General features: G+C 47.6%; 60 protein-coding genes, 1 pseudogene and 1 riboswitch (2 of these 62 cut by a window edge). Of the genes and pseudogenes, 28 read left to right on the top strand and 33 right to left on the bottom strand.

The genetic code is table 11. The features are described 5' to 3' along the window. Nucleotides 1-275, top strand: partial view of an SDR family oxidoreductase gene (locus ACBP46_RS02660; RefSeq protein WP_371015184.1) — the end only. Its footprint begins 496 nt before the window's first position; 275 of the gene's 771 nt are visible here — the last part of the coding sequence; its start codon lies beyond the left edge, outside the window; its stop codon occupies nucleotides 273-275. Nucleotides 276-403: 128 nt separating this feature from the next. Here ACBP46_RS02660 and ACBP46_RS02655 read toward each other — a convergent pair whose 3' ends face one another. The 3 genes from ACBP46_RS02655 to ACBP46_RS02645 all read right to left on the bottom strand — a co-directional run bounded on the left by ACBP46_RS02655 (nucleotide 404) and on the right by ACBP46_RS02645 (nucleotide 2016). Continuing rightward, on the bottom strand, nucleotides 404-622 hold the full coding sequence (locus tag ACBP46_RS02655) for a hypothetical protein (protein ID WP_371015183.1): 219 nt from the start codon (nucleotides 620-622) through the stop codon (nucleotides 404-406). A gap of 39 nt (nucleotides 623-661) precedes the next feature. Further along, nucleotides 662-1270: a pseudouridine synthase gene (locus ACBP46_RS02650; protein WP_371015182.1), complete on the bottom strand. Its 609-nt coding sequence runs from the start codon at nucleotides 1268-1270 to the stop codon at nucleotides 662-664. 92 nt (nucleotides 1271-1362) lie between these two features. Next, nucleotides 1363-2016, bottom strand: a complete 654-nt coding sequence (locus tag ACBP46_RS02645) for a peroxiredoxin (protein WP_371015181.1) — start codon at nucleotides 2014-2016, stop codon at nucleotides 1363-1365. Between the two features lie 233 nt (nucleotides 2017-2249). Between ACBP46_RS02645 and ACBP46_RS02640 the strand changes: the two genes are divergently transcribed. The 4 genes from ACBP46_RS02640 (at nucleotide 2250) to ACBP46_RS02625 (ending at nucleotide 6787) form a co-directional block, all read left to right on the top strand. After that, nucleotides 2250-3254, top strand: coding sequence for a DctP family TRAP transporter solute-binding subunit (locus ACBP46_RS02640; RefSeq protein ID WP_371015180.1), 1005 nt, complete (start codon nucleotides 2250-2252; stop codon nucleotides 3252-3254). A 53-nt stretch (nucleotides 3255-3307) separates the two neighbouring features. Continuing rightward, the gene (locus ACBP46_RS02635) at nucleotides 3308-3787 is read left to right on the top strand and encodes a TRAP transporter small permease (RefSeq protein ID WP_371015179.1); all 480 of its coding nucleotides are present in this window, start codon (nucleotides 3308-3310) and stop codon (nucleotides 3785-3787) included. After that, nucleotides 3784-5082, top strand: coding sequence for a TRAP transporter large permease (locus ACBP46_RS02630; protein ID WP_371015178.1), 1299 nt, complete (start codon nucleotides 3784-3786; stop codon nucleotides 5080-5082). Before ACBP46_RS02635 ends, ACBP46_RS02630 begins: the two co-directional genes overlap by 4 nt. A 436-nt stretch (nucleotides 5083-5518) precedes the next feature. Beyond that, entirely contained in the window at nucleotides 5519-6787 is a 1269-nt protein-coding gene (locus ACBP46_RS02625) for an O-antigen ligase family protein (RefSeq protein ID WP_371015177.1), read from the top strand. Here ACBP46_RS02625 and ACBP46_RS02620 read toward each other — a convergent pair. Then, nucleotides 6747-7316: a DUF3617 domain-containing protein gene (locus tag ACBP46_RS02620; RefSeq protein ID WP_371015176.1), complete on the bottom strand. Its 570-nt coding sequence runs from the start codon at nucleotides 7314-7316 to the stop codon at nucleotides 6747-6749. The two genes, ACBP46_RS02625 and ACBP46_RS02620, sit on opposite strands and share 41 nt — an antisense overlap. Before the next feature lie 112 nt (nucleotides 7317-7428). Here ACBP46_RS02620 and ACBP46_RS02615 point away from each other — a divergent pair, with 112 nt between their 5' ends. Further along, on the top strand, nucleotides 7429-7968 hold the full coding sequence (locus tag ACBP46_RS02615; RefSeq protein WP_371015175.1) for a DUF2478 domain-containing protein: 540 nt from the start codon (nucleotides 7429-7431) through the stop codon (nucleotides 7966-7968). 91 nt (nucleotides 7969-8059) lie between these two features. Beyond that, complete coding sequence (locus tag ACBP46_RS02610; RefSeq protein WP_371015174.1) at nucleotides 8060-8872, top strand: sulfite exporter TauE/SafE family protein; 813 nt, start codon at nucleotides 8060-8062, stop codon at nucleotides 8870-8872. A gap of 65 nt (nucleotides 8873-8937) precedes the next feature. On the opposite strand, the gene ACBP46_RS02605 is transcribed toward ACBP46_RS02610, so the two are convergent. Continuing rightward, nucleotides 8938-10086, bottom strand: a complete 1149-nt coding sequence (locus ACBP46_RS02605; protein WP_371015412.1) for an ABC transporter substrate-binding protein — start codon at nucleotides 10084-10086, stop codon at nucleotides 8938-8940. Nucleotides 10087-10289: 203 nt separating this feature from the next. Between ACBP46_RS02605 and ACBP46_RS02600 the strand changes: the two genes are divergently transcribed. Continuing rightward, nucleotides 10290-11939 (top strand): AMP-binding protein, encoded by a 1650-nt coding sequence (locus tag ACBP46_RS02600; RefSeq protein ID WP_371015173.1) that lies wholly within the window; start codon nucleotides 10290-10292, stop codon nucleotides 11937-11939. Here the strand turns inward: ACBP46_RS02600 and ACBP46_RS02595 are convergent. Genes ACBP46_RS02595 through ACBP46_RS02585 form a run of 3 tightly spaced genes read right to left on the bottom strand, consistent with a single transcriptional unit; the run spans nucleotide 11936 to nucleotide 14290 of the window. After that, entirely contained in the window at nucleotides 11936-13306 is a 1371-nt protein-coding gene (locus ACBP46_RS02595; protein WP_371015172.1) for an ATP-binding protein, read from the bottom strand. The genes ACBP46_RS02600 and ACBP46_RS02595 overlap by 4 nt on opposite strands. After that, nucleotides 13299-13964, bottom strand: coding sequence for a response regulator (locus ACBP46_RS02590; protein ID WP_371015171.1), 666 nt, complete (start codon nucleotides 13962-13964; stop codon nucleotides 13299-13301). Before ACBP46_RS02590 ends, ACBP46_RS02595 begins: the two co-directional genes overlap by 8 nt. Beyond that, a complete protein-coding gene (locus ACBP46_RS02585; RefSeq protein WP_371015170.1) occupies nucleotides 13964-14290 on the bottom strand; it encodes a PepSY domain-containing protein in 327 nt (108 codons plus the stop codon). The genes ACBP46_RS02590 and ACBP46_RS02585 overlap by 1 nt, the downstream gene beginning before the upstream one ends. Before the next feature lie 137 nt (nucleotides 14291-14427). On the opposite strand from ACBP46_RS02585, the gene ACBP46_RS02580 reads away from it, so the two are divergent. Beyond that, nucleotides 14428-14832 carry a PepSY domain-containing protein gene (locus ACBP46_RS02580; RefSeq protein ID WP_371015169.1) on the top strand — a complete coding sequence of 135 codons (405 nt, stop codon included), beginning with the start codon at nucleotides 14428-14430 and terminating at the stop codon, nucleotides 14830-14832. A 138-nt stretch (nucleotides 14833-14970) separates the two neighbouring features. On the opposite strand, the pseudogene tnpA (ACBP46_RS02575) reads toward ACBP46_RS02580, so the two are convergent. After that, nucleotides 14971-15248: pseudogene (tnpA, locus tag ACBP46_RS02575) on the bottom strand (IS200/IS605 family transposase). A 21-nt stretch (nucleotides 15249-15269) separates the two neighbouring features. Here tnpA (ACBP46_RS02575) and ACBP46_RS02570 point away from each other — a divergent pair. Beyond that, nucleotides 15270-16490 (top strand): RNA-guided endonuclease InsQ/TnpB family protein, encoded by a 1221-nt coding sequence (locus ACBP46_RS02570; RefSeq protein ID WP_371015168.1) that lies wholly within the window; start codon nucleotides 15270-15272, stop codon nucleotides 16488-16490. Between the two features lie 39 nt (nucleotides 16491-16529). On the opposite strand, the gene ACBP46_RS02565 is transcribed toward ACBP46_RS02570, so the two are convergent. From ACBP46_RS02565 to ilvD, 4 genes are read right to left on the bottom strand one after another with little or no spacing between them, the layout of a single operon-like run. Next, nucleotides 16530-17063, bottom strand: a complete 534-nt coding sequence (locus ACBP46_RS02565) for a cytochrome b (protein ID WP_371015167.1) — start codon at nucleotides 17061-17063, stop codon at nucleotides 16530-16532. A gap of 43 nt (nucleotides 17064-17106) precedes the next feature. Then, nucleotides 17107-18186 carry an AI-2E family transporter gene (locus ACBP46_RS02560; RefSeq protein ID WP_371015166.1) on the bottom strand — a complete coding sequence of 360 codons (1080 nt, stop codon included), beginning with the start codon at nucleotides 18184-18186 and terminating at the stop codon, nucleotides 17107-17109. Nucleotides 18187-18196: 10 nt separating this feature from the next. After that, nucleotides 18197-19045, bottom strand: a complete 849-nt coding sequence (gene nadE / locus ACBP46_RS02555; protein ID WP_371015165.1) for an ammonia-dependent NAD(+) synthetase — start codon at nucleotides 19043-19045, stop codon at nucleotides 18197-18199. Between the two features lie 22 nt (nucleotides 19046-19067). After that, nucleotides 19068-20933, bottom strand: a complete 1866-nt coding sequence (ilvD, locus tag ACBP46_RS02550; RefSeq protein ID WP_371015164.1) for a dihydroxy-acid dehydratase — start codon at nucleotides 20931-20933, stop codon at nucleotides 19068-19070. 507 nt (nucleotides 20934-21440) lie between these two features. Here ilvD and ACBP46_RS02545 point away from each other — a divergent pair. Further along, nucleotides 21441-22658, top strand: coding sequence for a class I SAM-dependent methyltransferase (locus tag ACBP46_RS02545; protein ID WP_371015163.1), 1218 nt, complete (start codon nucleotides 21441-21443; stop codon nucleotides 22656-22658). A gap of 17 nt (nucleotides 22659-22675) precedes the next feature. After that, a complete protein-coding gene (locus ACBP46_RS02540; protein ID WP_371015162.1) occupies nucleotides 22676-23584 on the top strand; it encodes an EamA family transporter in 909 nt (302 codons plus the stop codon). Here the strand turns inward: ACBP46_RS02540 and ACBP46_RS02535 are convergent. Continuing rightward, a complete protein-coding gene (locus tag ACBP46_RS02535; RefSeq protein WP_371015161.1) occupies nucleotides 23574-24710 on the bottom strand; it encodes a tRNA CCA-pyrophosphorylase in 1137 nt (378 codons plus the stop codon). The two genes, ACBP46_RS02540 and ACBP46_RS02535, sit on opposite strands and share 11 nt — an antisense overlap. Continuing rightward, the gene (locus tag ACBP46_RS02530) at nucleotides 24710-26815 is read right to left on the bottom strand and encodes a lytic transglycosylase domain-containing protein (protein WP_371015160.1); all 2106 of its coding nucleotides are present in this window, start codon (nucleotides 26813-26815) and stop codon (nucleotides 24710-24712) included. Before ACBP46_RS02530 ends, ACBP46_RS02535 begins: the two co-directional genes overlap by 1 nt. Before the next feature lie 27 nt (nucleotides 26816-26842). On the opposite strand from ACBP46_RS02530, the gene ACBP46_RS02525 reads away from it, so the two are divergent. After that, nucleotides 26843-27451, top strand: coding sequence for a 5-formyltetrahydrofolate cyclo-ligase (locus ACBP46_RS02525; protein ID WP_371015159.1), 609 nt, complete (start codon nucleotides 26843-26845; stop codon nucleotides 27449-27451). A 76-nt stretch (nucleotides 27452-27527) separates the two neighbouring features. On the opposite strand, the gene ACBP46_RS02520 is transcribed toward ACBP46_RS02525, so the two are convergent. From ACBP46_RS02520 to metK, 3 genes are all read right to left on the bottom strand, one after another. Beyond that, nucleotides 27528-27866: a phage holin family protein gene (locus ACBP46_RS02520; protein WP_371015158.1), complete on the bottom strand. Its 339-nt coding sequence runs from the start codon at nucleotides 27864-27866 to the stop codon at nucleotides 27528-27530. Nucleotides 27867-27914: 48 nt separating this feature from the next. Beyond that, the gene (gene ahcY / locus ACBP46_RS02515; RefSeq protein WP_371015157.1) at nucleotides 27915-29315 is read right to left on the bottom strand and encodes an adenosylhomocysteinase; all 1401 of its coding nucleotides are present in this window, start codon (nucleotides 29313-29315) and stop codon (nucleotides 27915-27917) included. A 70-nt stretch (nucleotides 29316-29385) separates the two neighbouring features. Next, a riboswitch (S-adenosyl-L-homocysteine riboswitch) is annotated at nucleotides 29386-29490 on the bottom strand. 101 nt (nucleotides 29491-29591) lie between these two features. Beyond that, nucleotides 29592-30755, bottom strand: coding sequence for a methionine adenosyltransferase (gene metK, locus ACBP46_RS02510; RefSeq protein ID WP_371015156.1), 1164 nt, complete (start codon nucleotides 30753-30755; stop codon nucleotides 29592-29594). A 222-nt stretch (nucleotides 30756-30977) separates the two neighbouring features. On the opposite strand from metK, the gene ACBP46_RS02505 reads away from it, so the two are divergent. From ACBP46_RS02505 to ACBP46_RS02495, 3 genes are read left to right on the top strand one after another with little or no spacing between them, the layout of a single operon-like run. Next, the gene (locus tag ACBP46_RS02505) at nucleotides 30978-31832 is read left to right on the top strand and encodes a lysophospholipid acyltransferase family protein (RefSeq protein WP_371015155.1); all 855 of its coding nucleotides are present in this window, start codon (nucleotides 30978-30980) and stop codon (nucleotides 31830-31832) included. A gap of 18 nt (nucleotides 31833-31850) precedes the next feature. After that, nucleotides 31851-32522, top strand: a complete 672-nt coding sequence (locus ACBP46_RS02500) for a DUF484 family protein (RefSeq protein WP_371015154.1) — start codon at nucleotides 31851-31853, stop codon at nucleotides 32520-32522. Then, a complete protein-coding gene (locus ACBP46_RS02495; protein WP_371015153.1) occupies nucleotides 32497-33483 on the top strand; it encodes a site-specific integrase in 987 nt (328 codons plus the stop codon). Before ACBP46_RS02500 ends, ACBP46_RS02495 begins: the two co-directional genes overlap by 26 nt. On the opposite strand, the gene ACBP46_RS02490 is transcribed toward ACBP46_RS02495, so the two are convergent. From ACBP46_RS02490 to ACBP46_RS02475, 4 genes are read right to left on the bottom strand one after another with little or no spacing between them, the layout of a single operon-like run. After that, on the bottom strand, nucleotides 33480-34484 hold the full coding sequence (locus tag ACBP46_RS02490; protein WP_371015152.1) for a metal ABC transporter solute-binding protein, Zn/Mn family: 1005 nt from the start codon (nucleotides 34482-34484) through the stop codon (nucleotides 33480-33482). The genes ACBP46_RS02495 and ACBP46_RS02490 overlap by 4 nt on opposite strands. After that, complete coding sequence (locus ACBP46_RS02485) at nucleotides 34465-35373, bottom strand: metal ABC transporter permease (protein WP_371015411.1); 909 nt, start codon at nucleotides 35371-35373, stop codon at nucleotides 34465-34467. The genes ACBP46_RS02490 and ACBP46_RS02485 overlap by 20 nt, the downstream gene beginning before the upstream one ends. Then, on the bottom strand, nucleotides 35373-36095 hold the full coding sequence (locus tag ACBP46_RS02480; RefSeq protein ID WP_371015151.1) for a metal ABC transporter ATP-binding protein: 723 nt from the start codon (nucleotides 36093-36095) through the stop codon (nucleotides 35373-35375). The genes ACBP46_RS02485 and ACBP46_RS02480 overlap by 1 nt, the downstream gene beginning before the upstream one ends. After that, entirely contained in the window at nucleotides 36086-36214 is a 129-nt protein-coding gene (locus tag ACBP46_RS02475) for a hypothetical protein (protein ID WP_371015150.1), read from the bottom strand. The genes ACBP46_RS02480 and ACBP46_RS02475 overlap by 10 nt, the downstream gene beginning before the upstream one ends. A gap of 76 nt (nucleotides 36215-36290) precedes the next feature. On the opposite strand from ACBP46_RS02475, the gene ACBP46_RS02470 reads away from it, so the two are divergent. The 5 genes from ACBP46_RS02470 to hslU all read left to right on the top strand — a co-directional run bounded on the left by ACBP46_RS02470 (nucleotide 36291) and on the right by hslU (nucleotide 40429). Beyond that, complete coding sequence (locus ACBP46_RS02470; RefSeq protein WP_371015149.1) at nucleotides 36291-36764, top strand: Fur family transcriptional regulator; 474 nt, start codon at nucleotides 36291-36293, stop codon at nucleotides 36762-36764. A gap of 73 nt (nucleotides 36765-36837) precedes the next feature. Beyond that, nucleotides 36838-37902, top strand: a complete 1065-nt coding sequence (locus ACBP46_RS02465) for a CobW family GTP-binding protein (RefSeq protein ID WP_371015148.1) — start codon at nucleotides 36838-36840, stop codon at nucleotides 37900-37902. A 78-nt stretch (nucleotides 37903-37980) separates the two neighbouring features. Continuing rightward, nucleotides 37981-38418 carry an RNA polymerase-binding protein DksA gene (gene dksA, locus ACBP46_RS02460; protein WP_077734451.1) on the top strand — a complete coding sequence of 146 codons (438 nt, stop codon included), beginning with the start codon at nucleotides 37981-37983 and terminating at the stop codon, nucleotides 38416-38418. Nucleotides 38419-38540: 122 nt separating this feature from the next. Continuing rightward, a complete protein-coding gene (hslV, locus tag ACBP46_RS02455) occupies nucleotides 38541-39074 on the top strand; it encodes an ATP-dependent protease subunit HslV (protein ID WP_371015146.1) in 534 nt (177 codons plus the stop codon). Between the two features lie 23 nt (nucleotides 39075-39097). Next, nucleotides 39098-40429, top strand: a complete 1332-nt coding sequence (gene hslU, locus ACBP46_RS02450) for an ATP-dependent protease ATPase subunit HslU (RefSeq protein WP_371015145.1) — start codon at nucleotides 39098-39100, stop codon at nucleotides 40427-40429. Between the two features lie 96 nt (nucleotides 40430-40525). Here the strand turns inward: hslU and ACBP46_RS02445 are convergent, their stop codons facing one another. Next, nucleotides 40526-40828, bottom strand: coding sequence for a copper-binding protein (locus ACBP46_RS02445; RefSeq protein ID WP_371015144.1), 303 nt, complete (start codon nucleotides 40826-40828; stop codon nucleotides 40526-40528). Between the two features lie 122 nt (nucleotides 40829-40950). Between ACBP46_RS02445 and ACBP46_RS02440 the strand changes: the two genes are divergently transcribed. Then, a complete protein-coding gene (locus ACBP46_RS02440; RefSeq protein ID WP_371015410.1) occupies nucleotides 40951-41385 on the top strand; it encodes a GNAT family N-acetyltransferase in 435 nt (144 codons plus the stop codon). 108 nt (nucleotides 41386-41493) lie between these two features. Here the strand turns inward: ACBP46_RS02440 and tnpA (ACBP46_RS02435) are convergent, their stop codons facing one another. Beyond that, a complete protein-coding gene (tnpA, locus tag ACBP46_RS02435) occupies nucleotides 41494-41916 on the bottom strand; it encodes an IS200/IS605 family transposase (RefSeq protein WP_371015143.1) in 423 nt (140 codons plus the stop codon). Nucleotides 41917-41937: 21 nt separating this feature from the next. Between tnpA (ACBP46_RS02435) and ACBP46_RS02430 the strand changes: the two genes are divergently transcribed. Further along, the gene (locus ACBP46_RS02430; RefSeq protein ID WP_371015142.1) at nucleotides 41938-43158 is read left to right on the top strand and encodes an RNA-guided endonuclease InsQ/TnpB family protein; all 1221 of its coding nucleotides are present in this window, start codon (nucleotides 41938-41940) and stop codon (nucleotides 43156-43158) included. 39 nt (nucleotides 43159-43197) lie between these two features. On the opposite strand, the gene ACBP46_RS02425 is transcribed toward ACBP46_RS02430, so the two are convergent. Continuing rightward, the gene (locus tag ACBP46_RS02425) at nucleotides 43198-44076 is read right to left on the bottom strand and encodes a MurR/RpiR family transcriptional regulator (RefSeq protein WP_371015141.1); all 879 of its coding nucleotides are present in this window, start codon (nucleotides 44074-44076) and stop codon (nucleotides 43198-43200) included. A 177-nt stretch (nucleotides 44077-44253) separates the two neighbouring features. Between ACBP46_RS02425 and ACBP46_RS02420 the strand changes: the two genes are divergently transcribed. Then, nucleotides 44254-45606 carry an aspartate aminotransferase family protein gene (locus ACBP46_RS02420; RefSeq protein WP_371015140.1) on the top strand — a complete coding sequence of 451 codons (1353 nt, stop codon included), beginning with the start codon at nucleotides 44254-44256 and terminating at the stop codon, nucleotides 45604-45606. Between the two features lie 16 nt (nucleotides 45607-45622). Continuing rightward, nucleotides 45623-46165 carry a carboxymuconolactone decarboxylase family protein gene (locus ACBP46_RS02415; protein ID WP_371015139.1) on the top strand — a complete coding sequence of 181 codons (543 nt, stop codon included), beginning with the start codon at nucleotides 45623-45625 and terminating at the stop codon, nucleotides 46163-46165. 34 nt (nucleotides 46166-46199) lie between these two features. On the opposite strand, the gene ACBP46_RS02410 is transcribed toward ACBP46_RS02415, so the two are convergent. From ACBP46_RS02410 to ACBP46_RS02395, 4 genes are all read right to left on the bottom strand, one after another. Then, entirely contained in the window at nucleotides 46200-47786 is a 1587-nt protein-coding gene (locus ACBP46_RS02410; protein ID WP_371015138.1) for an ABC transporter substrate-binding protein, read from the bottom strand. Between the two features lie 145 nt (nucleotides 47787-47931). Next, complete coding sequence (locus tag ACBP46_RS02405; protein WP_371015137.1) at nucleotides 47932-48063, bottom strand: putative transporter small subunit; 132 nt, start codon at nucleotides 48061-48063, stop codon at nucleotides 47932-47934. 14 nt (nucleotides 48064-48077) lie between these two features. Beyond that, complete coding sequence (locus ACBP46_RS02400) at nucleotides 48078-49748, bottom strand: sodium:solute symporter family protein (protein WP_371015136.1); 1671 nt, start codon at nucleotides 49746-49748, stop codon at nucleotides 48078-48080. Nucleotides 49749-50239: 491 nt separating this feature from the next. Continuing rightward, on the bottom strand, nucleotides 50240-51103 hold the full coding sequence (locus ACBP46_RS02395) for an ATP adenylyltransferase family protein (protein ID WP_371015135.1): 864 nt from the start codon (nucleotides 51101-51103) through the stop codon (nucleotides 50240-50242). Nucleotides 51104-51230: 127 nt separating this feature from the next. Here ACBP46_RS02395 and eco point away from each other — a divergent pair, with 127 nt between their 5' ends. The 3 genes from eco to ACBP46_RS02380 are packed head-to-tail and all read left to right on the top strand — an operon-like array spanning nucleotide 51231 to nucleotide 52842. Continuing rightward, nucleotides 51231-51755, top strand: a complete 525-nt coding sequence (gene eco, locus ACBP46_RS02390) for a serine protease inhibitor ecotin (RefSeq protein ID WP_371015134.1) — start codon at nucleotides 51231-51233, stop codon at nucleotides 51753-51755. Next, complete coding sequence (locus ACBP46_RS02385; RefSeq protein ID WP_371015133.1) at nucleotides 51756-52118, top strand: CidA/LrgA family protein; 363 nt, start codon at nucleotides 51756-51758, stop codon at nucleotides 52116-52118. It abuts the gene before it with no gap. After that, nucleotides 52105-52842: an LrgB family protein gene (locus ACBP46_RS02380; protein ID WP_371015132.1), complete on the top strand. Its 738-nt coding sequence runs from the start codon at nucleotides 52105-52107 to the stop codon at nucleotides 52840-52842. Before ACBP46_RS02385 ends, ACBP46_RS02380 begins: the two co-directional genes overlap by 14 nt. A 2-nt stretch (nucleotides 52843-52844) precedes the next feature. Here the strand turns inward: ACBP46_RS02380 and ACBP46_RS02375 are convergent, their stop codons facing one another. The 4 genes in view from ACBP46_RS02375 to metX are tightly spaced (at most 12 nt apart) and all read right to left on the bottom strand, a layout consistent with a single transcriptional unit that may run on beyond the window. Then, entirely contained in the window at nucleotides 52845-53462 is a 618-nt protein-coding gene (locus tag ACBP46_RS02375; RefSeq protein ID WP_371015131.1) for a trimeric intracellular cation channel family protein, read from the bottom strand. After that, nucleotides 53459-54697, bottom strand: a complete 1239-nt coding sequence (locus ACBP46_RS02370; RefSeq protein ID WP_371015130.1) for a muropeptide transporter — start codon at nucleotides 54695-54697, stop codon at nucleotides 53459-53461. Before ACBP46_RS02370 ends, ACBP46_RS02375 begins: the two co-directional genes overlap by 4 nt. A gap of 12 nt (nucleotides 54698-54709) precedes the next feature. After that, nucleotides 54710-55321, bottom strand: coding sequence for a methionine biosynthesis protein MetW (metW, locus tag ACBP46_RS02365; RefSeq protein WP_371015129.1), 612 nt, complete (start codon nucleotides 55319-55321; stop codon nucleotides 54710-54712). Further along, nucleotides 55318-55696, bottom strand: the final stretch of a protein-coding gene (gene metX / locus ACBP46_RS02360) for a homoserine O-succinyltransferase MetX (RefSeq protein WP_371015128.1). The gene runs 839 nt beyond the window's last position; 379 of the gene's 1218 nt are visible here — the last part of the coding sequence; the start codon falls outside the window, past its right edge; it ends in the stop codon at nucleotides 55318-55320. The genes metW and metX overlap by 4 nt, the downstream gene beginning before the upstream one ends.

Raw genomic sequence — 55696 nt, 5'->3', positions numbered from 1 at the left:
AGGCGGCATTAAATGGGCTAACCAAGCAAATGGCGGCAGACTTGGGCCCGTATGGCATACGGGTTAATAGTATTGCTCCCGGTCTTATTTGGCCTACCGACTCAAGCCGCTCTACGCGTGCCTCGATTCGGGATGAAATCATTGCCCGCACGCCATTACGGCGTATTGCTACACCCACTGATATTACCGGCCCTATTCTCTTTTTAGCTACAGAGCACAGCGCATTTATGACAGGTCAGTGCCTAGTGGTTGATGGTGGATTGGTGATGCGTTGACATCCTCCCCACCTTAAACGGCGGGGTTTTACGCGCAATCCGATAAAACAGCACACACCACACACTAATTCGCTTTTAAATAATATTTCACTTTGGTATGTAGTCGTAAATGGCGTTATGCTATGTTTTTAAGCTGTATATAAAAAAGCTATTATGCGTACTCTAGTCACCATTTTGGGGTTCATGCTATGTATGGGCTTAGCTACCGTCACCGCCGCCTCTTCTGCCCCCAAGCCTGAACCTTCTGCTCCCACATCATCTTCTGCTAAAACGGCGGCCTCCACCCCAACCAAAACGACAACAACCACTAAAAAAGTCGCAACCCCAAAGCCTAAGCTAACATGCACCTCACAAGGCCATCGCGGTTTTATTTACTGCCGTTAGTTTTAAAAATATGCAGGAATATCTAGGTCTTGCCATTGCCCCGGCGCTAATTGCCCAAGCTGCCACGGGCCAATCTGCATACGTATTAAACGCAGAGTAGGTAAACCCACTGCCGCTGTCATACGACGCACTTGTCGATTTTTCCCTTCGCTAATGCGTAGTTGAATCCATGTAGTAGGAATATTGGCTCGGTATCGAATCGGCGGATGGCGAGGCCAGACTTGGGGCTCGTTTAATACGGATACCTCGGCTGGTAAAGTTAGGCCATCATTCAAAAGCACCCCTTTACGTAGCGTTTCGAGTTGTTCGGCCTGAGGCTCCCCCTCAACCTGAGCCCAATAAGTTTTAAGCATTCCGTATTTAGGCTCTGCAATACGGGCTTGGAGCCGACCATCGTTAGTTAAAAGTAATAAACCTTCACTATTGCGATCCAGGCGCCCTGCGGCATACACGCCCGCGACGGGCACAAAATCTTTTAATGTAGCTCGCCCTTGCTCATCGGTAAATTGCGTTAACACATCATATGGCTTATTCAATGCAATTAAACGTGGCACCTTTTTAGAAGAAGAAGAGCGATGACGCATCGAAGCAGATGAAAAAGAAGAACGCATAGCAACCACCCAACAAACAAAGGAAGTATCTTAACACTGTCTACACCAACAAAAAAAACCCTGCCTAAGCAGGGTTTTTGATGACAGATACGTTATTTAGGGGCTTTAATGAAGCGCAAATAAGGCAGCTTAATGTCTACATCGCCAAAGGTTGCTTTGGCTTGCTCGTCATTTAGGGCTAGCCCAACGATAACGTCTTGCCCAGGTGTCCAGTCGGCAGGAGTCGCTAGAGGTTTGCCATCTGTCAATTGAATAGCATCCAGCACTCGTAAAATTTCAGCAAAGTTACGACCAACAGACATAGGGTAAGACAAAGTCAAACGGATTTTTTTGTCTGGCCCAATAATAAACACGGTACGAACTGTCGCGCTATCTGCAGGCGTGCGGCCATCTGGCAAGTAGGCTTCAGCAGGCAACATATTGTAGAGCTTAGATACCTGTAATGAGGTGTCATCAATAATAGGGAAGTCGGCTGGCGCACCCGAAAAAGCCTCAATATCTCGTTTCCATTTTTTGTGGTCTTCGACATTGTCTACGGATACACCCATGACTTTGGTATTGCGTTTAGCGAACTCGGGTACTAAGCACGCCACGGCACCAAATTCGGTGGTACATACGGGAGTGAAGTCTTTGGGATGAGAGAATAAAATTGCGTAGCTATCGCCAATCCAATCGTGGAAGGTAATTTCACCAGCCGTAGAGTCTGTAGTGAAATTTGGTGCTACATCATTAATACGTAATGACATGATCTTTCCCTTTAATCGTTAAATAATCACAATTCATTGTAAATGCTAGCACACTCAATGCTTAAATACAGGTTGCTTTTAGTTATATCTATTTAACCATTAAATCTCAACTTGGTTATTTCCACTATGGTTTTCCCTGCCTAAATCATACGAATTCACATTTCATTTCTACTCTCAAGTTCTGCTACTATCAAATTTCTTATCTATTTGTAATGCAATAAAAGGAGAAATAAATGAAAATCAAAAAGTGGCTTGCTATGGGTGCTGCTTGTTTTGCGCTAAGCACAGGCGCAGCCCTAGCCCAAGAAACACGTGAATTTTCAGTATCTACCGTGTTGTCCGAAGCGTTCCCTTGGGGTCAAGCTGCTGAAAAATGGGCTGAACTCGTCAAAGAGCGCTCTGACGGACGCATTACTCTTAAAATCTACCCCAACTCTCAATTAGTCTCTGGCGACCAAACTCGCGAATTTTCCGCAATGCGCAGCGGCCTAATTGATATGGCTGTAGGCTCAACCATTAACTGGTCACCCCAAGTTCCCGAAGTGAACTTGTTTTCTCTGCCCTTTTTAATGCCAGATGATGCAGCCGTCGATGCGATCACTCAGGGCGAAGCTGGAAAAATGGTGTTTGATGCCATTGAAAAACGTGGTGTAATACCACTTGCTTGGGGCGAAAATGGTTTCCGAGAAATCTCCAACTCTCACAAGGCGCTATCCAAGCCTGAAGACCTAAAAGGTCTGAAAATTCGAGTGGTTGGTTCCCCTTTGTTTCTAGATACATTTAATGCTTTGGGTGCCAACCCCACCCAGATGAGCTGGACAGATGCGCTACCCGCGCTAACCACCGGTGCTGTAGATGGCCAAGAAAACCCACTGGCTGTTTATGATGTTGCTCGGGCTGATCGTGCCAACCAAAAATACCTAACCCTTTGGCACTACATGAACGACCCCCTCATTTTTGGTGTAAGCCAACGTGTTTGGACTACCTTATCCCCCGAAGACCAAAAGCTTCTAAAAGAAGCCGCTGTTGATGCAGGCAAATGGGAAATCGAAAAATCCCGTGCCGACTTAAACGATACCTTGGCCCGTATTCGTGAACGCGGTGTTGAAATCACAGAACTAACTCCTGAACAACACCAAGCCTTTGTAGATGCAACTCAAAGCGTCTACGAAAAATGGACTCCTCGAATTGGTCAAGACCTAGTGGATGCAGCTCAAAAAGCCATAACAAACCGCTAATTGCTACCAATGGGCGCAGTGAATCTGCGCCTTTATTTTTACTATTAATTTGTATGTCTAAATCCAAAACCCGTATTGAATCGCTGCTGGGTATTTTTGCTTTAGCAGCGATTAGTCTTATTAGTCTAGCTAACGTTGTGGTGCGCTATACCACTGAAGCCTCGTTTGCTTTTACCGAAGAGTTCTCTGTTTTTCTCATGGTGATCTTAACGTTTGCCGGTGGGGCTGTGGCTGCCCGCAGCAACGAGCATATTCGTATTTCTTTTTTAGAGCACAAACTCAATCGCACCGGACGACGTGTGTTGTACACCTTGCAGTGGCTAGGTAGTCTCATTGTTTTGGGTTTGGTGGTCTGGTATGGCGGTCAGCTGGCGTACGAAGAATATCAATGGGATTCATTATCAGCGGGGCTAGGCTACCCCACATGGATCTATCTAGTTTGGTTGCCTCTGCTCTCGTTAGCAGTTATGTTACGTATCACTCAAAACTGGCGTGATCGTATGCGTTCGGATGACGAGGAGTACCCCGCATGAGCCCCGATTTATGGATGTTAATCAGTTTTGGGCTGTGCTTGTTGATTGGCATGCCCGTTGCTTTTGCTCTGGGCCTAGGCGGAGCCGTAGGCATTGTCATGGGGCTATCACCCGACATGCTAGCTACTCTAGGCACCAATACGTACAACAGTGTAGCCAAATACCCCCTTATTGCTATTCCGCTCTTTATTTTAACGGGCTTAATTTTTGAACGAGCAGGGGTAGCCGCCAGTTTAGTCACCTTTGCACAATCACTGATTGGTCAACGCCATGGCGGTTTAGCTCTGGTCGCCGTGCTTGTCTGTTTAATCATGGGCGGTATGAGTGGCTCTGGTCCCGCTGATGCCGCGGCAGTCGCTATGGTAATGCTACCCAGCATGACCCGAGCTGGCTATCCCAAACCATTTTCTGTGTCCTTAATTGCGGCGGCGGCCTCTACCGCTATTTTAATTCCGCCATCCATTGCATTAATTTTGTATTCTGTGATGCTGCCAGGACTCGATTTACGCGCCTTATTTGCCGCTGGACTTTTTCCTGGCATTTTAGCTGGTTGCTCATTACTGGTACCGTCTTATTTTCTAGCTAAGCGTTATGGCTGGGAGTCAGAAAAAACTGCCGAGCGTCCGCCTATTAAGCAAAGCTTTATCCGTGCTATTCCGGCCTTATTTGCTCCGGTCATTATTTTAGGTGGTTTGCGCTCTGGGCTATTTACCCCTACCGAAGCGGCTGTAGTCGCCGTAACCTATGGGTTATTGATTGGGGCTTTTATTTATCGCCAACTCAATTGGGCCGAGCTGTGGGATATTTTTAATGAGTCCGCCAAAATCTCCGGTATTGTGCTGCTTATTATTTCTTTAGCAGGCATTTTTGCTTGGGCAGGCACAACGCTAGGTACGTTTACCCATTTGGCTCAGCTTATCCTGTCTATTTCAGATAGCTCTTGGGTATTACTGCTTTTAGTGATGGTATTGGTTTTAATTGCAGGGATGTTTTTAGATGCGATTTCCATCTATTTAATTTTGACCCCTATTTTAATTCCACTCATTAACCACTTTGAATGGAATCCCATTTGGTTTGGTATTTTATTGGCGATGAACATTGCAATTGGGCAATTCACTCCGCCTGTGGCTGTTAACCTTTTAGTCACCACTAAAGTCGCAAATATCCGCCTAGAACACACATTTGGTTGGTCTGTTTTGTTTTTATTTACGATGTTTAGCGCTTTATTGTTAGTTATGATTTTCCCCGGCATTGCCTTATGGCTGCCCGAGTATCTGGGTTATGCCATCGACTAGCACTTAAAAAAGAGGGGACTCCCCTCTTTTTTTATGGGGTTGGCTCAACACGCTTTTCTCAATGCTTTTTCTTTTTGAGCTTCTTTGTACAATCACGCCTGCATTGTATTTTGTTCATTGAGTAGGGGCTTCGTTATATGTCTAGCACCCTAGCTATTGTGATTGGTTTGCTTTTGTGTATGTATCTGGCTTACCAAGGTGTTACGGCTTTACTCTTAATGCCACTCATAGCGGTGTATTATCGTTTGTGATGGCTTTTATCATTTATCCCATAGCCCAACCTTTTCAACGCTGTCAATACTCCCAAACGACTAAAGCCATCGCCACCAAAGGTTTGGTCATTTAGGATACAGCGACGTTTAATCACAGATAATTGCTTTTACTAAATACTTTATTCCCTTAAATAACGACTTAACTTTGCTGCTAGGCTTCTTTCATGACTGTACGCCCCCTACCCACTTCTTCTCTATACACTGGTTTAGCACTGTTTTTTCTTGGAGCTTTAAATTTAGTGCTACCCAGCGGGTATTCTGTAGGGGCTAGTTTACTTTTGCTTGCCGGGCTGTATAGCTTGCGTTCGTTTGCCTCCATCAAAGCCTCTCTCAGCACGCAAGACCTCTGGCTTTTAGCCGCTTTATTATTATTTGGCCTAAATGGTGTGTTAGACGGCATCTATCATCAGGCTAGTGGCAGCAGTTTTGACAAAGCGCTACGCTTTATTTGTGCAATCCCTGTTTTTTTTGCCTTACGCAAGTATCCCCCCCGCCTTGAGTGGCTTTGGTCTGGCTTAATCGTTGGCAGTGTGGCAACCGCCTGTTTGGCTGGCTGGCAATTTTGGGGCTTAGGCTGGGATCGAGCCACGGGCCATACCCAAGCCATTCAGTTTGGCAATTTATCGATGTTAACGGGCTTTTTCTGCTTAGCAGGTTTGGGTTGGGCAGCTCAACACCCTCACCCAACCATGCGCCGCTGGTGGTTTATCTTATTATTAGTTGGGGCTGCTCTAGGTGTGCTGACTTCGTTGTTATCAGGAAGCCGCGGTGGCTGGATCAGCATTCCTTTTGTTGTGCTAATTTTAGCCAAAGCCTATCACTCATTTTTTTCATGGCGAATCAAGCTGAGCGTATGCCTTGGCGCGATCATTGCAGTTACTACTATCTATTACACACCGGTCCTACATGTACAACAGCGCGTGCATGCTGCTTTTCATGATATAGAACTGTACCAGCAGGGTAATAGCAACACATCGTTAGGGGCACGTTTTGAAATGTGGAAAGCGGCTCTACTTTTAGCCAAAGAGCGGCCTGTATTAGGCTGGGGTAAAGACCAAATGCAAGCCTCTATGCAACGCCTTGCTGATGAAGGAAAAGCCAATCCTGTTATTGGTGAGTTTAATCATGCCCACAATGAGATCCTAGATATGCTAGCTAAACGTGGATTAGTTGGCGTACTCGCCCTGGCTTTGTTATATATAGTGCCTATTCGTTTATTTGCACCTTATCTACGTCATCCAGATTTAGCAGCCCGTGCTCTAGCTACAGCCGGTATGATACTGCCTGTTGCCTACATCGACTTTGGTTTATCGCAGGCCTTTCTTTCCCATAATAACGGCGTAATGACGTATGCGTTTTGGTTGGTGGTGTTTTGGGCCTGTATGCGTAATACTATTTGCGCACGCACTGCGCCTGTTGCCACTGCGCTTTAAATTGGTGGCGCACCTGCAGCTCTGATTTTAAATAACCCAAAAGCAGCAATTGGAGATGCGGCGGAAAAACACCCACCCCATCAATATGTCCTTCGGCTTGGGTTGGGCTTAAATAACGCACCTGACCAGTAATATTTCCAGAAATACCTTGTTTTGAAGCATTGCAATAACCGCTAAAACGCATGCTGTTGTCGGTTTGGTCATCCAGCTGCAAGGTGCACTGCCCCAACGCCTGTGCAATCACGTCAAGGCTTTGTGCAGGCTCTTGTAGAAGAGCGGCTTGTTTGGGGCTTAAACACTCATTGAACTGAGAAGGGTCAAACTGCGACAATCGATCTAAGTATTTTGGCTCTAAAAAAGCAGCCGCCTGTTTTTTTATAGCATCTAGACGTGGAGCAATGTCTTGACCCTCGGCGTAGTTTTGGGTATTAATCTGCCATTGCCCGGCTTTTGGTGCTACGCTTAGGCTACCTGCGTAAGCTTGGCTAATGAAGCTGGCTGCCAGCACGCTTATCCAAAATTTATTCATGCTCGTCTACTCTTGACGTTTACTAAGCCTGCACCCCATGGTGCAAGCAAGACCTGATAAAACAACTTGCTCATCAGACTATTTTTTTAACATTACCACAGTTGGAATGCAGATGGAGTCAACCACCCCCGCTTTAGCTATTGCCGCTCTCGTTCATGAAAGCGCCGAATATGCCGATGAATTTTTATACGCTTTTATTCAAGACCTACAGGCACAAGATCAAAATATCTTGGGCGTTGTTCAAGCTCACCCAGAGGTCAGCTATGCGTATGGTAGCCAAATGGGTATTGTTGACCTAAGCACTGGGGCCTATCTGTCTATTGCCCAAGACCTCGGCAAGCATAACACCAGCTGCTGTCTCGATGCTGAAGCCGTCAGTAATGCTAGTACTATTTTACAAGCCGCACGCATGCAAACCCCAGATTTATTAATTGTTAACCGCTTTGGCAAACTCGAAGCCGAAGGCGATGGTTTTGCCGATGAAATGCTAGAGATCATGAGTGAAGGCACCCCTATGCTAACCGTTGTGGCAGAGCGTTTTTTGCCACAATGGCGAGAGTTTACCGGCGGTTTAGCTACAGAAATTGCCCCCGATTCGGCGGCTTTACATCAGTGGTATGAGCAGGCCGTACCCAAAAAACCTAGCATCTAAAACGTCACTTTTACGCTACTAATATTACAAACGCATATAAGCATATAAGGGTGTGATATATTGATGCTTTGATTTCCTTCTATGCTTAATCATGATAATAAGTAGCATTCTAGGTTTTCTGGTCGGACTTAGTTTGGGTTTGACTGGTGCGGGTGGGGGTATTCTTGCAGTCCCTGCTTTGGTTATCGGAGTAGGTCTTAATATGACCAGTGCAGCGCCTATCGCATTAATTGCGGTGGGTCTAGCCGCGTTAACGGGGGCTTTAGATGGTTTACGCCGCCATTTAGTACGCTACAAAGCCGCTTTATTAATGGCTTTGACTGGCGGGGTGGTTTCGCCTTTTGGGGTGTGGCTGGCAAAGCGACTGCCTGAATTTTGGCTTATGGCGTTATTTAGTGTAGTGATGTGCCTGGTGGCTTATCGGATGTTCAAGCAAGCCCGGGGTAGTAAACACGCTAAAACCAGCTCTGATCCAGAGCCAATAAAAGCCTGTATGGTCTCAGAACAAACCGGCAAGTTTATTTGGAACAAACGTAGCCTTAGTACCATGGTGGGTATTGGTGCGGCTTCGGGTTTGTTGACTGGCTTGCTTGGGGTGGGCGGTGGTTTTATCATTGTGCCCCTATTAAAACGCTATACCAACCTTAAAATGCACAGCGTGGTGGCTACCTCGTTGTTGGTTATTGCCTTGGTTTCTGCCATTACGGTATCGAATGCTTTTAGTACTCTTACGAGTTTGCCTAGTGCCACGTGGGGTTTTGTAAGCTTAGTTATCGCCGGCATGTTAACTGGCCGTCTGGCAGCCCCGGTAATAGCTCCGCAATACATACAAATGGGATTTGCTTTGGTGTGTGGCCTTTCAGCCTGCATTGTGTTTATTAATGCGTGCCAGCATATTATTTAAATGCCGCATTTTGCATGCTGCACACAAAGACCTGCTTAGGTTGTGAAAGCAGGTCTTTGTATTATTTATTGGACTCGCTGCCATTCACCTTGTTTAATGGTTAACAGCTCGACGCCACGCTCATCAAAACCACTGTGATCGTCAGGAGTCATATTGTAAATACCCTGTGTGCCAGGTAGCTCTTTGATGCCTTCTAGGGCATCACGCAGCGCCTGACGGAACTCTACCGTGCCAGGCTTGGCCGACTGAGCTGCTACCGGTATGGCTGCTTCTAATAAAATCCATGCATCGTAAATGTTGCCGCCAAATGTAGCTGGCATAGAGCCATAGCGTTCTTTATAAGCATTCATATAATTTAACGCAATGGCTTTTGACGGATTGTCATCGGAAATTTGGTCTGGAACTAGCATAAGACTGCCGCCAAGAATGGTGTCCTCGACCGCCTTGCCCCCTAGACGAATAAAGTCATTGAGCGCTGCACCGTGGGTTTGATAAATGATGCCCTCGTAACCGCGGTCTTTTAAGCCAATTTGTGGCATAACAGCTGGACCGCCTGGGGCTGCGATCAACACGGCATCGGGCTTTGCAGATGTCATTTTTAAGACTTGCCCTGTCGCCGACGTGTCAGGGCGATTAAAACGCTCGTTAGCTACTAAACTAATCCCCCATGGTTCTAGACGCTCTGACATCACATTAAACCAGGTTTCGCCATACGCATCGGCCGTACCAATAAAAGCCAAGGTCTTAACGCCATTTGCTTTCATATGTTCAAACAGCTTATCAGCCACTAAGCCATCATTTTGGGTAGGTTTAAATACCCATTTGCGTTTTTCATCCATGGGCAAAACCACAGAAATAGAACCGACTGGAGCAATAAGTGGGGTTTGTGCTTCACTGACGATATCGATCAAAGCCAAAGCATGGGGTGCCCCTGATGGCCCTATGATCGCATCGACTTTTTCTTCACTCAGTAATTTTCTTACTGAGGTGACGGTATTATTAGGTTCACTGGCATCATCTAGGTGGATGTATTCCACAGTAAGATCGCCAATTTGAGTGGGTAACATCATCGCGGTATTGCGCTGTGGAATACCTATAGCAGAGACTACCCCGGTTGAAGATGCCACTGTACCAATTTTAACTTGTGCCTGCGCCCCAAAGCTCATGCTGGCTAAAATCGCCGTCAATGCCAAACTGAGTTTTTTTACTTTCATCATTTTTCCTTAAAAGACCACGAGCAGTTTAACGTTTCACTAAGAATTCTGTCACTTTTGGCTAGTTGTCTTGTTATACCTGCGTCTTAAACTTAACACATCTAAGGTAAGTCCGATGGGGGTAATCCCTAGAAAAATAAGCCCAACCCATTTACTTCATAAGGATATAATTAAGAAGTAAACTAATAACAGGGAGACAATCCATGGAAGCAACTGGCTACCTTGACCATTTTGCTCGCAATCACCTGCCACCCCAAGAGCAGTGGCCTGTATTACTCTTAGATCAAAATGAAGACGTTGCTTACCCGCCTCGTCTCAATGCCGCTAGCGAGTTACTAGGACGCCAAATTGCGCGGGGTATGGGTGATCGTATTGCTTTGCAATGGTTAGAAAATGACGAAGAAAAGCACATTACCTACATCGAGCTCGAGCAACTAAGTAATCAAATTGCTCATGTGTTTGTCGAAGACATGGGTCTGGTTAGCGGCAATCGTCTTTTGCTGCGTGGTCCAAATAACGTAATGATGGCAGCCAGCTGGTTAGCCGCTTTAAAAGTGGGCTTGGTCACCGTGCCAACCATGCCTTTATTGCGTTCAGTCGAGCTTAAAACTATTATCGATAAAGCAGAGATTCAAGCAGCCGTTTGCGACGCACAATTGGCGGTGGAGCTGCAGCATTGCCTCAACCCCGACCACGAGCACCACAGTGCTTTTTTGCAGTCAACGCTATTATTTAACTCTACCGAGTCCACTAGTCTTGACGTACTGGCCCGCAGTAAACCCACCACTTTTACACCTTGCGATAGTGCGGCCGACGATGTTTGTTTAATTGCTTTTACCAGCGGCACCACCGGCAGACCCAAAGGTTGCGTCCATTTTCACCGCGACGTATTAATTATGTGTGATACGTTTGCCAAACATATACTACAGCTCGAACCAAACGATAAAGTCTGCGGTACCCCGCCATTAGCCTTTACGTTTGGCTTAGGCGGCCTGTTGTGCTTTCCATTACGAGCTGGGGCAAGCTCTGTACTAGCTGAATCGCTCACTCCCAAACGTCTCTTAGAATACATTGATCGTTTTGGTATTACCATGACCTTCACTGCACCCACCTTTTATAGGCAAATGGCTGCCTTAGTAGACCAGTTTTCATTACGTAGTTTGAAAAAAACTGTGTCAGCTGGCGAGGCTTTGCCTCAAGCCACCCGAGAATTATGGAAAAAAGCTTCGGGCATAGAAATGATTGACGGCATTGGTGGCACGGAAATGATTCATGTTTACGTCTCAAGTCGCCCCGAGGATGTGCGAGCTGGAGCCATAGGCAAGGTCGTACCTGGTTTCCAAGCTCAAGTTGTAGACGAAGACCTAAAACCGGTACCCCATGGTACTGTAGGCCGTTTAGCCGTGCGTGGCCCTAGCGGTTGCCGCTACCTAAGCGATGAACGGCAACTCGAGTTCGTGCAAGATGGCTGGAATTTACCTGGTGACACCTTTGTCATGGACGAAGACGGCTATCTGTATTATCAGGCCCGAAACGACGACATGATTATCTCTTCGGGCTATAACATTGCTGGACCCGAAGTAGAGGATTGTCTATTAAAGCACCCGGCTGTTGCTGAATGCGGTGTAGTGGGCGTGCCCGACGAACTACGCGGTCAAATCTTGAAAGCGTTCATTATTGTGCGCGAAGGCTTTATGCCATCCGAGACCTTAGTCAAAGAGCTTCAAGACTTTGTTAAACACAACGCAGCCCCCTATAAATACCCTAGAGCCATCGAGTTTGTCGAACAACTACCGCGCACCGAAACCGGCAAACTACAACGCTTTGTTTTGCGCCAACAAGCTCTTTCCTAAGGCAGGCTCAGTGCCACACGCACGCCCCCTAATGGAGAGCGTGTGGCCTGTACCTGCCCCCCATACAACTGCACTAAATCAGCAACTATAGCCAAGCCCAAGCCTGATCCTGGCGCAATTTCATCCGCTCGTACCCCTCGTTTAAAAACAGCGCTATATTGATCAGCACTAAGCCCGGGCCCATCATCATCAACCCAAATACGCAATTCATTACGGCCCAAAGAGCTTTGATCCCGTTGAGCATGGATATGAATCTCTGAGCGTGCCCATTTAAATGCGTTATCCAACACATTGCCTAGCATTTCATGCAGGTCTTGGGTTTCGCCTTTAAAGTACAGATTAGGATCGTGCCAATCGGTTTTTACAGTAAGAGTTTTTTGTGTATAGGCCTGAGTCAGCACCTGAAGTAATGTGTTTACAGCGGGTACCACCAATGTTCTACGCCCCACCGTTTTCACTGCTGCTGCCACACGAGCACGAGAAAGGTGATAATCCACCTGTTGCTGTGCTGTGATCACTTGAGCCTCAACCAAATGCGCCAATGCACTGTCTTCTTTTTTTGCGGCATTAGCCAGCACGGTTAGGGGCGTTTTAATTGCATGTGCCAAATTGCCGGCTTGGGTACGTGCACGTTGAATAACTTCAGCGTTGCTATGTAAAACCCGATTGAACTCCGACACCAACGGCTGAATTTCTTGGGGGTATTGGCCTGCAATTTTTTCATCCACCCCCTCGTGCACTAAGCCCAGCTGCACGCGTAACTGATGCAGCGGTTTCAGCCCTAAACGTAATTGCCACCAGACCCCTACGATTAGCACACTGCCAAGTAAGATTAGCGACAACATCAACATGCGGCTAAAGCGCTGCAAAGGCTCTAGCAGAACCTCGCTTTGGGCCGCTACCCAGACATCATATTGAGGCTGCTGATCGTTATCTAAAAGCGCAACCTGACGTCCTACTACGTAGACCGAGCCTAATAACGGGTCTTCGTAATGGGTGCGTAGTTCAGTGATGCCATCTGGCGCAGGCAAATTAAGACGCTCATCCCATAAAGAACGTGAATACAACGCAAGAGTACTGTCCTGAGTGCCCTGAATTTGCCAATACAACCCGCTTAATGGTTGCTCAAAACGAGGGTCACTTAAATGGGTGCGCACCTCTAGGGGGGCTTCGGCCTCTTGTTCCATTTGGGAAATCAGCTGCAACATATGCACATTTAGCTCTTTGTAAAGTTGCTCTTCGATATGCTGCTTAAAAAGCTGAGTTAACAATAAGCCCGTTGCCACCAAACTACATAAAACCCACAGTAGCGCCCCTACTAACAGCCTTTGCGATAAGGAAAGCTGGATCCGTTTCGTTTTACTCATGAGGTTGGGTCAATTTATAGCCTAAGCCTCGAACGGTTTGGATGTATGCCGATGGAATTTTCTTGCGTAATCGACCTATAAACACGTCAATGGTATTTGAGTCACGCTCTTGGTCTTGGGCATAAATGTGTTCAGTGAGTTGGCTGCGCGAAAGCACTTGGTCGGCATGGTGCATTAGGTAAGCCAAAACACGAAACTCATGACTGGTCAGGTTTAGGGCTTGGTGTTGATAAAAAAATTGAGACTGGCGTGTATCCAGAACCAGATCGCCACACACTAATGTCGCACAAGCATGACCTGCCGCTCTGCGTAATAAAGCCCGCGTGCGCGCTAATAGTTCTTGGGTATGAAATGGTTTGGTGACATAATCATCGGCCCCTGCATCCATACCACTGACCTTTTCATGCCAGCTATCGCGTGCGGTTAAAATCAGTACTGGGAAAGTTAAGCCTTCGCTGCGCCAACGTTTTAATAAACTAAGTCCATCTAGCAGCGGCAAACCTAAATCAAGAACGACTAAATCATAGTTTTCCACTGTTGCCATATAGTGAGCGTGTTCACCATCTGCGGCGGTATCTATAACATAGCCCTGTGTTTGAAGGGCTTCAGCGACTTGGCGTTGTAATTGAAGGTCGTCTTCGACCACTAACACACGCATTAGTGTTTCCTTTTATCTAGAGGGCGTGAACGCGCTTTAAGTATTTCGGCAGTATAAGCATCAACCAGTAAACGACTAACGTAACCGCCTGGTTGCAATAGCTTGATACGATAAATATAACGACCGTTTTTACGGTTAAGTTCGGCATCCAACAAGCGGCCTGGGTAATGGGGTTGAATTTGGTGCATAACCCAGCGCAAAGAACGGATTTCCCCTTTTTCACGGGCGGCACGAATTTGGTCATAGGATAGTGGAGGCCCCGCATGAGCAACGGCCCCAACCCCTAGACACAACACCATTAAACAATACGCAAACACTTGTCGCATAGCTTTAAGCTGTACAGATAAACATTTAAAATAAGCCAAAATAGATGAATGAATAATGAACACTTACTTCATATTGAGTTCATAGTGGGTCAAGCACAATAGAGTCATCTTCATGTTCTATCTTACAGGAACGTACTATGTTGAAATACAAGCTTACCCTGCCTCTATGTGCTCTAGTCTCTTGTGCTACTTTATTTTTAAGCAGCGCCCAAGCCCAACCCGTATCCCCTCTTGATCCTATTATTGTCGTAGCAGCCAATGCAGCGGCTGATGCCCCAGCCCCTGCTACCCGTCCTGCGCTGCCCGACCGCTCAGAATGGATCACGCTTAAAGCCGCATACGAGGCTCTGGAAAAAGCCGGCTATACCGATATTCGTAGTATCCACAGCTCACGTCATCATGGCTATGTGGCTCGTGCTCTAGACAAAGACCAAAAACCGGTTCAACTGCAGGTTCACCCCACAGACGCCAGCATTAAGGTGCTGGAGAGCAAACACAACAAAGGAGGAAAGCGTAAACACAGAAAATCACACAATGCTTAGGGCGCTCGCCCCATCAACCCAATCAAAACTAAAAAAGCCTTTAACACTGTTAAAGGCTTTTTGCTTTTATCAAATCGCGCGGAAACCCCCGCCGGTCAGGGCGGAGAGGAATAGCGCGGACGCGCTAGCGTCTTCGTATCAGCTTGGCGTCTGTTGTTGCTTAATGTATTGTCGGACGATCTCGATAGGCGCACCGCCACAGCTTCCGGCAGAGTAGCTAGGCGACCAGAGAGCACCGCCCCATAGTTTGTTGTGAATGCTCGGATACGTCTTTTTGCGAATCATCCGGCTTGATACGCCTTTCAAACTATTTACCCGTGCCGACACGGCGACCTTTGGGGATAGTTGACCAACAAGTGAACGTGCATGTTAAAAACACAGTGTCTACCGCGTCTAATGGCGTTGTTTTTCTTCATAGACTACGTATAATTTTTAGCATGAAACGATTGCAAGCCTATCAATACGAGCTCACGCCTAACGGCGCTCAGCGACTCGATATGCGCCGCTTTGCCGGTGCGTGTCGTTTCGTGTTCAATAGGGCGTTGGCATGGCAAAAAGACCGTTATGCCGCCGACAGCACGACGAAATTCAGCTATACCGTTCTGGCTAATTTCCTGCCCGTTTGGAAGAAGGATAAGGAAACCGAATGGCTGAAACAATCGCCAAGTCAATGTTTGCAGCAAGCGCTTAAAGACCTCGAGCGTGCCTACAAGAATTTCTTTGCCAAACGCGCAGCTTTTCCCCGCTTCAAGAAAAAAGGCCAGTCAGACCGTTTCCGCTACCCGCAAGGCTGCCAACTCGATCAGGAAAACAGCCGTATCTTTCTGCCCAAACTGGGCTGGGTACGCTACCGCAACAGTCGCGAGGTACTGGGCACGGTGAAAAACGTCACCGTGAGTCATAAGGCAGGCAAATGGTTCATCAGCATCCAGACCGAACGTGACGTCGAGCAACCGGTTCCGCAGGGCACGTCAGCGGTTGGCATCGACATGGGCATCGCCCGCTTTGCCACGCTCTCAGACGGCACCTACTACGCACCGCTTAATAGCTTTAAGAAGCACGAAGTTGCATTGCGTAAAGCACAACAAGCATTAAGCCGCAAAATCAAATTCAGCCACAACTGGAAGAAGGCAAAAGCCCGCGTCCAGCGTATTCACTCCCGCATCGGCAACGCCCGCCGCGACTACCTACATAAAGCCACGACCACAATCAGCCAAAACCACGCGATGGTGTGTATCGAGGACTTGCAGGTACGCCACATGAGCAAGTCGGCAGCAGGCACCACCGAGCAACCGGGGCGAAACGTTCGGGCCAAGTCCGGTCTGAATAAAGCCATACTGGATCAAGGCTGGTTCGAGTTCCGCCGTCAACTAGAGTACAAACTGGCGTGGACAGGGGGTTGGCTTGTCGCTGTACCCCCGCACTACACCAGTCAGACCTGCCCTGAATGTGGGCATTGCAGCAAAGCAAATCGCCCTACGCAAGCGCAGTTCCGATGTGTTGAGTGTGGTGTCGAGGAAAACGCCGATGTGGTCGGCGCGATCAATGTGTTAAGGGCGGGGCACGCCCAGTTCGCCTGTGAAGTGAGTGGTGCAGTAATGCCGCCAGCAGCAGGAACCCACCGAAGCGACTCTGGGACGGCTCAATGCCGCCCTTGAGCGCTGTAGGAATCCCCGACCTTTAGGCGGGGGAGGATGTCAAAAGGTTTTACCTAGCATACGTGGTAATACGTCTTGGTCTTTTGAACTATAGCGGTGTTTAATAGCAAAAAAGATATGACCAATAATTAACGCAAACAACACCCAGCCTAAATTACCATGGAATGTATTACCTAAATCTTTCATCCATGCGGTTTCTACCCCTGTTTTTTCTAAAATAGGCCAAATGCCCCAGTAGGTAAAACCACGTCCCATGCCTATCATGCGAATAACAGCAAGCGAGGGCACCACAATCATCAATACATACATACAGGTATGACCAATCTTAACTGGCAATGGATTTTCTGGGCGATTAGCGCGTTGAATTACAGCCCAAATCACACGCAACACACCTAAGCACAAAATGGTAAAGCCGACTTGACCATGATAAGCAAAAACAAATTTAGTGAAAGCCGCGTCTTTATCTATAAACCGTGCGCTTGCACTTAATAGCATCCAGACAAAGCCCAATGCCATTAACCAATGGAAAAAACGTGAGATAAACCCGTAACGGATAGCACTATCATTGACCATACTTGTATTCCTAAATGATTAAAGTGAGCTAACTATAACCTAATTAAGATTGAGAATCCTTTACAAAACGATGTTGACGCCCGCTATATACCCACTCACGCCAAATAGCGACCAACAAAGCCATTAACACAGGACCCAAAAACAACCCCACAATTCCCATAGTCTGAACCCCACCAACCAAACCAAAGAAAGTGGGTAAAAAAGGCAGTTTTACTGGCCCACCTACTAAGCGCGGCCGTAAAGTTTTATCCACAATAAAAAGCTCAATAGCACCCCACAAAAAGAGTGCTAACCCAGCAACAGCCTGCCCCGATCCGACTAAGTACAACGAAACCAGAGTAAAGGACAACGGAGCGCCGCCAGGTATTAACGCCATAAAGCCAGTTACCGCCCCTAATAAAGCCGGAGAAGGCACACCAGCAATCCAATAGGCAATGCCCAACACGACCCCTTCACCTACTGCGATGAGTGTCATTCCCGTCACGGTGGAGTTCACTGTTGCAGGCACTACACGGGAAAATCGTTGCCACCGTTCCGGTAAGATACGCTCGCCCACAATATCTAACTGGCCCAACAACCTATCACCGTCTTTATAAATAAAAAACAAGGTGATTAGTAAAAACAACAGTGTCAGCAACAAGTGGAATACATTACCTGTAGCACTAAGCACCATACGATAAATATTGCCCAAGTGTTCGCCACTCACCATTTCCACTAGAGCGCCTAGAGCATGTGGCTCCCCAACATATAACAGCCAGTATTCGCTTAAACGCTCTCCGACAATAGGAAGCTGTGGAATCCAATCGGGCACAGGCATACCATAACGGTTTGCAGCCAATGCCCAAATAACAAACGAGCTCGCCTCTTTAATGACAAAGGTTAAAGCAAAGGACAAAGGCAGAATGATCACACCAATAACAATCAACAGCGCAGCGGTTGCGGCAAGAATAGTGCGACCATTGAAATAGGCCAACAAGCGTTTATAGGCCGGCCAACTAGCCAACCCAATAATAAGCGCCCCCAGCACAGGAACAATAAAGCCTTTGAGAAAATATAAACCTGCTACCAGTAACAGTAATAAAAGCCAGCGTGCAATCAAAAAAGGGGGTAAAACAGGCTGCATAGCAAACGGCCTAAAAAGTGAAAGTAAGGGGTGAGGCTGGTAAGAACCGTTTGTGAGCACTGCGCGTGTAGTGCTTTACAATACTTTCAAAAACATCCATAGATACCGACTGACCAGTTAAAAAAGCATCGATGTCATGGTAAGTCACACCACCAAATGCTTCTTCGTCTGGTTGTAAAGGCGTAAGAGACTCGAGATCTGCGGTAGGTACTTTATGAATCAGTGCCTCTGGCACACCACACTGAGTAGCTAACTCGCGTACCTGCGATTTTGTCAGCCCTGCCAAAGGCATAAGATCGGCCGCACCGTCACCGTATTTAGTAAAAAAGCCCATTAACACCTCGGCCGCATGATCGCTGCCTAGAACCAAACCCGACTCCGCACCGGCAACGGCATAACAATACACCATACGTTGGCGTGCTTTGATGTTGCCTTTAATAAAGTCTTGGTGTGACTCAGAACGAAACCCTTGCTCGGCCTGATGTAACGTTGCCATAACCGCATCGGTAGCTGGCTGTATATTTAATTCCAAACAGCGGTCTGGTTGAATATGATGAATGGCTGCGTCTGCATCGGCAGCATCCTGCTGCTTAGCGTAAGGCAGGCGTAACGCAATAAAAGTAGCGTCTACACCTTCTAGACGCAGCTGTTCAACAGCCAACTGTGCCATGCAGCCCACCACCAGAGAATCAATACCACCACTGATGCCAATGACCAAGCTACGAGCTTGGCTGTGGCGCAGGTAGTTTTTAATAAACTGAATGCGCTGCTCTAACTCGTGAGCCGGATCAATGCGAGCCTTAACCCCTAACTCGGTAATAATCTGTTGTTGCAGCTGCTTTTGAGCGGGACTTAACATGGCACCTTACTCTTTAAGTCAATTATTTACGCACGATTTGGCTAATGTCGCGTACCGCGCCACGGTCGGCCGATGTGGCTAAAGCCGCATAGGCACGTAAGGCCTGAGACACGACGCGAGGACGTTCTTCTACAGGTTGCCACGCTTGATCACCACGTGCTTCCATGGCCTCGCGGCGTGCTTGCAACTCGTCATCACTAACAGCCAAATGAATTCGACGATTAGGAATATCAATTTCAATCGTATCGCCGTCTTCGATTAAGCCAATGGTGCCGCCCTCTGCCGCCTCGGGAGAAGCATGACCAATCACTAAACCCGATGAACCACCGGAGAAGCGACCATCAGTTAACAAAGCAGCGCTCTTGCCCAAACCCATCGATTTCAAATAGGAGGTGGGGTAAAGCATTTCCTGCATACCCGGGCCCCCTTTAGGGCCTTCGTAGCGGATTACAACCACATCGCCAGCAACCACAACGCCATTTAAAATGCCGTCTACTGCAGACTCTTGGCTTTCAAATACACGGGCTTTGCCAGTGAACTGCAAAATACTGTCATCAACCCCTGCCGTTTTAACAATGCAGCCTTTTTCAGCCAAGTTGCCATACATAACAGCAAGGCCACCGTCTTGGGAATACGCATGCTCTTTGCTACGAATACACCCGTTTTCACGATCGGCATCCACCTCTTCGTAATAACGGTCTTGGCTAAAGGCGACCTGAGTGGGCACACCACCGGGAGCAGAGCGGAAAAAAGTGTCTACGGCTTTGGCGTTCGCACCCTTGATATCCCAGCGCTTGATGGCTTCACCCAATGTACCACTGTGGATATTGCCCACCTCGAGATTTAATAAACCGGCACGGCCGAGCTCGCCTAAAATGCCCATAATGCCACCAGCACGGTGCACGTCTTCCATATGGTAGAGTTCAGTCGCAGGGGCTACCTTGCACAAACAGGGCACATGACGCGAAATGCGGTCAATGTCTGCCATGGTGAAATCTACGCCGGCTTCTTGAGCGGCTGCTAGCAAATGCAATACCGTATTGGTCGACCCACCCATGGCTACATCTAGGGCCATGGCGTTTTCAAAGGCACCAAAAGTAGCAATCTGGCGCGGTAAAACGCTTTCATCATTTTGCTCGTAGTAGCGTTTGCACAGCTCTACAATTAATGTACCTGCATTTTCAAATAACCCGCGACGACGAGCATGAGTGGCTACTAAACTACCATTACCAGGCAACGCCAAGCCTAAAGCCTCGGTTAAGCAGTTCATGGAATTCGCGGTAAACATACCCGAACAAGACCCACACGTAGGACAAGCACTGCGTTCAATATCCGCTACTTCCTCGTCACTCACGGAACTGTCAGCGGCTTGGATCATGGCATCCACCAAATCCAATTTACGCACCACAGTTTTACCGTCTTTAGCTACCACTTTGCCGGCTTCCATTGGGCCGCCGGACACAAACACCACAGGGATATTAATACGCAATGCTGCCATTAACATACCGGGGGTAATTTTGTCACAATTAGAGATACAGACCATCGCATCAGCGCAATGTGCATTCACCATGTACTCCACCGAATCAGCAATTAGCTCTCGTGAAGGCAGGGAATACAACATACCATCATGGCCCATCGCAATGCCATCATCGACTGCAATGGTGTTGAATTCTTTAGCCCCCCCCCCTGCTGCCTCGATTTGACGTGCTACCAACTGCCCCATGTCTTTAAGGTGGACGTGGCCTGGTACAAATTGAGTAAATGAGTTAACAACAGCAATAATGGGCTTGTTAAAATCACCGTCTTTCATGCCCGTTGCACGCCAAAGAGCGCGCGCGCCGGCCATATTACGACCATGTGTAGAAGTACGTGAACGATATTGTGGCATTTTGATTGTCTCTAGCAAAAAAGCATCATAAAGATGATTATGATAGACGGCTACGACGCTTTACGCGAATAAAAAGCACGAGATTGTGCTTATTTTGCTGTAATTCCGAGTTTTCAACGCGTAGACACAGTCTCTGTAAGCTAATTGTAATCCTAGCAGACTTTATTAGGGCATCCTACGATGCTTACATCTTGCTCAGGTGCATTTTTACTTTGATTCGCTCAACACTCTATGCGCTTGGGATCGCATCAACGCATCAAGACATGGACACCTATAGTGCAAATCCTCGCAGTCAAGCACAGGATGAGTACTATAGGTTCACCTTTTTTGTTTATGTATGAACGCTTTATTATCTAAACCTTTGCTTCTTGCCATTTTATTATGCTTGCCTTTGTGGGTGGTATTCGGCAATTTTATTGCAGCGTTGATCAGCGCTGTACTCATCAGTTTTTTTATTGCTATGTTACGCGCTTTAAAGTCTCTTTCTCAAAATAAAAAAAATAAACCATGACCTTTATTCAATCCCCCCCCGTGTATCCACAAGGGCTGCCTAGCCTTGAACCTGAACTGCTTCCCGTGCTGGACCAACATCATCAGTATTTAGCGACGTTAATAGCAGAACAACACAACTTCCTTCCTTATGATCAATGGATGCAAGCAGCCCTGTATGCGCCTCATATGGGTTACTACACGGGCGGTAGCACCAAATTCCATCATGCTGGTGATTTTACTACAGCCCCTGAGCTCAGCCCCTTATTTGGACAATGCCTAGCCAAACAAGTGGCTCAAATTCTTCAGCATTGTCCCAGTCCGCAAGTACTGGAGTTTGGCGCTGGCTCTGGTGCCCTAGCTGAATCTTTACTGACGGCACTAGATCAAATGGGTCACACCACTACCCAGTACGCTATTTTGGAGCTCTCACCCTCCTTACGAGCGCGCCAACAAGAACGTCTAGCAGCCTGGGGCACTCGTGTTCAATGGCTAAATCAGCTACCTTCTGCGTTTAGTGGCGCGGTAGTTGCCAACGAGGTGCTCGATGCAATGCCAGTTCATTTGGTACAGCGCGACGCGGATCTACAAATTTTAGAATTAGGGGTCAGCCTTAATAATGAAGTGTCTGCCCACTCCCCCAGTCCTTTTACGCTTAGCGCCCGTTTAGCCAGTGGTGAGCTGGCTCGTGTGGCCCAAGAGCGACTGCCACGCATTCCCGGTTACCGCTCTGAAATCAACCTACAAGCAGAAAGCTGGATTCAGGCGATGGGTGAGTGGTTACATATAGGTGGTGCTCTGTTAATTGATTACGGTTTTGCACAACACGAGTACTATCATGCACAGCGTACGATGGGTACGCTTATGTGTCATTTCCGGCATTTTGCCCATGATGAGTCCTTAATCCTGCCAGGTCTCCAAGACATTACCGCCCACGTTGATTTTACTGCTATGGCTGATGCCGCTTTGAGCGCACAGCTGGATGTACTGGGTTATACCTCTCAAGCACATTTTTTGATGAATTGTGGTATTACCCAAGACCTAGAAGCCATACATCACGCTTTAGACACCAACAACCCCTCTCATTTGCAACGTTGGACGCAACAAGTTCATGCAGTACAAACCTTACTTTCTGAAGCGGAAATGGGAGAGCTTTTTAAAGTTTTAGCCTTGGGCAAACACTTACCCACCCCGCTTTTGGGTTTTATGATGCGTGACAGACGCGACTTTTTATAAAGACAACACCAAGACGTATGACCCCAGCCTCACCTTTTTCGCGCCGTGTAGCCCTACTCATTTTGCTGAGCGTAGGTACATGTTTTGCCAGCGCGCATATTGCAGCCCGTATTAGCTTTGATAACGGTACAGGCTTATTAACTGCCGTTGTCTTTCGCTCAATTATTACATTAGCGCTGTTGTCGTTATTAGCCATTGTTTATAAACAAAGCATTAAACTCAGTTGGCGTCTAGCCCCTTGGCAATTACTGTTAGGGGTACTGATTGCTATTCAAAGTATTTGCATTTATTCAGCTGTATCCCGTATCCCTGTAGGGATTGCTTTGTTAACGGTGAATACATTCCCTGTTCAGCTAGCTCTTATTTCGTGGCTGCTAGGGGGCAAACCGCCCACCAAAGCGCGCGCTAGCATCATGGGGTTAATTTTAGTTGGGTTGATCTTAGCCTTAGATATCCCCGCTTTGGCGCAAAGCGACCAAACCAATATTGAGCTATGGCTCTTAGGCATTGGCTTTGCACTATTTGCCGCCTTTGCTTTTGCTGTAGGTCTTTGGGTAACGGAAAATAAACTATCGGGGGTACAGGGCAGCGCGCGCAGCTTTTACACTATGCTTACGGTATTTTGCTTAACTCTTAGTGCTGGCAGTGTGGATGTTATTCCGGGGGGGCTAAGTCTGCCCACTACCTCGGTGGGTTTGGCTACTCTGTTATTACTTAGTGGGCTGTATGCCTGTGCTTTTATTATGTTGTTCATGCTGGCACCGCGTCTTAATCTGGCACAAAACGCCCCCGCTATGAATATCGAGCCTGTGGCCTCGTTGGCATTGGGTTGGCTAATTTTGGGCCAAACTCTAAGCCTAATGCAGATCATTGGTGGCGCAATAGTGGTTAGCTGTATCGTGGCATTTGCCCAGCTTAAAAAATAGCAGCCAAGGCAGCAAGTCTTGCCTCGAAGATAGCAGCAGGTATGGCTTTAGGCTGTGCCTGATGTTGCTGCGCAATGGTAGCGGCATCGACTTCAGCAAACACAACCGCGGCCTGCAACCATAACGACCAATCTGCCTCAAGCACACACTCTGCTGCCTGCACTAGCTGTGTATAGCGCTCTGGCTTGCGTAAGCTATCTAGTTTTTGTAGCGTTTGCGCTACTGACTCCGAAGACAGAGGTGTTTGTGCTGCCTGCAAAAGTATAGACAATAAACGTGCTGCGTCTTTGTAGGCCGTAGGCGCTTTAATATGTTGTGCTACCTGCTCGGGATGGGGGCTTTTCGAGCATAAAATCGCAAATCGCTGTAACGGCGCAAGCTGGCGAGCCACCGCAGCGGCCATTGCTGAGTCCAGCTCTGAACTAAGCACTAACCCAGGCAACACGCGCTCTAGGGCACCGCACTGTTTAAGCACCTGTACCATGCGCAATGGCTGACTAGCTTGCAACCCCTTATACAGCTCTTGCCAAACACGCTCGGGAACTAGTGCATCTACCTCGCCATTTCGTACTAAATGCCGAGCCAAGGCCTCTGTTTCTGCTGCGATTTGAAACGTAGTAAAACGTGCAGCAAAACGTGCTAAACGCAACAACCTAACAGGATCCTCAATAAAGGCTTCACCTATATGACGTAAGACCCGTTGCTCTAGATCGGCATATCCCCCTAAGGGATCATAAAAATGACCGTTAGTGTCAATAGCTAAGGCATTAATGGTCAGATCACGGCGCGATAGATCATCGGCCAGACTGACATCGGGCCCAGTATAAAAAGTAAAACCTTGGTACCCACGCCCTGATTTACGCTCTGTACGTGCTAAAGCAAACTCTTCTTTAGTGCGTGGGTGCAAAAACACGGGGAAATCGCCCCCAACCGGAATAAAACCGCGTTGGGCTAGCTGCTCAGGACTAGCCCCCACCACGACCCAATCCCGGTCTCCGACTGGCAGACCCAACAACGTATCGCGCACGGCACCACCCACCACATAACACTGTAAGCCCTTTAGTAATGGATCAACCTGAGCCACAAGCTGTTTTAGGGCCTGCTGTTGCGCTGAGTTAATAGACATCAAGGTAGCTCCGTGGCTCGATTAGACTGAGGACTAATGGTACCTAAACGCTGTTTTAAAGACTGCGGCTGACCACTAAACACCATAGAGTAGTAAGTGGCGTTGGACAGCACATTTTTAACGTAAAGACGCGTTTCCGTAAAAGGGATGGTTTCAGCAAAAATAGCGCCTTCGACGGGGCCTTGTAAACGTGAGCGCCAGTTAAGAGGACGCTTTGGCCCTGCATTATAGCCAGCCGATGCCAATACTTCAGAGCCATCTAGCTGCCCAAGCACCATGTTTAAATAGTTCGTTCCCAGTATGGTGTTGGTCTCAAACTCATTGACCATAGAAGGTTTAAAGTTAGTCATGCCTATTTTGTTGGCCGTCCATTTTGCAGTAGCAGGCATTAACTGCATCAAACCCGAAGCCCCCACCCCTGAACGCGCGTCCATCATAAACCGAGACTCTTGACGAATCAGACCATACACCCATGAGGGGTCTAAACCGATTAAACGGGCTTTTTCTGTCACCCCGCCCTCAAAGGGCGCTACAAAACGTTGGCTGAAGTCCACCTCTTGTTTGGTTAATAAGGACGTGTTCACCACACGATCATATACATGATTATCGCGGGCTAACTCGGCTGCAGCACGTAACTGTCTATCGTTCATGCCACGCAAAGCAAACCCCCACTCTGTGGTGGCCTCGGGACGCCAACCCAATTTAAATAGCTCTAGAGAGCGTAAAAATGCAGGTCGTGTTGCCACATCGCGTTTTTCCGCTACGCTTATAGGTGTAGGCTGTGGCGGCAAAGGAATGGTGCGACCTAACTCTTCGTTTGCTAACTGACCGTAAAAATTTAAGTCATCACTAATAGATTCATAAGCGGTTTGAGCTTGTGCTTTATGACCTTGGGCTGCTAACGCTCGCGCTTTCCAATAGACCCACACAGGCTCAGAGGCTTGGGTTTCGGACATCTTAGCAATAGCGCGCTCTACCTGCTTCCAATCGATGGGATACTGACGCAATTCGGCTCGCACTTCCCAAGCATGGTTGTAGTCTGTTTTTGGGGTAGTACCTGATAAACGATACCAACGTGCGGCATCGTTTTCCACGCGCAAAGCCGGTATTAAGCCAAACTGCCCCCATACCCAGTCTTTATCTGCTTGAGACAACTGAGCCCCCCACTTTTGCTCAATATATTGGGCTTGAGCCGCACGGTCATTTTGGCGTGCCAAGCGAGACAAAGCCAATGAGACAAGCTCGGTATGCGCTTGACCTTGTAATTGCCCTTGTTGGTCTAGCCAGCGCCTTGGGGCCTCCATCAAAGCGGTGTAGTCTTGCATTTGCTTGCCATCAAAAATAATTGCGGCATAACGTCTTGCTTCGCTAGTTTTACCTTGCTCTAAGGCTTTACGCATTAAGTCACGTACCTCAGTAAAACCAACGGCTTTAGCCGCCCAAAGCTGGTCCAATAAACTCCAGCAAGTTGAGCCGGGCACAAACTGTGCGAGCACACGTTGACTATCTAAGGACTGCTGAGTCATATGGCGACCATAGGCCACGGCACACCGTACCTGTGAGTTGCCAAGGTCTTGAGGTTGTAACTGATTGATGAGCTGGAAGTCACCCGCCCGTACTGCGGCAATCGCCCAGTCCCCTTTTAAACGCTGCGCTAAGTACTCGTCATCGTATTCACGTAAAAACTGCCAGAGCTGATCGGAAGGTATAGGCCGTGTGGAGTCATGAATCTGTTGGCGTAAGTGCCAATACGCTGGGTATGCACCCAAAACAGGGTCCGCTTTGGCGGGTTGCACTAGCTCTGCGAGGCGACGCCAATTTTTAGCCTGTAAGGCAGCACGGGCATCAATGACTGCGTTACGTGCCGCAACGGGCACAGAAGGCAGTTGATCCCAACGTACAGCAGGCGGTGGGGCGGCATAGGTAGGAGCTAATGCCGCAATGTGCTTAGGCGCTTGGTGAGCTTCAACCTCGGGGGCCTTGGCAGCCCCAGCGCACCCAACTAGCAACACACTGCTGCAAAGACCAACGTGCACCAGCCATCGATTTCGTGACACGCTACTGCCTAGAAGGCTATTTTTCTGATACCTTAGCTGTAAGAACATGGACTAGCCCTTTATAAATGACTCACTATGACAAACTATCACGACCTACGCCAACAGCTACTACAACTACGCGCTGCCCAAGAGTCCAGAGACACACGCCGCGGTGCACTTTTAATGCGAGGCCGTTTATTTACTTGGCTTAACCAATACCGTCAACACCGTCCTCAACCACAACAACCCTTGCATATTGCTGCCTATTGGGCCTTGGCTCATGAGCCCGATTTAGGCCCGCTGCTTGTGCAATGGGCCGAGGAGGAAAACATTCGGGTTAGCCTGCCCTGTGTGGTTAGCCCTGACGCCCCGTTGGTGTTTAAACCTTGGCATCCAGACCAACCCATGAAAAAAGCAGCTTTTGGGGTGCTAGAGCCCGATACCACAGAGCTTGCACCAGACCCAGAAATTATTTTAGTGCCTACCTTGGGCTTTACCCGCCAGGGCGATCGCTTAGGTTACGGTAAAGGATATTATGACCGCACTTTAGCAGACTTAACAGCACGCCAACAGACTTTTACTACGATTGGTTTGAGCTGGGCAGTTGGCGATTTAAGCCAAAAGAGTTATGTCGCAGCCGCACACGATGTGCCATTAGATGCTGTGCTAACAGACAAGGGCTGGCCTAAGCCAGCCCCTCTATAAACAGTAAGCACCCTAAATTAATACCGTTAATACCGCACCGTTACCGTCTTATGGTCTAGTGCGGTAAACCACGTATTTAGTTTGGGATAAGGTTCGAAAGCAAGCTAGTAACAATACTGTACACAATAGCCCCGATAAAAGCCCACCAAAATCCAGTCACTTGGAAGCCTTTTAAAATAGAACCTGCCAACCAAAACACCAGAGCGTTAATCACTAACAAAAACAAACCAAGGGTGACCACGGTTAAAGGCAGTGTGAGGATTTGTAGCACGGGCTTAACCAACATATTCAGCAAACCCAATACCACCGCAGCCCCAAGAGCTGAACCAAAACTTGCGACCTGAATACCTGGCAAAATATACGCCACGATTAGCAACGCCACAGCGTTTAAAATCCATACTAGTAGTAATGTCATGATAACGCTCCTTATGAAACAGGCACCCCAATGGTGCCTGACTTATTTTTAGTAACGGTAATGATCGACCTTGAACGGGCCTTCAAGCGGTACGTTAATGTATTTGGCTTGCTCTTCCGAGAGGGTTGTCAGGTTGACACCGAGCTTTGCCAAGTGCAAACGAGCCACTTTCTCATCTAAGTGCTTAGGCAACACATAAACTTTACCACTTTCATAGCGATCGCCATGTGTAAAAAGTTCAATTTGTGCAATGGTTTGGTTAGTAAATGATGCAGACATCACAAAAGAAGGGTGTCCAGTAGCACAACCTAAGTTCACCAAACGACCTTGAGCTAATAAAATAATGCGTTTGCCATCAGGGAAAATAACATGATCTACCTGTGGTTTAATTTCTTCCCACTCTAGATCTGACAAAGCAGCCACATCTATTTCATTGTCAAAGTGACCTATATTACACACGATTGCTTGATCTTTCATGCGCTCCATGTGGTCGCGTGTAATAACGTGGTAGTTACCGGTTGCAGTCACAAAAATATCGGCTTTGTCAGCGGCCTCTTCCATGGTGACCACACGGTAACCTTCCATGGAAGCTTGTAAAGCACAAATAGGATCAATTTCTGTTACCCAAACCTGAGCGCGTAGCGCTTGTAGGGCTTGGGCGCACCCTTTACCCACGTCACCAAAACCACATACCACAGCGATTTTGCCAGCGACCATTACATCTGTGGCTCGCTTAATACCATCTACTAAAGACTCGCGACACCCGTAGAGATTATCAAATTTAGATTTAGTAACGGAATCATTCACGTTAATGGCAGGAAAAGCGAGCTCGCCTTTTTTTGCCATTTGGTAAAGACGCTGTACCCCAGTTGTTGTTTCCTCGGTAACACCTTGGATCTGAGCCAAACGGGTTGAGTACCAAGTCGCGTCTTCTTGGAGCTTGGCGCGAATACTTGCAAAAAGTACGGTTTCCTCTTCGCTAGATGGTGCGTCCAACACAGATAAGTCTTTTTCAGCTTTAGCGCCCAAATGCAACAATACCGTTGCGTCACCGCCGTCATCCAAAATCATATTGGCTTGTTCGCCAGGCCAGTTAAAGATTTGATGACAATATTCCCAGTAGTCTTCGAGGCTTTCACCTTTAATCGCAAACACAGGGATTTGGTTAGCTGCAATCGCAGCGGCAGCATGGTCTTGTGTAGAGAAAATATTACATGAAGCCCAACGCACCTCGGCACCCAAAGCTACCAACGTCTCGATCAGCACAGCAGTTTGAATAGTCATGTGTAGACTACCCGCTATGCGCGCGCCTTTCAGTGGCTGAGCTGTTGCGTATTCTTCGCGAGTAGCCATCAAACCAGGCATTTCTGTTTCTGCAATGGCAATCTCACGACGACCCCAATCAGCTAGGCTGAGATCTGCAATTTTATAATCGGTAAAAGTAGACATAGAAGCTCCGGAAAATCCGTAGAAAAGGGTCGGAGCAAAAAAAAAAGCCCACCGACCCTGTCAATCAAAAGGTAGGTGAGCGTCGTTGTTCTAAATACATATATGAGCAACGTTCCAAATCTGAGCCTGGCTTTGGATGATGAACATCAACAAAGTCGCAACGCTCCTCAGATTGGTTTACATCAGAATTTGTGGCGCTTGCGCGCCTGTCTCAAGCAGTTGAGAAACCATGCCTATCATACCACTGGCATGGTTTTAGGGTCTATGGCTTTTGCCTTAGATAGCTGCTTTCAGAGCTGCGGCTCTGTCGGTAGCTTCCCAAGTGAACTCGGGCTCGCTACGTCCAAAATGACCATACGCAGCTGTTTTTGTATAAATAGGACGTAATAAATCCAGCATTTGTACAATACCGCGTGGACGCAAGTCAAAGTGCTCTCGTACCAATAAAGCAATCTGGTCATCTGGAATAATACCGGTACCGTTGGTGTACACGGTGATATTAATGGGTTCAGCCACACCAATAGCGTAGCTTACTTGTACCTCGCACTGACGCGCTAAACCGGCAGCCACAATGTTTTTTGCTACATAACGCGCCGCATACGCAGCAGAGCGGTCAACCTTAGAGGGATCTTTACCAGAGAAAGCACCGCCACCATGAGAGCAAGCACCACCATAGGTATCCACAATAATTTTGCGACCTGTTAAACCGCAATCGCCATTTGGACCACCAATTACGAATTTGCCGGTAGGGTTGACTAAAAAGCGTGTATTGTCGGTAAGTAAGCCCTCGGCAAAAGTAGGACGGATAATGTCTTCAATTACGACTTCACGCAGTGTGTCCTGAGAAATATCTGGATCGTGCTGAGTGGATACAACCACTGTGTCGACCTCTACGGGACGCCCATCAATGTAACGGAAGGTAACCTGTGCTTTGGCATCAGGACGCAACCAAGGTAGACGCCCGTCTTTACGCAACTCGCTTTGGCGTTGCATCAAGCGGTGCGAATACCAAATAGGCGCAGGCATGAGATCAGGGGTTTCGTCACACGCAAAGCCAAACATTAGACCTTGGTCACCTGCCCCTTGGTTCATGATTTCTTCGGGGCTACGATCTACACCCTGAGCGATATCGGGTGATTGTTTATCGTAAGCAACCAAAACCGCGCAGCTTTTGTAATCAATACCGTAATCGGCGTTATCATAGCCAATACGCTTTAAGGTCTCGCGCGCGACATCGATATAGTTCACATTTGCAGTGGTTGTAATTTCACCAGCCATTACCACTAAGCCGGTATTACACAGGGTCTCGGCAGCCACACGAGCGTTAGGGTCTTGCTCGAAAATGGCGTCTAGCACCGCATCGGAAATTTGGTCAGCGACTTTGTCGGGGTGACCTTCGGAGACAGATTCTGAAGTAAATAGAAAATCGTTATGTGCCACAGTGATTTATCCTGTAGGTTTCAATTAAAACAATGGCGTTGCACCACGGGAGAAAGCCTAAAAGACATATCAGGGCGCGACGCTTTAGCGGGAATGTACTGCTCTCTTTCGAGGATATCGCTCCGCAAGTTGTCGGGTTAACTCAGCGATGCCACCATTTTAAGCAAATTTAACTAAGATTCATACTATATTGTTATTTATTCAACGCATTACCCTCGAATTATGTTTTTGTTTTTCTTGAAATTGTTGGCAAAGTTGCCGCTACGGTGGCTTCACGCTATAGGCCGCACCCTAGGGGTCGTGGTTTATTTACTACCCGGTCGTTATCGTCAGCGTATCCGTAAAAACGCTACTCAAGCTGGTTACCCCCAAGCCGATTTTGCACGGCGTGCCGCAGCAGAGACGGGTGCCATGATTATGGAAACACCCAAAGTATGGTTAGAACCTGCCGCCTGTTTGGCTCGTTGCTCAACTCAAAACGAGGACATTGTCGCAGCAGCCTTAGCCGAGCAACGTGGTATCTTATATTTAACACCCCACTTGGGCTGTTTTGAAATTACGGCCAGAGCCCTTATCAAACATGGTCCAATTACCGTCATGTTTAGGCCTCCACGCCAACAGTTCATTGAGCCAGCCATGCGTGTCTCGCGCAATATGCCAGGTTTAAACGCTGTGCCTGCTTCTGTGCGTGGTATACGTGAATTTTTAAAAGCATTAAAACGTAACGAAGCAGTAGGTATGCTTCCTGATCAAGTTCCTAGTGCTGGCGATGGCGTCTGGGCCCCATTTTTTGATAAACCCGCTTACACCATGACTTTAGCGGCAAAGCTGGCCTTGCAGGCCGACGTACCTGTGGTGCTCACCGCGGGCGAACGTCTGCCTAAAGGTCAAGGTTGGCGTATTCATTATTTACGTTTAACGCTTCCCCAAGACCCTACCGTAGAGAACATGGTCTATGCCATTAACGAAGCAATGGAAAACTTGATTCAACGTTTTCCTAGCCAGTATCTTTGGAGTTACAACCGATATAAAATTCCTCCTGAGGCCCCTGCTATACCGCCCTCTTTTACCTCATAATTTATTTTGGGATGACTTATGAGCCAAACTGCGATCCAAGCCGATGATGTGGCTGCTTTTTTACAGCATAATCCCACATTTTTTTTAGAGCACGAGTATCTTTTACTCTCGCTTAAATTACCTCACCCGCGTACCGCCAAAGTTTTGTCTTTACCAGAACGACAAACGCTGTATCTGCAACAACACAACCAGCAGCTTAAACACGAACGCCAGCAGTTTTTAACCATTGCCCGAGAAAATGAACTTATCCAACAGGCTTTGTGGCTATGGGCGGCCGACCTATTGGCCTATGCGGGTACTGCCGAGCACTTGGCTCGTTTTGCATGTGATCGTTTACAACTTCATTATGGCTTACAAGAAGTGCAGCTGCGTTTGTGGTGGGAACATTCCCCCTATATAACCTCAGATACAGACTCAAGCACCCAAGAGCTCATACAGCTCCAAACCAAACCCTATGCTGGCAACACTCAACACCCTGCCGCAAAATGGTTTGAAGGGGCATGGTCATCTATGGCCGTCATCCCACTGCACGCTCCCAACTCATCGCAGACGATTGGCGCGCTGGCGTTAGGGTCGGACATCGCTAACCGGTTCACAGCCCATATGGGTACCGACTTTTTAGAAATTATGGCCCAAGTTATTGTGGCGTCTTTGGCTCGGTTTTATGACTCGCACCTCGTCCAGTCCTAACACTCAACAGGCCATGCTGCAGTGGCTCCAAAGCCTAAAATCTGCTGGCGCTGCAACAGATACTTTAGCTGCGTATGAGCGTGACGTAAAACACCTCATTGCCTGCTATGACCTGCCTAGCCCGCAACATTACGCTCGCAATCACCTAGAGTTTGCATTAAGTGAACTGCACGCCCGAGGCTTGCAACCTCGTAGTCTGGCACGACTGCTTTCAGCATGGCGTAACTTTTTTAACTGGTTTAGCGAGCAATACCAGACTGGCTATAACCCTTGTCTAGGCGTCCACGCGCCCAAAGGCCACTACCCCGATCCAAAAATTCTATCCTTAACGCAAACACAACAACTGCTAGATGCCGCATCCCCCCCAGAGAACAGCACTGCCGTCGAGCTCCGAGACCAAGCCTTATTTGAATTGTTGTATTCCAGTGGCTTACGTCTTAGCGAGTTAATTTTGCTAGACATCGAAGCACACCAATCTCAGGCTTATACCTCTAAAGCGTGGGTTGACTGGAAAGAACAAGAGGTTGTCATAGCCACAGCCTCCGAGCGCCAACGTCATGTACCCATAGGTACGCCTGCGCTAACGGCCTTAACGCATTGGGTGCAACGCCGTCATGAACTATTACCCAAAGCCATCGCCCAACAACCCGAACTAGACTTAGCTAACTATTACGCATTATTTTTAGGTGTAAGAGGGCAACGCATCAGCCCGCGCGTCATTCAAAAACAATTGCAACTTAGGGCACAACAGGCTGGCTTAAACCAGCGTGTTTTTCCACACCGATTACGAAACAGCTTTGCTAATCACTTATTGGAGTCCTCTAACGACATAACCGGTGTGCAACAGCTAATGGGGCATGCTATGTCTGAATCCACTACTAGCCTAAAGCAACTAAACCCCGAGCAGTTAGCCGAATTCTTCAAAGCCCACCCGCGCCACAACCCAAAAAAAGACGATTAGCCCCCTAGTGCTTTTAACAATGCCTCTGCATTCCACTTCATTAAACCCAAATAACTATCTGCCGGGTGTGGGGCTTTGGCAAGTGCATCAGAATACAACGCGTCACCAAGCTTAGCGCCCGTTTCAGTTGCAATTTGCTGGAGCAATTTAGGATTGGAGATGTTTTCCACAAATACGGCTTTAACTTGGTTATCACGCATAAAATCTATCAAGCCAGCCAGTTCTTTTGCCGACGGTTCAGCTTGGTTCGACGCACCCAATAATGATAAAAACTCAATATTGTAGTCTTGACCTAAATACGCAAAAGCATCATGAGATGTAACCACTGTGCGACTCGCTTTGGGCAATTGCTCAAACGCCGCCCGCATTTCTGATTGCAATGCTTTCAATTTTTTTTGATAGCCATCGGCCTGCTGCTGGTAATAAGCTTCGTGAACAGGATCAGCCTCAATCAGCGCGTTACGAATATTACTAATATAGACTTGAGCATGCTCTAGACTTTGCCACGCATGCGGATCGTAATCCCCATGGTCATGAACGTGGCTGTGATCATGGTCGTGGTGGTCGTGATCATGGTCGTGATCATGGTCATGGCCGTGGTCGTGACTATGACTGGTTTCTAAACTATAGTTCTGCCCCTCTGTTTCCTCTGCATAAGCACGTAAAGGCACGCCTTCAATCGTTTCAACCACTTTGCCTTGGTAGCCTGCGGATTCAATTAACCGTGGTAGCCATTCCTCGAAGTGCGCCCCATTAATAAAAAGCAAATCCGCGTCTTGTAAGGTTTTAGAGTCGCTAGGGCGTGGTTCAAAACTATGAGCATCTCCCTCAGGCCCAACAATGGTGCGTGATTCAATCTTGTCACCCCCTACCTGTTGCACCATATCTGCCAAGATAGAAAAACTGCTTACCACTTTGAGTGGAGCGGCCATCGCCAATGAGCTTCCGATAACCCAACTTAAAACGCTAACCGCGGTCGTTTTAATTAGAAGGTGTTTCATTTTTTCTCCCTTGAGCAATACGTTGGCGATGATAGACAGATTGCTTTATGGCTTGCAAAATGCCACCGTGACGACCAAAAAATATAGAAATAAAATACACAAGGCCTGCCATTAAGATAATAGCGGGCGACGCAGGCACATCTACATGAAATGACAGCAATAAACCTAGGTAGGAAGTGAGTGCGCCTAGCAGTCCCGCACAAATCATTTGATTGCTTGCTGAGTGCACCCAAAAGCGAGCAGAGGCGGCAGGCAACATCATAATGCCCACTACCATTAGTGTTCCTAATACCTGAAAACCGGCGACTAAAGTCATCACAAGCAAAACCAAGAACACGGCGTGTACCCACCCCGAGCGTTTGCCTTGGGCGCGTAAAAACAAAGGATCTAAGCACTCCATAACCAAAGGACGGTAAATAGCGGCTAAGACCAATAATGCCAAACTGGATGTACTGGTGACCAAAAGTAAAGACGCATCATCTAGCCCCAACACCGTGCCAAATAACACGTGTAATAGGTCCATGTTGGAACCGCGTAAAGACACGAGTAGTACACCTAGCCCCAACGACACTAAATAAAATGCAGCAAAGCTCGCATCCTCACGCAATGGTGTAATACGAGAAACGGCCCCTGCTAAAAGCGCAACGACTAAACCAGTGATCATACCGCCCAGCGCCATTGCCCCTAACGATAGACCCGCGGTTAAAAACCCCACCGCTACCCCAGGCAAAATAGCATGTGCCATGGCATCACCCATTAAGCTCATGCGCCGTAAAATCAAGAAAACGCCTAATGGCCCGGCCGCCATGGCTAAGGCAAACGAGCCAGCTAAGGCTCGACGCATAAAACCAAAATCCAAAAACGGTTGTATAAACCACTCGATGAGCATCACAAATAGTCTCCGGCACATAAATGACGTGCCATGTGCAGATTTTCAGGTGTTAATACCGTCGTGCTTGGCCCCCAAGCCACTAATTGACCACCGAGTAAAACGCTAGTTGGAAAATACTGGCGCACCATCTCTAGCTCATGTAAAACAGCAATTACCGTTCTACCTTGTTGATGCCACTGCAAAATTAAAGCCAATAAGTCTTGAGTGGTTTCGGTATCCACTGCAGCAAAAGGCTCATCCAATAAAATGACACTGGCATCTTGCAGCAGTAGCCGCGCAAAAAGAGCCCGTTGAAATTGGCCCCCTGACAAGGTGTTAATACTGCGCTTGGCAAAAGCGGTTAAACCCACCTGCTCTAAGGCCTGGCTAATGCGTAGGCGCTCGGCCTGGCTGACTCGCCCCCAGTAACCAATACGCGACCAAGCGCCCATGGCGACCAAGTCATACACAGTAATGGGAAAGCTACGATCTATATCAGCTTGTTGTGGCAAAAAAGCGAGCTCAGTGGCATGATTAATATGCAAATGAATCTGCCCCTGCAACGGTGCAATTTCCCCCATCAACCCTTTTAGCAAGGTCGATTTACCAGCACCATTTGGCCCCACCAAAGCGTACAGGCCTCCCTGCAAAAACTGACCACTAATATCTCGTATTGCGATTTTATCGCGCCAGCCTAGGCTCAAGTGTTCTAGTTCAATCAGCGCCGTGCTCATACCCACCCTAACGCCCAAGCACTTAATAACCACATGAGTACAATGACAGTGACGGCTCCTAACACCCGTTGCCCTGCCGAATACAGCAAAGCAGAGCCACTGTATGAACGAGCTGTTTTACGCATGACCTTCCCAGTTAATAATTAGATATCTATTTTTTGATATGTTATAACATAACTGTGTTGTTTTAATCCAGACTTTATGCCTATTCATGTCCTTACCCCCCAAGCTATTGAGCAGCAATTAGCCACCGCAGAGAAACTATGCAAACAGCGGCAAAAACGCTTCACTCCTATTCGCAAACAAGTTCTCGAGCTACTCATCACAGCTCAACGTGGCCTTAAAGCTTATGAGTTGCTCGACCTTGTAAAGCAAAAGCAACCCAATGCTGCCCCGCCTACGGTGTATCGCGCTTTAGAGTTCTTGACTGAAGAAGGCCTGATTCATCGTTTAGATGCAATTAATGCCTGGACAGCGTGTGTGGATGTGGCGGGCGAACCACATGATTTACTAGTGGTTTGTACCCAGTGCGGTGCGGTCGCCGAACTGCGTGCCCCCCGTCTAAGCCAGCAAATTACAGACTGCATTGTGCAAGCAGGTTTTGCTTTGTCTAGCCCTGAAACTGAATTACGCGCGCTTTGCTTGAACTGCTCTAAACCGTCCCCATCTGCCTAAACATATTTTTGTTATTTGCGCTTCAGTCTTTGCTGTGCTGTAATCGCTTAAATTTCTCATAAAGGCTTCACTTATGACCATTGCTCTAGAAAAAATGGTGCCTGTCACTGTTTTAACCGGCTTTTTAGGAGCAGGAAAAACCACCCTATTAAAGCGCATTTTGTCCGAATACCATGGGCGTCGTATTGCGGTGATTGAAAATGAGTTTGGGCCTGAAAACATCGATAACGAACTGCTTGTCCAAGAACAAGACGAGGAAATTATCGAGCTCAGCAATGGCTGCATCTGTTGTACGGTACGTGGCGACTTAATGCGCACACTCAATGACCTGCGTGTCAAACGTGAAAAGGGTGAACTCTCTTTTGAGCGCGTCATTATTGAAACCACAGGTATGGCCAACCCTGGCCCAGTGTGCCAAACCTTTTTTATGGATGATCACATTGCTGAATACTACCGTCTTGACGCAGTAGTCACGGTGGTCGATGCCAAGCACGGCATGGAGACACTCGATAAACAAAACGAGTCACAAAAACAAATTGGTTTTGCAGACAGGATCTTAATCTCTAAAAAAGACTTAGTCAGCGATGAGGACTACGAACGCTTACGCAAACGCATCATTCGCATTAATCCTCGTGCTACTATCTCTGCTGTACATTTTGGTGAAACGGATCTAAAAGAAATTTTGGACATTAGCGGCTTTAATCTAAATGCCGTTTTAGATATTGATCCCGATTTCTTGGCTGCAGACGATGCGCACCACGCCCATGATCACGATCATGACCATACGTGCGATGAGCATTGTGATCACGACCATGCACATCATAACCATGCGCCACACCAAGATAGTGTTAGTGCTTTTGTATTTAAGTCGCGTCGCCCTTTCGACCCAGACCGTCTCGAAGACTTCCTAAGCGGTGTGGTACAAATATACGGCCCCGATTTATTGCGTTACAAAGGGATTATCTACCTGAAAGGAGCAAACCGTCGTATGCTTTTTCAGGGGGTACATATGATGATGGGAGCCGAGCCCGGCAAACCGTGGCTAGGCAAAGAGAAACCTGAAACCAAGCTCGTCTTTATTGGTCACAGCCTGCCAAAAGACGTCTTTATGCAAGGTTTAGAGCAATGTCTAGTTTAATCTTTGTTTTTAGCCTAAACTTCCAAGGCTTAACATAGGCAGGAGCTTTAGCTCCACGATGATAAAAAGGGAACTATCATGGCAAGCAATGTCAGTACAAACCCAGATCAACTGTTAACAGTGGACGAACTCTTAGCAATGCCGGAATCCGACTACATGAATAGTCAGCAATTGGCATTTTTTGAAAATCGCTTACGCGAGCTAGAGCAAGAAATTCTCGCAAACGCCGGTGCTACTACCGAAAATTTGCGTGAAACCCAATTCGTTCCTGACCCTGCTGACCGCGCTACCATCGAGGAAGAGCATGCCTTAGAACTACGTACACGTGACCGTGAGCGTAAATTACTGAAAAAGGTACAGCAATCCTTAACGCTTATTGAAACAGGCGAATACGGTTGGTGCGAAGAAACAGGCGAGCCCATTGGCTTACAGCGTTTACTTGCACGCCCTACGGCTAATCTATCTTTAGAAGCCCAAGAGCGTCGTGAAAAACGTCAAAAGCTCTATGGCGACTAAGTCTTACTCATAAAGCTCGCTTTGCCATTTGAAAGCCACTCAGAGAGTGGCTTTCTGTATTTGGGCTCTTGAATTCAAATCGCTTGCCCCCACGTATAGAAAACATAACGCAAAGGATCACAATGGAACAATATCACGCCACTACTATTATTGCCGTCCGCCGCGGCAACGAAGTCGCCATTGGCGGCGACGGCCAAGTTACCTTAGGCAACGTGGTCGTCAAAGGCACAGCCCGTAAAATTCGTCGTTTGTATCGCGATCAGGTTCTGGCCGGCTTTGCAGGTGCTACTGCCGATGCATTTACTCTACAAGAGCGTTTTGAAGCCAAACTAGAAAAACACCATGGCCATTTATTACGTGCTGCTGTTGAGCTCACTCGTGATTGGCGTACCGACCGTGTTTTACGCCGTCTCGAAGCCATGCTTATTGTTGCAGACAAAGAGCACACCTTAATTCTGACAGGCAATGGCGACGTGCTAGAGCCCGAGCATGGCTTAGCGGCCATCGGCTCAGGTGGTTCCTATGCACAATCAGCGGGTTTAGCGTTATTACATAACACTGATTTAAGCCCTGCTGAAATCGTCAAAAAATCTTTAGAAATCGCCGGTGATTTGTGTATTTACACTAACCAAAATCACGTTATCGAAACTTTATAATTACTTAGTGTTAGGTTGTCTATATGTCAGCAACTACTATGACCCCCGCTGAAATCGTTTCCGAATTGGACAAAAACATTGTCGGCCAAAACAAAGCCAAACGCTCTGTAGCCGTTGCATTACGCAATCGCTGGCGTCGTCAACAAGTCGCAGAGCCCCTGCGCAACGAAATTGTACCTAAAAACATTTTAATGATTGGGCCTACTGGTGTAGGTAAAACTGAAATTGCACGTCGGCTTGCTAAACTAGCCAATGCCCCTTTTATTAAAGTCGAAGCCACCAAATTCACCGAAGTGGGTTATGTAGGGCGTGATGTAGAAACCATTATTCGTGACTTGGTTGATGCTTCTGTCAAACAGACCCGTGAAATAGAAATGCGTCGTGTCCGCACCCAAGCCGAAGACGCCGCCGAAGACCGTGTTCTCGATGCCCTTTTACCTCCTGCACGTAATGCTATAGGCGAACCCGAGCGCGAAGAAAGCACCACTCGCCAAACGTTCCGTAAACGCTTACGTGAAGGCAAGCTGGACGATACCGAGATTGACATTGAAGTTGCTCAAGCCATGCCTCAGATGGAAATTATGGCCCCTCCCGGTATGGAGGAAATGACCGAGCAATTGCGCAGCATGTTTGCGGGCCTAGGCCAAGACAAAACCAAAAGCAAAAAGATGAAAGTCAAAGAAGCCTACAAGCTATTGGTCGAGGAAGAAGCCGCAAAACGTGTTAATGAAGAGGAATTACGTACTGCAGCTGTACGCAACGCCGAACAAAACGGTATTGTATTTTTAGACGAAATTGACAAAATCACGGCTCGCGAAGGAAACACCAGCGGCGAGGTGTCACGTCAAGGGGTGCAGCGTGACTTGCTTCCCTTGGTAGAGGGCACCACAGTAAACACCAAATACGGTGTAGTGCGTACTGACCATATTTTATTTATTGCGTCGGGTGCGTTCCATTTATCACGCCCCTCTGATTTGATCCCCGAGCTTCAAGGTCGTTTTCCTATACGTGTTGAACTGGATTCGCTTACAGCAGATGACTTTGTTCAAATCCTTAATGACACTGACTCCTCATTAACTAAGCAATATGCAGCGCTCATGGCAACCGAGTCCGTCAATCTTGAGTTCAAAGACGACGGCATCCGTCGCTTGGCTGAATTGGCTTTCGAGGTGAATGAACGCACTGAAAATATCGGCGCACGACGTTTATACACCGTCATGGAAAAGCTACTTGAGGACTTGTCTTACGAGGCCGGCTCCAAAGGTGAAATGTCTGTCACCGTTGATGCTGCTTATGTTAATGAGCAACTCGAAGAAACTGCCGCAAGCCAAGACTTGGCACGCTATGTACTGTAGTTAAAGCTACAAAGCCAACTCCAAGGACGCCCTAGAGCGTCCTTTTTTATTAAAAAGCACTAACAGCGCTGCAAAACAACGATTTACTCAAGCGACTTATTTACTTATTTTTATGATTACATACTGATCATTACGACGCTCGGCCGTAAATTTCACTTTGTCCCCAGGCTCTATACCGGCTAATTGGTCCATTTGAATTAGGTACACCAATGTCATCGCAGGTAGTTGTAAGGTCTCTATAGCCCCGTGCTTTAATGTGATCTTCCCTGCTTCGGCATCGATGCGACGTACCTCGCCTGAGGCGCTGCCTTGTTGAGCCTGAGCGGAACTGACCACCGCTACGGTTCCAGCTAATGCTAAGCCAACGGCAGCCACAGAACGAATAGATACTAAAGACATAGGTTTCCCCTTAAAATAAAGCGTAACTCATTTTACAACGAGGTTTTAGTGTGAACGAAGTATTTGGCAACTATGTATTGCGCGCAGCAACCCCTGACGATGTGCCTCAAATTATAAATTTAATGCGAGACATGGCCGAATTTGAAAAACTGCTTGACCAGTTTCAGGCCACAAACGAGCTGGTGCATCACAGTCTTTTTTCCACGGCTCCTACGGCTCGTGCATTGGTTATTACACCCAAAGACCAACCAGATCACCTCGTCGCCTACATTTTTTGGTTTCACAACTACTCTACTTTTAAAGCCAAACGTGGGCTTTACCTAGAAGACATTTACATTGCGCCTGAACATCGCGGTCAAGGGCTAGGTGGTTTTGTTTTAAAAAAACTGGCTCAAAAAGCCCTTGAGTTAGATTGCGGTCGTTTCGAATGGGTAGTTTTAGACTGGAACCAAAACGCCATTGATTTTTATGAACACCATGGCGCTCAAGTCTTAACCGATTGGCGTATTGTGCGCGTAGAAAATGAAGCCTTATTCCATTTAGCGCAGGCAACTTAGCCCTATTTAACCACTTAGAAATCATGAGGTCGATAGCTCGACCTCTGCTTTTATCAAATCGCGCGGAAAACCCCGCCGTTCAGGGTGGAGAGGAATAGCGCGGACGCGCTAGCGTCTTTGTATTAGCTTGGGTTGCTCAATGTATTGTCGGACGATCTCGATAGGCGCACCGCCACAGCTTGCGGCAAAGTAGCTAGGCGACCAGAGGGCGCCACCCCATAATTTGTTGTGAATGCTCGGATACTGCTTTTTGCGAATCATCCGGCTTGATACGCCTTTCAAACTATTTACCAGTGCCGACACGGCGACCTTGGGGGGATAGTTGACCAACAAGTGAACATGGTCGTCCCCACCGTCGAACTCTACCAATTCTGCCTCAAAGTCCGAACAGACGCCCGCAAAGAGGTCACGCAAGTCGTCAAGAATTTCTTTGGGGAACACACCACGGCGGTACTTTGTCAAAAAGACCAAGTGAACGTGCATGTTAAAAACACAGTGTCTACCGCGTCTAATGTCGTTGTTTTTCTTCATAGGCCAAGTATAATTCTTCGTATGAAACGATGGCAAGCCTATCGATACGAACTCAAGCCTAACAGCGCTCAGCGACGCGATATGCGCCGCTTTGCTGGTGCGTGTCGTTTCGTGTTCAATCGGGCGTTGGCGTGGCAAAAAGAGCGTTATGCCGCCGACAGCACGACGAAATTCAGCTATACCGTTCTGGCTAATTTCCTGCCCGCTTGGAAGAAGGATAAGGAAACAGAGTGGCTGAAACACGCACCAAGCCAGTGCTTGCAACAAACGCTTAAAGACCTCGAGCGTGCCTACAAGAATTTCTTTGCCAAACGCGCTGATTTCCCCCGCTTCAAGAAAAAAGGCCAGTCAGACCGTTTCCGCTACCCGCAAGGCTGCAAACTCGATCAGGAAAACAGTCGTATCTTTCTGCCGAAACTTGGCTGGGTACGCTACCGCAACAGTCGCGAGGTACTGGGCACGGTGAAAAACGTCACCGTGAGTCATAAGGCAGGCAGATGGTTCATCAGCATCCAGACCGAACGTGACGTGGAGCAACCGGTTGCGCAGGGCACGTCAGCGGTTGGCATCGATCTGGGTGTGGCGCGTTTTGCCACGCTATCGGACGGCACGTACTATGCACCGCTCAACAGCTTCAAGCGGCACGAAACCGCCCTGCGTAAAGCGCAGCAAGCAGTCAGCCGCAAAATCAAATTCAGCCACAACTGGAAGAAGGCGAAAGCCCGCGTCCAGCGTATTCACTCCCGCATCGGTAACGCCCGCCGCGACTACCTACATAAAGCCACGACCGCTATCAGCCAAAACCACGCGATGGTGTGTATCGAGGACTTAAAGGTACGCCACATGAGCAAGTCGGCAGCAGGCACAACCGAGCAACCGGGGCGAAACGTTCGGGCCAAGTCCGGTCTGAATAAAGCCATTTTGGATCAAGGCTGGTTCGAATTCCGCCGTCAGCTAGACTACAAACTGGCGTGGGCAGGAGGTTGGCTCGTTGTCGTACCCCCGCACTACACCAGTCAGACCTGCCCTGAATGTGGGCATTGCAGTAAAGAAAATCGCCCTACGCAAGCGCAGTTCCGATGTGTTGAGTGTGGTGTCGAGGAAAACGCCGATGTGGTCGGCGCGATCAATGTATTAAGGGCGGGGCACGCCCGGTTCGCCTGTGAAGTGAGCGGTGCAGTAATGCCGCCAGCAGCAGGAACCCACCGAAGCGACTCTGGGACGGCTCAACGCCTCCCTTGAGCGCTGTAGGAATCCCCGGCCTTTAGGCGGGGGAGGATGTCAACTCCAATAAGCCCCAGTTTGGTGCAACTGGTTTTCCGCGGCGTGCAAACCGCTTAATGCTTTTTTACCGGTTCGAGCCAGTATTTGTTCAATGAGTCCCTCTACCAATGCCATTGCAGCGGTGCTGGACGGAAAAAAAGAGGGAACTGAGGTACCAAACAACAAGGTGCATTCGGCCTCTAAAGCAATGGGTGCAACATGACTGTCACAAATCGCAATCACCTTGCAGCCACTTTCTATTGCCGCCTCATAAACACGCACGCTTTCTTGTGAGTACGGTGCAAATGCAACCAACACTACCACGTCACCCACCTGAAAATCACGTAATTCCATTTCTAAAGTACCTGCCTCTGTACGGATCATCGTCACACTAGGGCGAAATAAACGGTACAAATAATAAAAACTAAATGCAGCAGCATGAGACGCCCTAAAGCCAGCCACATGTACACGCTTGGCTTTCACAATGGTTTCAACAGCTTGTTTTAATGGCGTGGCGTTAGATTCAGCTAAATGCTGTACATTTTGTGCCTGAGCTTGGATCACACGATTAAACATGCTGGAGGGATGGCGACTGCGCATCACGGCCTCAGCTTGTTCGGTGTACGTCATAGGAGTTTGACGTAATGACTGCACAAAAATTTCTTTCAGCTCTGACCAACCGGCATAGCCTAAAGACTGCGCTAACCGTACCAGTGTTGCGGGCTGCACTCCGGCCTGTGTCGCTATAGTACGCATGGAGGCAATAGGCACATCGCCTGGCTTATCTATTAAATAACGCGCCCCGATTTGAAACTGAGGCGGCATCGCCGCATATTCAGACTGCAATAGCTGAATCAACGTCTCTAAGTTGTGAGGTGTTCGTTTTTTCTTTCCCATTCTTTGACCCTATCGCCGCAAATGCGGCATTAAGACAACAAATACAATGAATCATAGTGTTTCCTACGACCTAAGCCTTGATTTATTTGTTGCAAGCGCTACTCTATAAGAAACGAATGTATCTTATTAGCATTTCACGCAACACTTGATCCAGACCCTTTATAAAAGCAGGTTGCCATGACACACGTATTTCATCGTAATCCAAATCATTCCTTGCCCACTGCTATAGCAGGTGAAGGAATAGAGCTCATTGACCAAAACGGCAAACGCTATATCGATGCTTCGGGAGGTGCGGCAGTCTCTTGCTTAGGTCATAGTCACAGCGACGTGATACAAGCCATCCATCAGCAAATTGATGCAGTGGCGTATGCTCACACCTCTTTTTTCACCAATGAAGCAGCAGAAGAGCTCGCGACATTTTTAGCAGAGCGTGCCCCAGGCGACTTAAATCACGTGTATTACGTTTCTGGTGGCTCCGAAGCGGTAGAGGCTGCTCTAAAACTAGCGCGCCAATACTTTGTCGAACTGAATCAACCCTCTCGTCGATTATTTATTGCCAGACGGCAGAGCTATCATGGCAATACCTTGGGTGCCTTAGCAATTGGTGGTAACGCGTGGCGCAGAGCTCCTTTTTTACCACTACTTACCGAAGCCCATCATGTTTCACCTTGCTACGCTTACCGCGACCAAGCAGAAAATGAAACCGAGCTTGATTATGGCTTGCGCTTGGCCGCAGAGCTAGAGCAAAAAATTCTGGACTTAGGCCCCGATAATGTAGCGGCTTTTATTGCTGAACCCATTGTAGGAGCCACCGCTGGCGTCTTGCCTCCGGTTCAAGGCTATCTTCAAGCCATTCGTGACGTGTGTGACAAGTACGGAGTGCTCTTGATCTTTGATGAGGTCATGTGTGGCATGGGCCGTACAGGCCACTTGTTTGCTTGCGCTGAAGATAAGGTTGCCCCAGATATCCTTACTATTGCTAAGGGCTTGGGTGCCGGTTATCAGCCTATAGGTGCCATGTTAGCTAGCAGTAAAATTTACCATACCATAATCAATGGGTCGGGCTTTTTTCAACACGGTCATACTTATATGGGGCACGCGACCGCCTGCGCCGCTGCACTCGCTGTGCAAAAAGTGATTGAACGTGATGGCCTTTTAAAAAATGTTCAAGCGCGTGGCAATCAATTACGCCAAGAGTTACACAAGCAACTAGACACACACCCCAATGTAGGCAATATTCGTGGTCGTGGTTTAATGGTGGGTATAGAGCTGGTCGCCGACAAATACAGTAAAACTCCGCTTGATCATACCGCTAAAACTCATGCTAAGTTACGTCAAACCGCTATGGAAAAAGGGCTTTTACTCTACCCAATGGGTGGAACCGTAGATGGCGTACATGGAGACCATATTTTGTTGGCTCCGCCTTTTATTTGTGATGAAGCGGATATCACGCGTATTGTAGAGCTTGTCAGCGCTACTATTCACGAGGTCTTACCACCTGTTATTGAACCCGTCGCTCTGCGCGCATAACTCTGGGAAATTAATCATGGCTCGCTTGCCGTATGCAGACTTAAACAACCCTGATATTCATAAACTAGTCACCCAAATTGAAGCCGAACGCGGCAGTGTAATTCATCTTTACCAGATGCTTTTACATAGCCCTGCTGTAGCCCAAGGTTGGTTAAATCACCTTACTGGCATTCGCCTTAAAAGCCAAGTTGCAGGCGATTTACGTGAACTCATTATTATGCGTGTTGCCCTAGTCAATCGGGCTCCATACGAAGCAGACCAACACGCACCTATTGCACTAAACGAAGGCATCACCCAAGCCCAACTCGATGCGCTAGCCCACTGGGAGCAGCACCTGGACTTGTTTTCTGACAAAGAACAAGCCGTGTTGGCGTATACCGATGCTATGACACGTGACATTCAGGTTCCAGAGGCTGTTTATCAGGCCATTGCAGCGCAATTTGACGCCCAAACGGTTGTGGAGCTAACCGCCACCATCGCCACCTACAATATGGTGTCGCGCTTTCTGGAAGCCTTGCACATCCACAGTGATGACATTAAGCACACACCTATTCCTTAAATTCACCGCGCTAGGTTTTTAGGCCCGTTGGGCCTTATTCATTCGGGTAGACGTCTTGGGGCAAGGTAAACTGATCTGCTCGACCGTCATAGCGTATGTTTTGTTTCATAGCCCAAGTTGATAACTCAAATAAAATAGGCAAAATGCCATAATCATTGAGCACTTCGGCGGACGCCTCCTCAAGCACAACAGCTCGCTGATCCTCATCCAAGGTGCGCATAGATTGACGGATTAACTCATCTAAGCGCGGGTTGCTGTACTGGCTCCAGTTGGTAATACCGTGCCCTAGCGCAGGATCGGGGGTCATAGTTAAAGCTATTAATGGGTTACTCATCTCCCCCGTCACTGCCGACCAGCCTGATAAATAGCTACTAAATGCATACTGATCACGTTGCTTAAAAAATAGCGCTGGTGTAAATAGCTCTACATTGACCTCTACCCCTACTTGAGCCCACATACTGGCAATAGCCTGGGCTAAATGCTCGTCATTACGATAACGCCCCACTGGGGCTCCTAACGATAGAGTAAAACCATTCGGATAGCCCGCTTGTTTTAATAGTTTTCGTGCTTGCTCTAGATCAGGCAAAGGCGCTAAAGCAAAGCGTTCATTCGTACCAAAATTTGGATAACTCAATAAATTGCCTGCGGACTGAGCTACACCCTGCATAACCTGTTGAACTAAGGCTTCACGATCAATAGCAAGTGACAACGCTTTTCGAACCCGTTGATCTGACAATGGATTTCTGCCATCGGTGCCTTTAATACCATTGGGCAACTCTGGCCCCTGATTTAAGCTAATGTAAATCAAACGTAATGACGGCATTTTTTGAATAAAAATCGTTGGCATTTTTTCTAAACGGGCTATATCCGCCACAGGAGGTGCTTCAATCATATCCACCACCCCTGTTACCAATGCCTCAACCCGTTTATGCCCATCTACAATTGGCTTGAACACCACGCGATTCCAGGAGGGTTTATCAGCCCAATAATGCGGATTGCGGGTTAATACAAGCTCGGTGCCTTTATGCCAGTAATCAAGCTGGTAAGGTCCGGTACCGGCTAAGGCATGAGTTCGATCCAAAGGAGCCTGATCTGAGTCGGCTACACCCTCTTGTTGTGCCAAACGCTGCGATAAAATAGGAATCATAGCCAGATTAGCAAGCAATACCGGTGCAGGGCCATCTGTTTCAATTTGGACCGTGTGCGTATCTAAAGCGACTACTTTTTTGACTTGACTCAAATACAGCGCATAAGAAGACGGGCTATTACGGATCTTAAACACACGCTCATAGCTGTAAACCACATCGGCTGCAGTAAAAGGAGAGCCATCACTAAACAATACATTGGGACGTAAATAAAAAGTCCACGTATTGCCCTCCACATGCCACGATTGAGCCAAAGCAGGAACCGCCACAGACTGACTATTTTTTCTTACTAGAGGGTCAAACAACGTGGCTGCCAACTGCACATTAGGCGTAAATGACTGATAGTGCGGATCAATAGCCGTGGGCTCCTCCTGAAGAGCTACTGTCAATGTTTGTGCTTGTAGTGCTGAAACACTAAGCCCTATAACGTAGACTAGGCGAATAACCCCTCTCTTGCCCTTAGTGAATAGAGTCATGCTGTTCTCCTAAAAATAGCGTACAGAGGTTACTTTTACACCCTCATAGTAGCTGTATTTTAATCAGCCTGTCTTGTGTCGTGCTTTTATTCATGAAAAAACCCCTAAGTCATACTTAGGGGTTTGTGATTTGCCAAGAATAGGCTTAGAGCATTTCTCGTCCTTCACGCTTTGCGGCGCGAATATCTCTGAACAAAGAAACCAGCAATAAGACCAGTATTCCTGCAGACATCACCGGCCAAATTAAAATATAAATGGATAAGGCAGTTAAGTTCATGGAATACCTCTTAATTAGTTTTGGGGTTGAGTAATAGCCATCACCGCTTCTTGCTCTTCATGGAAAGCCGTAACGCGCTCGGCCAACACAGAAAAGTCAAAACGCTCAGTGCTTCTCCAGCTCATCACTACACAAACGAAAGCACTCACGCCGTAAGAAGTTAACGAGCCTAACAAAACTGTGTAGTCACGTAAAAACCCAACAAAATAGTACATCGATACAAAGCTAACAATAGCAGCAACCACAATAGCTACTACACGGGGAAAGAAAGCAAATGCCATTAAACCCGCTACTACACCTGCACCAATAGATGCTGCCAGCTCAAAGAACACTCCTATTGCGCCTGTTAATGGAACCAGTTCAAAGCGAACCAATGTGAACAAAAGCACGGCACTAACGACTGAGGTAGTGAAAGCACGGTTTGTCACACGATCCCAATAAAAACTAACAATCACTGGAAACACAATGGCTCCCCATAATGCCCCAACAAAAACGAGCATCACGAGAATATCTAAGCGCAAACTAGCAAACACCACGCCTAACATCGTTGCAATAATCATGGTAAAGCGCCCCCACCACAACATACGTTGAGGATTCGGTTTGCCTTTAGCCACGTTCTTACCGTAAATGTCTGTCATCACAATGGCTGAAAGAGCACATAAATCAGCATCTGCGGTAGAAGACAGCGAACCCACCACTAAAATAAAAAATAGTGCAATGCCCAAGGGCGGCAAATACATAGAGGCCATCTGAGGAATGATATTGTTCATATCACCGTTAGCAGGCTGAATGCCAGCAAACAAAGCTAATAAGCCCAACATCCCCAAACCAATAACCACTGCACCATATCCAACCGTAGCGGTTAAAAAGGTAGAGCGAATTAAATCCTCACGTACTGCAAACAAGCGTTGTGCAATGGTCTGGTTACCAATGGCATAGGCCAATACAGCGACAAAGTACGGAGCCCCTTGCTCTAATATGGCTGTAGTAGAAAAGAAGTTGGCCTGCTCTGCACTCAAGCGCCACATATTGTCAGCAAGAAAATCAGTGCCGCCTGCGTTATAAAAAATCAAAGGAATAATAACAACTGCAGCCAAAATCATGGCAACAAGCTGAGCAAAATCTGTTAATACCGAGGCCCTAAATCCAGACCACAAAGTATAAGACAACACGCCTAAGCCAGCAATTAACACACCTTGAATAAAGCTTAATGGGCTCAATACTGAAACTAATGCTCCTGCAGCAGTAAAGTTCACCATCAAACTAATACAACTACCTACCAAGTTTGAACCAGCCATAATCAACTGGCTGGAACGGCCGTGGCGTGCATGAATGACTTCAGCAAGCGTATGCGCTTCGGGAGCGAGCTTTCTAAAGCGGCGCCCAAAAGGATAAATAAACAAGATCATCAAAGCGCCCCAGAACCCATAGTGAATGGGGCCGGACAAGCCATACTTGAAACCCGAGGTTGCGCTAGCATAAAAAGAAGCTGCCCAAATCCACGTTGCAATCATACTCGCCGCCGACAAACCAAACCCAACGGCACTGTTTGAGACCATGTAACCATCCACGTTCTCATTACGGCGACTGATCATTAGTGACATTAAAAACGTCAACACATAGAACCCAACCAGCAACAGTAATGCGGTGGATGTTTTGAGTTGAAAAAACTCAGTTTCTCCCATTTTTCTTCTAACCCTTCTGCGTGAGCCACATCTTTTTTGGATTTATACATAGATGTTTGGCAAGGCGCCGTTTGCGCATCAATACGGTGGGCGGCACGAACCCCACACTGAAGCACACACTGCACGTACCCTAGGTACGCAACTACGCCCCTTCGAAAGAAGGAGAGGAATTACAGGAAGCCGTGACGCAAAGGCTATTGTCCCGCTGGGACAATGTTAATTCGTCCACCTTTTCAGGGGCGGAGTGTTTTTGGAACGCTTCGAACGAATATCGTTACAAAGGTTAAGCGTGTGTTCAGCTCTAAGAGCCTAGTGACGTATGCCACTACAAATGAAGGTGAATAAGAAATGAAACCTATATAAAAACAAATTCATTTATTATGCACCTGCTCTTGGTCATAAACTGGTTAAAAACTAACCAACTTATGCAAAATACAGGCAAACCTTAGCATAGGCATTTAATCTTTGTCAAGAAAGGAGCCAAGCTGTAACTAGGTGGAAACGGCTGCCAAAACATGCAATATGCCCTGCTTTTTAACAAAATCAATGTGCTCTTTTTCGCGTACATAAATAACACCTGCAAACGACAGCGCGTTTAAAGAAATGTCGTTAATGTGGTTTTGGCTACGGGGTACAATTAAGAGCCAGCCCTGTTGGATGAGTAAATTAAGGGGTGGCATAAACCCTTGGGTACATGGCTGTAATTGCATCTGCTGGCATATACGCTGGTAGCTCTGATACAGGTCTCGGGCATACTCATACGGGTCGGAAGACGGTTCTATATAAACAAAAGCATGGGGAAAAGGCCAATGACGCTGCTGCTGTATTTGGTATTCGAGCTCGGGGTCTAAGTCTTTAACAAAAGGGATTAAACTGGCATTTGTAGGAGCATCGGGTAACCACTGTACATGTAAATGGTGTTGACTAGCGCCAGCCTCTGGGCCGCCATTGAAAAAACCCAAGCCACCGTACTCTGTTAAGAGCAAAGTTAAAGCCAAAAAATCTTCGTACTGTAGACGGCTACGCTGATCCGCATAATCAACACGCGGTATCACCAGATGTTGAGCACATACAGGGAATTTATTTAAAACAGCATGGTGGTAGTCGCCTAGTCTGCCGACGGTTAAGGTAGGATCAGGTGGCAAAAACGGGTTAAAATTGGCATCGTGAGCACTGCCCGGAAAGCCTTTTGGCGTTCCGTTTGCTTTTATAGACAAAGCAGGTACCCAACAAATTTGAAAGTTCACATCGTGAGTTGGAACTGCCTCGGCATGAAATTCAATAGGTTGTAACACACCTGCTTGTAAAGCGTGTTCCATGCATGCATTTATGCTTTGCATAAACGACGTCATCATGAGTCCCTCCAGTTTTACGGTCTGAATTAACGGCAGACCACCTTTAATTTGATGAGGCCATTGAGCTTTAGCAATACGGTATTGCGCATTTCTGTCTTGGTCGCTTCTTCTTTTATAGAGTTTTATTATGCTGCACTCTACGCAATTACACACATGGCTTAAACCCTTAGGTATTGCATTGGCCTGCTGTTTTTTCAGCACCCTCAATGCCCAGGAGGTCCCTGTCGAAGACACTGAACCTAGCAGCAGCTCTGTGCTAGACGCTTTTCCAGCGCCTCAATCTGGCTATCAACGTCATGTAATACATCTGCCCATAGGCAACTATGAAAACAATCTCAAAATAGAGCTCTTAGCAGGTAAAGTCCAAGAAATGGACTGCAACCCAAGCCATTACAGTGGTCAATTTGAAGAAAAAACCCTAGAAGGCTGGGGTTACAATTATTACGAGCTAAAAAACCTCGAAGGGCCAGTTAGTAACAAAATGGCTTGTCCTGATGACAAACTCTCGCTGCAGTTTGTTCCCGTCCAAAGTAACGGATCTTTATTACAATACAACAGCAACTTACCCGTTGTGGTGTACTTACCCCAAGGGCTTGAACTACGCTGGCGTACTTGGGTTGCTACTCCATATAACACCGCTATAACTGAATAAATGCCTTTTATTATTGCTTTGATGACCCTGTTAGCTTTTCAACTAGCAGGTGAGGTGCTTGTGCGCCTGTTCTCTATCCCTTTGCCTGGCCCGCTAGCCGGTATGTTGATGCTCTTCATTACCCTGATCATACGCAAACGGGTGCCCCCTGCCTTAGCGACCACTTCAAGCTGGCTGGTTTCTCATCTTATGTTGCTTTTCATCCCTGCTGTGGCGGGTGTGATGCTATCGTTTGGGCAATTGAAAAAAGAGTGGTTGCCTTTTATTGTAGCGGGTGTAGTCGGCACGCTTATTACACAGATGATTACTGCTTATTGTTTATCTTGGTTTTTAAAACGTCGTCGTACTCATGAATCCCTCTAGTCTACACCCCATCTGGGAGGCATTACATACCAGTCCATTACTTTGGCTAACCGTGACCTTAGTGGTGTACATAGCTACCGTTAAGCTATATCAACGTCTGCATCAAAACCCTTTGGTCTTGCCCGTTTTCACTTCCGTATGTGCAATAGTTGCTCTGCTCTTACTAACTGAAACTGACTATGAAACGTATTTTTCTGGCGTGCAGCTACTTCACTTTCTGGTTGGGCCCGCAACAGTAGCCTTAGCCATTCCGCTTTATCATCAATTGCCTAAACTGGTTGCACTCTGGCGTCCACTTAGCATTAGTTTAGTTATAGGTGCCTTAACCGGTTTATTAAGCAGCGCTTTACTCACCATAAGCTTAGGAGCCAGCCCCGAGCTTGTCGTCTCGTTATTGCCTAAATCGACCACCATGCCTATTGCTATGGCAATTTCAGAGCACTTTGGGGGTAGCCCTTCTTTAACAGCAGTCTCAGTCGCTCTTACTGGCATTATTGGTAGTGTGATAGCTTTACCCGTTTTTTACTTATTGCGTATTGATGAGCCTGCTGCTAGAGGGGTAGCGATGGGCGTATCCGCCCATGCCATTGGCACGGCGCGCCTTATTCAAATTGATGAGGGAATGGGAGCATTTTCTGCTTTAGCCATGAGTGTAACTGGCGTATTAACCGCTTTATTTATGCCTTTTGTTGTGCAAGCATTGGTTGCACTGCAATGGCTCTAAGACTATTTCCAATCGTCTCTATACACAAACTGTGGCATTTGCCAGTTAAAACGCAGGGCTAAAAAGCGCAGCATCAACCCTATGCCCATGGGCACCAACATACTGGCTAACTCTGGTAGCTCGTAATGAATCGCCAACATATACAGTCCCCCTGTCACCATCGAGACACTGGCGTACATTTCTTTGCGAAACAGCAAAGGAATGTCATTACATAAAATGTCACGTAGCACGCCCCCTGCACAGCCCGTCAGCATACCGCTTAGCAAAATAATAGTGACAGGTAGCCCCATTTCAATCCCTATTTGGCAACCCAAAACCGTAAAGGTGACCAAGCCTAAAGCATCTAAAGCCAAAAATAGCTTATGTAAATGACGCATCATACGTGCGGTAAAAGCAGTGAACAAAGCAGCCCCTGCTGTCATCCATAAATACTCAGGATTAGCCACCCAAACCAACGGGTAATGTCCTAAGAGCACATCACGCACCGACCCACCGCCTAATGCCGTAATGCACGCAATTACACATACTCCCACCCAGTCCATATCACGTCGCCCCGCAGCTAAAGCAGCCGTCATGGCCTCTGCAGTAATGGCAATCAAATAGAAAACAAGGAGCATCATGACGCTTTGTGCTTATCCATAGAAAGAATCGCGGCTCGTTTGCGCCGCAAAAGCCATAAACCCGGTAAAGCCAGCACCACCGTTAATAGAAAGAACGTCGGCCAGCCTAACGATTCCACTAAAGGGGGTGTTAAAGGCCCCGCTAAATACGTACGCCCTACGGCAGACAGAGCCGAAAGTAAGGCAAACTGCGTGGCAGAAAACTGTTGATTACATAAAGCCATTAGTAAAGCCACAAAAGCGGCTGTACCCATGCCGCCACACAGGTTTTCTAGGGCAACAATCGCCCCCATCCAGTATAAATTTTGATCACTAATCGCTAAATACCAATAACCTAAATTCGACACCGCCTGCAGTAAGCCAAAGAGCATTAATGATTTATATAAGCCTAAGCGATCCATCAAAGCCCCACCGATCAACGCTCCAATAATGGTCGCTGCCAAGCCAAAGATTTTATTGATTGTGCCCACCTCGGAGACACTAAACCCGGCACCACGAATTAAAAAGGTGGTAGACAGAGCCCCCGCAAAAGCATCACCTAGTTTATATAAGACAATCAAAACCAAAATACTAAGGGCTTCGGGTCGTCTAAAAAACTCGATAAGCGGCTCGATCACAGCCAAACGTAAGGTGCGAGGTGGAGCAACAGTCACCTCGGGCTCGGGGGCCAGTAAGGTAGCGACCACGCACAGCGCCATGACCCCACCCATCATCATATACATGCCGTTCCAACCTAGCCATTGATCGGCAATAACCAAGGCCAAACCGCTAGAAAAAATCATGGCTAAGCGATACCCTAGAACTTTAACGGCTGCCCCTGCTGCACGCTCGTTACTGCGCAAAACATCTGTACTATAGGCATCAAAAGCAATGTCTTGAGTGGCTGACATAAAGGCCACAAACACGGCCACCAGGGCTATCCAACCCAACTGCTCGGATGGGTTAAATACCCCCATCAAAAAAATAGATGCAGCCAAGAGCAATTGGCTTAGGGCTATCCAGCCTCGGCGACGCCCTAATAAAGGGATGGCATAGCGATCTATAAGCGGAGCCCATAAGAACTTCAACGTATAGGCAGAACCTACTAAAGTTAAAAAACCAATCTGAGTAAGGGGGGCATTAGCAACCGTGGCCCATGCTTGTAAGGTGCCACTGGTCAGAGCCAAAGGCAAACCGCTTGCAAAGCCAAGAATAAGTAAAGGAAAAACGCGAGAGCTTAGATAAACATGGGACACAAGAGCACCGAGCTAAGAGTGAGCAAAGGGCGACTCAAATCGATAAACAGCCAACGTACCACGTAAGCTGGGCAACAGACTCACCTCATCTTTGCCGTTAAATACTACTCGATCCGTTATACGTAACCCTAAGGCCTTAGCCAGATCTTGGAAATCACGTAAAGTGCACAGGTGAATATTGGGCGTGTTATACCACTCGTAAGGCATTTCTTTAGAAACTGGCATACGACCCGCTAAGATAGACAAACCGTGGCTCCAGTGACCAAAATTTGGAAAAGACACAATGCCATAACGAGCAACCCGCGCCATTTCACGCAAGATATGTTCGGTGTTCAGCATGGATTGCAAGGTTTTAGAAAGCACTACCGTGTCAAAGTGCTGGTCCTCAAACAAAGCTAAGCCTTCCTCAAGGTTTTGCTGCACTACCGCTACGCCACGACGCACACTAGCAACCACTGCCTCGGGGTCTCGCTCTATGCCTGTACCATGCACCTGCTTGGCATGGTGTAAATACGCAAGCAATTTGCCGTCGGCACAGCCTAGATCCAATACATCGGACGCAGGCTTAATCCAACTGGCAATACGGACCAAATCTGGACGCTGCGCTAAGCTTACAGCCGTCATGCTAATACTCCTGTTGTGCGTTGACGCGCACCTAAGCCTAATTGTTCTGCAATTTGATCGTAATAGCCTTGAACCACACCATGGTAACGTCGGTCATCCAGCAGGAAAGCATCATGACCGTGAGGTGCATCGATCTCAGCATAAGTAACACTGGTTTTGTTTTTTAACAACGCCTGCACAATTTCTCGGGAACGCTCGGGTGTAAAACGCCAATCCGTAGTAAATGACACCACTAAAAAACGCGCCGTAACTTGGGCCAAGCTACGAGCCAAATCCCCGCCCACATGACGCGCTGGATCAAAGTAATCCAATGCACGCGTAATAAGCAAATACGTATTTGCATCAAAGTATTTTGAAAACTTTTCACCCTGATAG

Origin of the sequence: Paenalcaligenes hominis, assembly GCF_041359055.1 — a bacterium.
GTDB classification, from domain to species: domain Bacteria; phylum Pseudomonadota; class Gammaproteobacteria; order Burkholderiales; family Burkholderiaceae_B; genus Paenalcaligenes; species Paenalcaligenes hominis_A.
Note: the sequence above shows the minus strand (reverse complement) of the source record. Positions and strands in the feature narration are given on the sequence as shown.

Coding starts and splice junctions, on each gene's coding strand:
- ACBP46_RS02650 (WP_371015182.1), bottom strand. CDS start 1,270: ATGCGTTCTTCTTTTTCATCTGCTTCGATGCGTCATCGCTCTTCTTCT.
- ACBP46_RS02645 (WP_371015181.1), bottom strand. CDS start 2,016: ATGTCATTACGTATTAATGATGTAGCACCAAATTTCACTACAGACTCT.
- ACBP46_RS02640 (WP_371015180.1), top strand. CDS start 2,250: ATGAAAATCAAAAAGTGGCTTGCTATGGGTGCTGCTTGTTTTGCGCTA.
- ACBP46_RS02635 (WP_371015179.1), top strand. CDS start 3,308: ATGTCTAAATCCAAAACCCGTATTGAATCGCTGCTGGGTATTTTTGCT.
- ACBP46_RS02630 (WP_371015178.1), top strand. CDS start 3,784: ATGAGCCCCGATTTATGGATGTTAATCAGTTTTGGGCTGTGCTTGTTG.
- ACBP46_RS02625 (WP_371015177.1), top strand. CDS start 5,519: ATGACTGTACGCCCCCTACCCACTTCTTCTCTATACACTGGTTTAGCA.
- ACBP46_RS02620 (WP_371015176.1), bottom strand. CDS start 7,316: ATGAATAAATTTTGGATAAGCGTGCTGGCAGCCAGCTTCATTAGCCAA.
- ACBP46_RS02615 (WP_371015175.1), top strand. CDS start 7,429: ATGGAGTCAACCACCCCCGCTTTAGCTATTGCCGCTCTCGTTCATGAA.
- ACBP46_RS02610 (WP_371015174.1), top strand. CDS start 8,060: ATGATAATAAGTAGCATTCTAGGTTTTCTGGTCGGACTTAGTTTGGGT.
- ACBP46_RS02605 (WP_371015412.1), bottom strand. CDS start 10,086: ATGAAAGTAAAAAAACTCAGTTTGGCATTGACGGCGATTTTAGCCAGC.
- ACBP46_RS02600 (WP_371015173.1), top strand. CDS start 10,290: ATGGAAGCAACTGGCTACCTTGACCATTTTGCTCGCAATCACCTGCCA.
- ACBP46_RS02595 (WP_371015172.1), bottom strand. CDS start 13,306: ATGAGTAAAACGAAACGGATCCAGCTTTCCTTATCGCAAAGGCTGTTA.
- ACBP46_RS02590 (WP_371015171.1), bottom strand. CDS start 13,964: ATGCGTGTGTTAGTGGTCGAAGACGACCTTCAATTACAACGCCAAGTC.
- ACBP46_RS02585 (WP_371015170.1), bottom strand. CDS start 14,290: ATGCGACAAGTGTTTGCGTATTGTTTAATGGTGTTGTGTCTAGGGGTT.
- ACBP46_RS02580 (WP_371015169.1), top strand. CDS start 14,428: ATGTTGAAATACAAGCTTACCCTGCCTCTATGTGCTCTAGTCTCTTGT.
- ACBP46_RS02570 (WP_371015168.1), top strand. CDS start 15,270: ATGAAACGATTGCAAGCCTATCAATACGAGCTCACGCCTAACGGCGCT.
- ACBP46_RS02565 (WP_371015167.1), bottom strand. CDS start 17,063: ATGGTCAATGATAGTGCTATCCGTTACGGGTTTATCTCACGTTTTTTC.
- ACBP46_RS02560 (WP_371015166.1), bottom strand. CDS start 18,186: ATGCAGCCTGTTTTACCCCCTTTTTTGATTGCACGCTGGCTTTTATTA.
- nadE (WP_371015165.1), bottom strand. CDS start 19,045: ATGTTAAGTCCCGCTCAAAAGCAGCTGCAACAACAGATTATTACCGAG.
- ilvD (WP_371015164.1), bottom strand. CDS start 20,933: ATGCCACAATATCGTTCACGTACTTCTACACATGGTCGTAATATGGCC.
- ACBP46_RS02545 (WP_371015163.1), top strand. CDS start 21,441: ATGACCTTTATTCAATCCCCCCCCGTGTATCCACAAGGGCTGCCTAGC.
- ACBP46_RS02540 (WP_371015162.1), top strand. CDS start 22,676: ATGACCCCAGCCTCACCTTTTTCGCGCCGTGTAGCCCTACTCATTTTG.
- ACBP46_RS02535 (WP_371015161.1), bottom strand. CDS start 24,710: ATGTCTATTAACTCAGCGCAACAGCAGGCCCTAAAACAGCTTGTGGCT.
- ACBP46_RS02530 (WP_371015160.1), bottom strand. CDS start 26,815: ATGTTCTTACAGCTAAGGTATCAGAAAAATAGCCTTCTAGGCAGTAGC.
- ACBP46_RS02525 (WP_371015159.1), top strand. CDS start 26,843: ATGACAAACTATCACGACCTACGCCAACAGCTACTACAACTACGCGCT.
- ACBP46_RS02520 (WP_371015158.1), bottom strand. CDS start 27,866: ATGACATTACTACTAGTATGGATTTTAAACGCTGTGGCGTTGCTAATC.
- ahcY (WP_371015157.1), bottom strand. CDS start 29,315: ATGTCTACTTTTACCGATTATAAAATTGCAGATCTCAGCCTAGCTGAT.
- ACBP46_RS02505 (WP_371015155.1), top strand. CDS start 30,978: ATGTTTTTGTTTTTCTTGAAATTGTTGGCAAAGTTGCCGCTACGGTGG.
- ACBP46_RS02500 (WP_371015154.1), top strand. CDS start 31,851: ATGAGCCAAACTGCGATCCAAGCCGATGATGTGGCTGCTTTTTTACAG.
- ACBP46_RS02495 (WP_371015153.1), top strand. CDS start 32,497: ATGACTCGCACCTCGTCCAGTCCTAACACTCAACAGGCCATGCTGCAG.
- ACBP46_RS02490 (WP_371015152.1), bottom strand. CDS start 34,484: ATGAAACACCTTCTAATTAAAACGACCGCGGTTAGCGTTTTAAGTTGG.
- ACBP46_RS02485 (WP_371015411.1), bottom strand. CDS start 35,373: ATGCTCATCGAGTGGTTTATACAACCGTTTTTGGATTTTGGTTTTATG.
- ACBP46_RS02475 (WP_371015150.1), bottom strand. CDS start 36,214: ATGCGTAAAACAGCTCGTTCATACAGTGGCTCTGCTTTGCTGTATTCG.
- ACBP46_RS02470 (WP_371015149.1), top strand. CDS start 36,291: ATGCCTATTCATGTCCTTACCCCCCAAGCTATTGAGCAGCAATTAGCC.
- ACBP46_RS02465 (WP_371015148.1), top strand. CDS start 36,838: ATGACCATTGCTCTAGAAAAAATGGTGCCTGTCACTGTTTTAACCGGC.
- dksA (WP_077734451.1), top strand. CDS start 37,981: ATGGCAAGCAATGTCAGTACAAACCCAGATCAACTGTTAACAGTGGAC.
- hslV (WP_371015146.1), top strand. CDS start 38,541: ATGGAACAATATCACGCCACTACTATTATTGCCGTCCGCCGCGGCAAC.
- hslU (WP_371015145.1), top strand. CDS start 39,098: ATGTCAGCAACTACTATGACCCCCGCTGAAATCGTTTCCGAATTGGAC.
- ACBP46_RS02445 (WP_371015144.1), bottom strand. CDS start 40,828: ATGTCTTTAGTATCTATTCGTTCTGTGGCTGCCGTTGGCTTAGCATTA.
- ACBP46_RS02440 (WP_371015410.1), top strand. CDS start 40,951: ATGCGAGACATGGCCGAATTTGAAAAACTGCTTGACCAGTTTCAGGCC.
- tnpA (WP_371015143.1), bottom strand. CDS start 41,916: ATGAAGAAAAACAACGACATTAGACGCGGTAGACACTGTGTTTTTAAC.
- ACBP46_RS02430 (WP_371015142.1), top strand. CDS start 41,938: ATGAAACGATGGCAAGCCTATCGATACGAACTCAAGCCTAACAGCGCT.
- ACBP46_RS02425 (WP_371015141.1), bottom strand. CDS start 44,076: ATGGGAAAGAAAAAACGAACACCTCACAACTTAGAGACGTTGATTCAG.
- ACBP46_RS02420 (WP_371015140.1), top strand. CDS start 44,254: ATGACACACGTATTTCATCGTAATCCAAATCATTCCTTGCCCACTGCT.
- ACBP46_RS02415 (WP_371015139.1), top strand. CDS start 45,623: ATGGCTCGCTTGCCGTATGCAGACTTAAACAACCCTGATATTCATAAA.
- ACBP46_RS02410 (WP_371015138.1), bottom strand. CDS start 47,786: ATGACTCTATTCACTAAGGGCAAGAGAGGGGTTATTCGCCTAGTCTAC.
- ACBP46_RS02405 (WP_371015137.1), bottom strand. CDS start 48,063: ATGAACTTAACTGCCTTATCCATTTATATTTTAATTTGGCCGGTGATG.
- ACBP46_RS02400 (WP_371015136.1), bottom strand. CDS start 49,748: ATGGGAGAAACTGAGTTTTTTCAACTCAAAACATCCACCGCATTACTG.
- ACBP46_RS02395 (WP_371015135.1), bottom strand. CDS start 51,103: ATGATGACGTCGTTTATGCAAAGCATAAATGCATGCATGGAACACGCT.
- eco (WP_371015134.1), top strand. CDS start 51,231: ATGCTGCACTCTACGCAATTACACACATGGCTTAAACCCTTAGGTATT.
- ACBP46_RS02385 (WP_371015133.1), top strand. CDS start 51,756: ATGCCTTTTATTATTGCTTTGATGACCCTGTTAGCTTTTCAACTAGCA.
- ACBP46_RS02380 (WP_371015132.1), top strand. CDS start 52,105: ATGAATCCCTCTAGTCTACACCCCATCTGGGAGGCATTACATACCAGT.
- ACBP46_RS02375 (WP_371015131.1), bottom strand. CDS start 53,462: ATGATGCTCCTTGTTTTCTATTTGATTGCCATTACTGCAGAGGCCATG.
- metW (WP_371015129.1), bottom strand. CDS start 55,321: ATGACGGCTGTAAGCTTAGCGCAGCGTCCAGATTTGGTCCGTATTGCC.